The 57671-nt window shown below is 42.1% G+C and carries 61 protein-coding genes and 1 pseudogene (1 of these 62 running past the window's edge); 33 read left to right on the top strand and 29 right to left on the bottom strand.

Translation table 11 applies throughout. From position 1 onward, the window contains the following. Positions 1-223 precede the first annotated feature (223 nt). On the bottom strand, positions 224-406 hold the full coding sequence (locus NXS07_RS04915; protein WP_038197839.1) for a YlcI/YnfO family protein: 183 nt from the start codon (positions 404-406) through the stop codon (positions 224-226). Between the two features lie 482 nt (positions 407-888). Continuing rightward, positions 889-1752 (bottom strand): YicC/YloC family endoribonuclease, encoded by an 864-nt coding sequence (locus NXS07_RS04920; RefSeq protein ID WP_038197838.1) that lies wholly within the window; start codon positions 1750-1752, stop codon positions 889-891. Positions 1753-1877: 125 nt separating this feature from the next. Here NXS07_RS04920 and rph point away from each other — a divergent pair, with 125 nt between their 5' ends. Next, positions 1878-2606: a ribonuclease PH gene (gene rph / locus NXS07_RS04925; RefSeq protein WP_012990602.1), complete on the top strand. Its 729-nt coding sequence runs from the start codon at positions 1878-1880 to the stop codon at positions 2604-2606. An 89-nt stretch (positions 2607-2695) separates the two neighbouring features. Further along, complete coding sequence (gene pyrE / locus NXS07_RS04930) at positions 2696-3337, top strand: orotate phosphoribosyltransferase (protein ID WP_258086307.1); 642 nt, start codon at positions 2696-2698, stop codon at positions 3335-3337. Between the two features lie 223 nt (positions 3338-3560). On the opposite strand, the gene slmA is transcribed toward pyrE, so the two are convergent. The 3 genes from slmA to coaBC form a co-directional block, all read right to left on the bottom strand. Then, positions 3561-4160 carry a nucleoid occlusion factor SlmA gene (gene slmA / locus NXS07_RS04935; RefSeq protein ID WP_038258776.1) on the bottom strand — a complete coding sequence of 200 codons (600 nt, stop codon included), beginning with the start codon at positions 4158-4160 and terminating at the stop codon, positions 3561-3563. 112 nt (positions 4161-4272) lie between these two features. Then, positions 4273-4731, bottom strand: coding sequence for a dUTP diphosphatase (gene dut / locus NXS07_RS04940; protein WP_012990599.1), 459 nt, complete (start codon positions 4729-4731; stop codon positions 4273-4275). After that, positions 4709-5938 carry a bifunctional phosphopantothenoylcysteine decarboxylase/phosphopantothenate--cysteine ligase CoaBC gene (coaBC, locus tag NXS07_RS04945; RefSeq protein ID WP_258086281.1) on the bottom strand — a complete coding sequence of 410 codons (1230 nt, stop codon included), beginning with the start codon at positions 5936-5938 and terminating at the stop codon, positions 4709-4711. The genes dut and coaBC overlap by 23 nt, the downstream gene beginning before the upstream one ends. Before the next feature lie 205 nt (positions 5939-6143). Between coaBC and radC the strand changes: the two genes are divergently transcribed. The 7 genes from radC (at position 6144) to NXS07_RS04980 (ending at position 12267) form a co-directional block, all read left to right on the top strand. Beyond that, the gene (gene radC, locus NXS07_RS04950) at positions 6144-6836 is read left to right on the top strand and encodes a RadC family protein (RefSeq protein WP_038197833.1); all 693 of its coding nucleotides are present in this window, start codon (positions 6144-6146) and stop codon (positions 6834-6836) included. Positions 6837-7083: 247 nt separating this feature from the next. Beyond that, positions 7084-7320 carry a 50S ribosomal protein L28 gene (gene rpmB, locus NXS07_RS04955; RefSeq protein ID WP_012990595.1) on the top strand — a complete coding sequence of 79 codons (237 nt, stop codon included), beginning with the start codon at positions 7084-7086 and terminating at the stop codon, positions 7318-7320. 11 nt (positions 7321-7331) lie between these two features. Then, entirely contained in the window at positions 7332-7499 is a 168-nt protein-coding gene (rpmG, locus tag NXS07_RS04960) for a 50S ribosomal protein L33 (RefSeq protein ID WP_012990594.1), read from the top strand. A gap of 162 nt (positions 7500-7661) precedes the next feature. Next, a complete protein-coding gene (locus NXS07_RS04965) occupies positions 7662-8777 on the top strand; it encodes a glycosyltransferase family 4 protein (protein WP_038197832.1) in 1116 nt (371 codons plus the stop codon). Between the two features lie 204 nt (positions 8778-8981). After that, positions 8982-9971 carry a glycosyltransferase family 9 protein gene (locus NXS07_RS04970; RefSeq protein ID WP_038209778.1) on the top strand — a complete coding sequence of 330 codons (990 nt, stop codon included), beginning with the start codon at positions 8982-8984 and terminating at the stop codon, positions 9969-9971. A 14-nt stretch (positions 9972-9985) separates the two neighbouring features. After that, positions 9986-11089, top strand: coding sequence for a glycosyltransferase family 4 protein (locus tag NXS07_RS04975; RefSeq protein WP_258086282.1), 1104 nt, complete (start codon positions 9986-9988; stop codon positions 11087-11089). Continuing rightward, the gene (locus NXS07_RS04980) at positions 11089-12267 is read left to right on the top strand and encodes a glycosyltransferase family 4 protein (protein ID WP_258086283.1); all 1179 of its coding nucleotides are present in this window, start codon (positions 11089-11091) and stop codon (positions 12265-12267) included. Before NXS07_RS04975 ends, NXS07_RS04980 begins: the two co-directional genes overlap by 1 nt. Positions 12268-12348: 81 nt before the next feature. Here NXS07_RS04980 and rfaL read toward each other — a convergent pair whose 3' ends face one another. Beyond that, complete coding sequence (rfaL, locus tag NXS07_RS04985) at positions 12349-13584, bottom strand: O-antigen ligase RfaL (protein ID WP_258086284.1); 1236 nt, start codon at positions 13582-13584, stop codon at positions 12349-12351. Between the two features lie 115 nt (positions 13585-13699). On the opposite strand from rfaL, the gene mutM reads away from it, so the two are divergent. Further along, on the top strand, positions 13700-14509 hold the full coding sequence (gene mutM / locus NXS07_RS04990; protein ID WP_038215944.1) for a bifunctional DNA-formamidopyrimidine glycosylase/DNA-(apurinic or apyrimidinic site) lyase: 810 nt from the start codon (positions 13700-13702) through the stop codon (positions 14507-14509). A 46-nt stretch (positions 14510-14555) separates the two neighbouring features. On the opposite strand, the gene coaD is transcribed toward mutM, so the two are convergent. Genes coaD through waaA form a run of 3 tightly spaced genes read right to left on the bottom strand, consistent with a single transcriptional unit; the run spans position 14556 to position 17088 of the window. After that, a complete protein-coding gene (gene coaD / locus NXS07_RS04995; RefSeq protein ID WP_038197825.1) occupies positions 14556-15038 on the bottom strand; it encodes a pantetheine-phosphate adenylyltransferase in 483 nt (160 codons plus the stop codon). After that, positions 15035-15811, bottom strand: coding sequence for a glycosyltransferase family 2 protein (locus NXS07_RS05000; protein ID WP_038197824.1), 777 nt, complete (start codon positions 15809-15811; stop codon positions 15035-15037). Before NXS07_RS05000 ends, coaD begins: the two co-directional genes overlap by 4 nt. Next, on the bottom strand, positions 15811-17088 hold the full coding sequence (gene waaA, locus NXS07_RS05005) for a lipid IV(A) 3-deoxy-D-manno-octulosonic acid transferase (protein ID WP_038197822.1): 1278 nt from the start codon (positions 17086-17088) through the stop codon (positions 15811-15813). The genes NXS07_RS05000 and waaA overlap by 1 nt, the downstream gene beginning before the upstream one ends. 223 nt (positions 17089-17311) lie before the next feature. On the opposite strand from waaA, the gene rfaQ reads away from it, so the two are divergent. The 6 genes from rfaQ (at position 17312) to NXS07_RS05035 (ending at position 23895) form a co-directional block, all read left to right on the top strand. Continuing rightward, positions 17312-18373: a putative lipopolysaccharide heptosyltransferase III gene (rfaQ, locus tag NXS07_RS05010; RefSeq protein ID WP_038215940.1), complete on the top strand. Its 1062-nt coding sequence runs from the start codon at positions 17312-17314 to the stop codon at positions 18371-18373. Then, positions 18373-19503: a glycosyltransferase family 4 protein gene (locus tag NXS07_RS05015; RefSeq protein WP_038215974.1), complete on the top strand. Its 1131-nt coding sequence runs from the start codon at positions 18373-18375 to the stop codon at positions 19501-19503. The genes rfaQ and NXS07_RS05015 overlap by 1 nt, the downstream gene beginning before the upstream one ends. After that, a complete protein-coding gene (locus NXS07_RS05020) occupies positions 19500-20600 on the top strand; it encodes a glycosyltransferase (protein WP_038215939.1) in 1101 nt (366 codons plus the stop codon). Before NXS07_RS05015 ends, NXS07_RS05020 begins: the two co-directional genes overlap by 4 nt. 36 nt (positions 20601-20636) lie before the next feature. Continuing rightward, positions 20637-21737 (top strand): glycosyltransferase family 9 protein, encoded by a 1101-nt coding sequence (locus tag NXS07_RS05025; protein WP_038223678.1) that lies wholly within the window; start codon positions 20637-20639, stop codon positions 21735-21737. Positions 21738-21866: 129 nt separating this feature from the next. Next, complete coding sequence (locus NXS07_RS05030) at positions 21867-22820, top strand: polysaccharide deacetylase family protein (protein WP_258086285.1); 954 nt, start codon at positions 21867-21869, stop codon at positions 22818-22820. A gap of 190 nt (positions 22821-23010) precedes the next feature. Continuing rightward, positions 23011-23895 carry a GNAT family N-acetyltransferase gene (locus NXS07_RS05035; protein WP_258086286.1) on the top strand — a complete coding sequence of 295 codons (885 nt, stop codon included), beginning with the start codon at positions 23011-23013 and terminating at the stop codon, positions 23893-23895. Here the strand turns inward: NXS07_RS05035 and rfaC are convergent. The 3 genes from rfaC to rfaD are packed head-to-tail and all read right to left on the bottom strand — an operon-like array spanning position 23875 to position 26852. Next, positions 23875-24852, bottom strand: a complete 978-nt coding sequence (gene rfaC / locus NXS07_RS05040) for a lipopolysaccharide heptosyltransferase RfaC (protein WP_258086287.1) — start codon at positions 24850-24852, stop codon at positions 23875-23877. The genes NXS07_RS05035 and rfaC overlap by 21 nt on opposite strands. Then, positions 24852-25904 (bottom strand): ADP-heptose--LPS heptosyltransferase RfaF, encoded by a 1053-nt coding sequence (gene rfaF, locus NXS07_RS05045; protein WP_258086288.1) that lies wholly within the window; start codon positions 25902-25904, stop codon positions 24852-24854. Before rfaF ends, rfaC begins: the two co-directional genes overlap by 1 nt. A gap of 9 nt (positions 25905-25913) precedes the next feature. Next, the gene (gene rfaD, locus NXS07_RS05050) at positions 25914-26852 is read right to left on the bottom strand and encodes an ADP-glyceromanno-heptose 6-epimerase (protein ID WP_038204176.1); all 939 of its coding nucleotides are present in this window, start codon (positions 26850-26852) and stop codon (positions 25914-25916) included. A 237-nt stretch (positions 26853-27089) separates the two neighbouring features. Here rfaD and kbl point away from each other — a divergent pair, with 237 nt between their 5' ends. Together kbl and tdh are read left to right on the top strand one after the other, a co-directional pair. Next, positions 27090-28286 (top strand): glycine C-acetyltransferase, encoded by a 1197-nt coding sequence (kbl, locus tag NXS07_RS05055; protein ID WP_258086289.1) that lies wholly within the window; start codon positions 27090-27092, stop codon positions 28284-28286. 9 nt (positions 28287-28295) lie between these two features. Continuing rightward, the gene (tdh, locus tag NXS07_RS05060; protein WP_012990572.1) at positions 28296-29321 is read left to right on the top strand and encodes an L-threonine 3-dehydrogenase; all 1026 of its coding nucleotides are present in this window, start codon (positions 28296-28298) and stop codon (positions 29319-29321) included. Between the two features lie 20 nt (positions 29322-29341). Here tdh and NXS07_RS05065 read toward each other — a convergent pair whose 3' ends face one another. Together NXS07_RS05065 and envC are read right to left on the bottom strand one after the other, a co-directional pair. Beyond that, positions 29342-30385: a divergent polysaccharide deacetylase family protein gene (locus NXS07_RS05065; RefSeq protein WP_258086290.1), complete on the bottom strand. Its 1044-nt coding sequence runs from the start codon at positions 30383-30385 to the stop codon at positions 29342-29344. A gap of 14 nt (positions 30386-30399) precedes the next feature. Then, on the bottom strand, positions 30400-31701 hold the full coding sequence (envC, locus tag NXS07_RS05070; RefSeq protein WP_258086291.1) for a murein hydrolase activator EnvC: 1302 nt from the start codon (positions 31699-31701) through the stop codon (positions 30400-30402). Positions 31702-32035: 334 nt separating this feature from the next. On the opposite strand from envC, the gene NXS07_RS05075 reads away from it, so the two are divergent. The 4 genes from NXS07_RS05075 to cysE all read left to right on the top strand — a co-directional run bounded on the left by NXS07_RS05075 (position 32036) and on the right by cysE (position 34952). After that, positions 32036-32473 carry a rhodanese-like domain-containing protein gene (locus NXS07_RS05075; RefSeq protein ID WP_038197805.1) on the top strand — a complete coding sequence of 146 codons (438 nt, stop codon included), beginning with the start codon at positions 32036-32038 and terminating at the stop codon, positions 32471-32473. 73 nt (positions 32474-32546) lie between these two features. Beyond that, entirely contained in the window at positions 32547-33011 is a 465-nt protein-coding gene (secB, locus tag NXS07_RS05080) for a protein-export chaperone SecB (protein WP_038204190.1), read from the top strand. After that, complete coding sequence (gene gpsA / locus NXS07_RS05085) at positions 33011-34030, top strand: NAD(P)H-dependent glycerol-3-phosphate dehydrogenase (RefSeq protein ID WP_238125788.1); 1020 nt, start codon at positions 33011-33013, stop codon at positions 34028-34030. The genes secB and gpsA overlap by 1 nt, the downstream gene beginning before the upstream one ends. Positions 34031-34130: 100 nt before the next feature. Continuing rightward, a complete protein-coding gene (gene cysE / locus NXS07_RS05090) occupies positions 34131-34952 on the top strand; it encodes a serine O-acetyltransferase (protein ID WP_038223669.1) in 822 nt (273 codons plus the stop codon). A gap of 69 nt (positions 34953-35021) precedes the next feature. Here cysE and trmL read toward each other — a convergent pair whose 3' ends face one another. The 11 genes from trmL to cpxR form a co-directional block, all read right to left on the bottom strand. Beyond that, positions 35022-35525, bottom strand: a complete 504-nt coding sequence (gene trmL / locus NXS07_RS05095) for a tRNA (uridine(34)/cytosine(34)/5-carboxymethylaminomethyluridine(34)-2'-O)-methyltransferase TrmL (RefSeq protein WP_038197801.1) — start codon at positions 35523-35525, stop codon at positions 35022-35024. 29 nt (positions 35526-35554) lie between these two features. Then, on the bottom strand, positions 35555-36559 hold the full coding sequence (locus NXS07_RS05100) for an NAD-dependent epimerase (RefSeq protein WP_038223668.1): 1005 nt from the start codon (positions 36557-36559) through the stop codon (positions 35555-35557). A gap of 35 nt (positions 36560-36594) precedes the next feature. Next, positions 36595-37761: a nucleotide sugar dehydrogenase gene (locus tag NXS07_RS05105; RefSeq protein WP_258086292.1), complete on the bottom strand. Its 1167-nt coding sequence runs from the start codon at positions 37759-37761 to the stop codon at positions 36595-36597. 601 nt (positions 37762-38362) lie between these two features. After that, positions 38363-39145: a glycosyltransferase family 2 protein gene (locus NXS07_RS05110; RefSeq protein ID WP_258086293.1), complete on the bottom strand. Its 783-nt coding sequence runs from the start codon at positions 39143-39145 to the stop codon at positions 38363-38365. A 1-nt stretch (position 39146) separates the two neighbouring features. Further along, positions 39147-39920, bottom strand: coding sequence for a glycosyltransferase family A protein (locus NXS07_RS05115; protein ID WP_258086294.1), 774 nt, complete (start codon positions 39918-39920; stop codon positions 39147-39149). Continuing rightward, entirely contained in the window at positions 39917-41032 is a 1116-nt protein-coding gene (locus tag NXS07_RS05120) for a glycosyltransferase (protein ID WP_258086295.1), read from the bottom strand. Before NXS07_RS05120 ends, NXS07_RS05115 begins: the two co-directional genes overlap by 4 nt. Positions 41033-41049: 17 nt before the next feature. Further along, positions 41050-42150: an EpsG family protein gene (locus NXS07_RS21795; RefSeq protein WP_368859244.1), complete on the bottom strand. Its 1101-nt coding sequence runs from the start codon at positions 42148-42150 to the stop codon at positions 41050-41052. Between the two features lie 13 nt (positions 42151-42163). Continuing rightward, positions 42164-43375: an oligosaccharide flippase family protein gene (locus NXS07_RS05125; protein WP_258086296.1), complete on the bottom strand. Its 1212-nt coding sequence runs from the start codon at positions 43373-43375 to the stop codon at positions 42164-42166. After that, positions 43347-44276, bottom strand: coding sequence for an ATP-grasp fold amidoligase family protein (locus NXS07_RS05130; protein ID WP_258086308.1), 930 nt, complete (start codon positions 44274-44276; stop codon positions 43347-43349). The genes NXS07_RS05125 and NXS07_RS05130 overlap by 29 nt, the downstream gene beginning before the upstream one ends. 277 nt (positions 44277-44553) lie before the next feature. After that, positions 44554-45924, bottom strand: a complete 1371-nt coding sequence (gene cpxA, locus NXS07_RS05135; RefSeq protein ID WP_038185582.1) for an envelope stress sensor histidine kinase CpxA — start codon at positions 45922-45924, stop codon at positions 44554-44556. Continuing rightward, a complete protein-coding gene (cpxR, locus tag NXS07_RS05140) occupies positions 45921-46613 on the bottom strand; it encodes an envelope stress response regulator transcription factor CpxR (protein ID WP_038197778.1) in 693 nt (230 codons plus the stop codon). Before cpxR ends, cpxA begins: the two co-directional genes overlap by 4 nt. A 155-nt stretch (positions 46614-46768) precedes the next feature. Between cpxR and NXS07_RS05145 the strand changes: the two genes are divergently transcribed. Further along, positions 46769-47266 carry a Spy/CpxP family protein refolding chaperone gene (locus NXS07_RS05145; protein ID WP_038197777.1) on the top strand — a complete coding sequence of 166 codons (498 nt, stop codon included), beginning with the start codon at positions 46769-46771 and terminating at the stop codon, positions 47264-47266. Positions 47267-47486: 220 nt separating this feature from the next. Here the strand turns inward: NXS07_RS05145 and NXS07_RS05150 are convergent. After that, a pseudogene (locus NXS07_RS05150) lies at positions 47487-47711 on the bottom strand (tyrosine-type recombinase/integrase); the annotation flags it as partial. A 7-nt stretch (positions 47712-47718) separates the two neighbouring features. On the opposite strand from NXS07_RS05150, the gene NXS07_RS05155 reads away from it, so the two are divergent. From NXS07_RS05155 to NXS07_RS05190, 8 genes are all read left to right on the top strand, one after another. Beyond that, positions 47719-48006, top strand: a complete 288-nt coding sequence (locus tag NXS07_RS05155; protein ID WP_258086309.1) for a type II toxin-antitoxin system RelE/ParE family toxin — start codon at positions 47719-47721, stop codon at positions 48004-48006. Positions 48007-48014: 8 nt separating this feature from the next. Beyond that, positions 48015-48308, top strand: a complete 294-nt coding sequence (locus tag NXS07_RS05160) for a helix-turn-helix domain-containing protein (RefSeq protein ID WP_258086297.1) — start codon at positions 48015-48017, stop codon at positions 48306-48308. A 73-nt stretch (positions 48309-48381) separates the two neighbouring features. Continuing rightward, positions 48382-48669 carry a type II toxin-antitoxin system YafO family toxin gene (locus NXS07_RS05165; protein WP_038223656.1) on the top strand — a complete coding sequence of 96 codons (288 nt, stop codon included), beginning with the start codon at positions 48382-48384 and terminating at the stop codon, positions 48667-48669. 323 nt (positions 48670-48992) lie between these two features. Further along, entirely contained in the window at positions 48993-49634 is a 642-nt protein-coding gene (locus NXS07_RS05170) for a lysophospholipid acyltransferase family protein (protein WP_038185601.1), read from the top strand. Beyond that, positions 49631-50575 (top strand): phosphatidate cytidylyltransferase, encoded by a 945-nt coding sequence (locus NXS07_RS05175; protein ID WP_258086298.1) that lies wholly within the window; start codon positions 49631-49633, stop codon positions 50573-50575. The genes NXS07_RS05170 and NXS07_RS05175 overlap by 4 nt, the downstream gene beginning before the upstream one ends. A 27-nt stretch (positions 50576-50602) precedes the next feature. After that, positions 50603-51502 carry a CDF family cation-efflux transporter FieF gene (gene fieF, locus NXS07_RS05180; RefSeq protein WP_258086299.1) on the top strand — a complete coding sequence of 300 codons (900 nt, stop codon included), beginning with the start codon at positions 50603-50605 and terminating at the stop codon, positions 51500-51502. 205 nt (positions 51503-51707) lie between these two features. Further along, a complete protein-coding gene (gene pfkA / locus NXS07_RS05185) occupies positions 51708-52685 on the top strand; it encodes a 6-phosphofructokinase (RefSeq protein ID WP_038204724.1) in 978 nt (325 codons plus the stop codon). 172 nt (positions 52686-52857) lie between these two features. Next, positions 52858-53871, top strand: coding sequence for a sulfate ABC transporter substrate-binding protein (locus NXS07_RS05190; RefSeq protein WP_258086300.1), 1014 nt, complete (start codon positions 52858-52860; stop codon positions 53869-53871). 93 nt (positions 53872-53964) lie between these two features. Here NXS07_RS05190 and tpiA read toward each other — a convergent pair whose 3' ends face one another. Continuing rightward, complete coding sequence (tpiA, locus tag NXS07_RS05195; RefSeq protein ID WP_258086301.1) at positions 53965-54732, bottom strand: triose-phosphate isomerase; 768 nt, start codon at positions 54730-54732, stop codon at positions 53965-53967. Between the two features lie 139 nt (positions 54733-54871). Then, entirely contained in the window at positions 54872-55492 is a 621-nt protein-coding gene (locus NXS07_RS05200) for a DUF1454 family protein (protein ID WP_038213627.1), read from the bottom strand. A 58-nt stretch (positions 55493-55550) separates the two neighbouring features. On the opposite strand from NXS07_RS05200, the gene NXS07_RS05205 reads away from it, so the two are divergent. Further along, complete coding sequence (locus NXS07_RS05205; protein ID WP_258086303.1) at positions 55551-55997, top strand: DUF805 domain-containing protein; 447 nt, start codon at positions 55551-55553, stop codon at positions 55995-55997. A 23-nt stretch (positions 55998-56020) separates the two neighbouring features. On the opposite strand, the gene fpr is transcribed toward NXS07_RS05205, so the two are convergent. Next, positions 56021-56767 (bottom strand): ferredoxin--NADP(+) reductase, encoded by a 747-nt coding sequence (gene fpr / locus NXS07_RS05210; RefSeq protein ID WP_038185620.1) that lies wholly within the window; start codon positions 56765-56767, stop codon positions 56021-56023. Positions 56768-57144: 377 nt separating this feature from the next. Between fpr and emrD the strand changes: the two genes are divergently transcribed. Next, positions 57145-57671, top strand: partial view of a multidrug efflux MFS transporter EmrD gene (gene emrD, locus NXS07_RS05215; protein ID WP_258086304.1) — the 5' end (the start) only. Its footprint extends 661 nt past the window's final position; only the first 527 of its 1188 coding nucleotides appear in the window; its start codon is at positions 57145-57147; its stop codon lies beyond the right edge, outside the window.

Genomic DNA, 57671 nt, shown 5'->3' on the forward strand with positions numbered 1-57671 from the left:
ATCAATCAGTTACCCGTAATCCAAATCTGGTTTACGAAGAATTACAACAGCTTAAGAGGCTACCATCTTTAAGAGGGTTGGTTAGGCTCACCTCTTTAAGAGGTGTGGTTAGTTATTGTTCAATCAATTTACCATCTTTAAGAGGGTTAGTTAGGCTCCCCGATAACATCGGGTTGGTTAGTTATTGCTCAGATAACCATGTGAATAATGTTCACTCGGTTAGTTACTGTTCAGATGATGCTTTGGTTTTGCGTTGTCGGCGCTTGATCTCAGCTTTGACAGAAGTAACGATAAATTGTGCTTTGTTTTCGCCTTCTGCAATATATTTTTCCATTTCCTCGACAACTTCATGTGGGAATCTTGCGTTTAGTTGTTGCGACTTAGCATTCTTAGAACTTGTTGCCATTACTGAACTCCTTATACATAAGTGCGATTCAGTATACACAAAAAAAATTATAAAAAAAGTATTGAAGTGCGATTCAATTAGACGTAGAGTGAATCGCACCTTGAGTAGTTCAAGGCAGAAAAAAACAACGCCCCGAAGTGCTACCAACACTATCGAGGCGTCTAACCACAACGTAAAGGAGTCTTACGCTATGGATACACCACAGCATAACCAAACTCGCCTTAAATTTACATTCCTAATTGCATCCGGCACTCAGCGGCTGGTGGATATCCATGCTCGTATTTGTTTATCTGTGAGCTTTGGCATTGTGCAATTTCCAATATAAAAATGGGCGGGTACACCTAAATCACGCTAGCAATCACTAGGTGTACCCGATAATCATGCGCTGCTGTGATTCGTTCTGCAATGCTCTGATAGTAAAAAAGCCAGTTACAACAAAGTGTATACTGGCTTTGTGATTTGTTCTGATATGCTAAGAAATGCTATTCGATATTTTGAATCTGTTCGCGCATCTGCTCAATCAGCACCTTTAATTCAATCGCTGAATTTGTCACATCCGCATTAATCGACTTCGACGCCAGTGTATTCGACTCCCGGTTAAATTCCTGCATCATAAAATCCAGCCGGCGGCCAACGGCTTCTTTCTTTTTCAGAATATTACGTGTCTCTTTTACATGAGCATCCAGACGATCCAGTTCTTCTGCCACATCAATGCGTTGTGCCATTAGAAGCAGCTCTTGCTCAAGACGGTTATTCTCCAACTGAATCTGTGCTTCTTCCAGTTTGGTCTGTAAGCGCTCACGTTGCCATTGCAAGATTTCTGGCATTTGCTGGCGGACTTTGCTGGCTTCTTCTGTTACTGCATCCAAACGCTGCTCGATCAGCGTCTTAAGTGCCTGCCCTTCTGTTTCACGGCTCTGGATAAAGGCATCAAGAGCCAGATCAAGCTCTGCCAGCAATTGTATGCTGATGGCGTCTAAATCCTGTTCTTCGGCGGACATCACGCCCGGCCAGCGCAGGATATCTACTGGATTGATTTCACCTTGATTGCTTTGCTGTTTAACCCAGTTTGCCGCTTCAACCAGCTGTTTCGCCAGATTTTCATTCAGCATCAAGGTTCCCTGAGTACGGGTATCCAGATCAAAACGCAAGTTACACTCTACTTTGCCGCGAGTCAGGCGGGAACGAATACGTTCGCGAATGACTGGCTCAAGGCTTCTGAATTGCTCAGGCAGGCGAATGTAGGTTTCCAGGTAACGTTGGTTGACGGAGCGCAGTTCCCATGCTGCGTTTCCCCAATCGGCCTTGATATCTCGCCGCGCAAAAGCGGTCATGCTACGGATCATAATTCGTTTCCAATTTATAGAATGATGAGCGGATTATAACGCCCCGCGTAGATGCAGGATAGGCATTCGCCGCGTTAGGCCGTATAATGCGCCCCCAATAATGTTTTAACAGCGGAGAGAACACTATGAGTCCAGTAGGAAAGCGTCCAGCAGGAAGAACGGCAGGGCAGGTGCGTCCTATTAAAATGACCCGTCATTACACCAAACACGCGGAAGGCTCGGTTCTGGTGGAGTTCGGGGATACCAAAGTGTTATGTAATGCCTCCGTTGAAGAAGGAATTCCTCGTTTCCTGAAAGGCCAGGGGCAAGGCTGGATCACGGCTGAATATGGCATGTTGCCGCGGGCAACCAATAGCCGTAATGCCCGCGAAGCCGCCAGAGGCAAGCAGACTGGCCGTACAATGGAAATCCAGCGCCTGATTGCGCGTTCACTGCGTGCCGCAGTAGATTTGAAAAAATTGGGTGAATATACCATTACGCTGGATTGCGATGTGATTCAGGCCGATGGCGGTACGCGGACTGCTGCCATCTCTGGCGCGTGTGTGGCACTGGTGGATGCGCTGAACAAGCTGGTTGCTGATGGCAAACTGAAGAAAAGCCCAATGAAATCAATGGTGGCGGCAGTGTCTGTCGGGATTGTTGAGGGTGAAGGTCTTTGTGATCTGGAATATGTCGAAGATTCGGCGGCTGAAACTGATATGAATATCGTCATGATGGATGACGGCCGGATGATTGAAGTGCAAGGCACGGCAGAAGGTGAACCGTTCAGCCATGATGAATTGCTCTCATTGCTTTCCCTCGCCAAAGAGGGGTTGGAAACGATTTTTGCAGCGCAGCGAGATGCGTTGAAATAAATAAATTGATCAGGCGGCTGAATAGTCGCCTTTTTTATGCCTGCAAAATGGCGATAAGTATGACAAGAAATCAAAGAGGAGAAACTCCAATGAAAGCCTATCAGCGCGAATTTATTGAGCTGGCACTGAAGAAGCAGGTGCTGAAATTTGGTGAATTTACACTGAAGTCCGGCCGCCAGAGCCCCTATTTTTTCAATGCGGGACTATTTAATACTGGGCGTGATTTGGCATTGATTGGTCGTTTCTATGCAGCTGCACTGTTGGATAGTGGTATCTCGTGTGATCTGCTATTTGGGCCCGCTTATAAAGGTATTCCGATTGCAACCACAACGGCAGTCGCGTTGGCAGAACATCATGACATCGATATGCCTTATTGTTTTAACCGTAAGGAAGCTAAAGATCATGGTGAAGGCGGATCACTGGTCGGTAGCCCACTACAAGGTAATGTTGTCGTTGTTGATGATGTGATTACAGCAGGAACGGCTATCCGCGAGTCGATGGAAATCATCAAGCAACACGGTGCAACGTTGTCTGGTGTTATCTTGTGTTTGGATCGTCAAGAACGCGGGCGGGAGACACTTTCAGCTATTCAGGAAGTTGAGCGTGACTATCACTGCAAGGTTTTTTCTATCATTACTTTGAATGACTTGATTAGCTATCTACGTGAAAATCCAGATATGCAGCCTTATTTGGCGGCGGTGGAAGCCTATCGCAGAGAATACGCTGTCTGATTGTTAGCTAGGTAAAAACAGATGAGATAAAAAAAACCCTCGCCCAATGGCCGGGCGGGGTGAGTAGTAGAAATGACATCCCGCATGTAATACGGTAACGATGCCATTACTGAGTTACTTTATAGTGAACTCAACTAGAAGATGCATGTTAACACAATTCAACGAAAAAACCGCACGTTATCATTCTCAGCATGAAAGAGGGAATTTCACGGTACAGGCTCAGTTATTGCAGTTGAGTCAATATCAATGGCCAGCGTATTTCAAACTCTTGGGTCGGGCGATAGCGGAATTCAGAACGAACAAAACGGGAAAGCATCCCTTCACAAAACGCCAGTAACTGCGATGCCAGTACGGTCTCGTCATAATTGAATCCCTGTCCATCACGTATTTTTTTCTCTTTTAAAATTTGGCGGAGCTGCGCTTCAATACGTTCAAATAGTTGGTTAATGCGGTTTTGTAGTCTGTCTTGTTCGAACATCAGGGCATGACCGGTCATGATACGGGTCAATCCGGGGTTCTTTTCCGCAAAGCCCAAAAGCAGGGTGAGGATTAACCGAATGCGGGTAATGGTGTCTTTTTCATCTTGCAGGATCAGATTGATACGCGAAATCAAAGTGTCTTCAATAAACTCAATCAGGCTATCAAACATCCGGGTTTTGCTTGGAAAATGACGATAAAGTGCTGCTTCAGAAACCCCAACATTGGCGGCGAGTTTTGCTGTGGTAATGCGCTGACTGCCATCACTGGATTCAAGCATGTGTGCCAGTGCCTGCAAGATTTCCTCACGTCTATTTTTCTTTTTTGTACGTTCTTTTTCTGCCATGTCTGATAAAACCCCTGCTAAAACAGCAAAACAAATCCAGCTATTTTTTGCCCACCACGATCATGGGCAAAAAATATGAAAATCGGTTGACGGTATCAGGCTCTATGGAAAGTTATTGACGACCGGAATGACCAAAACCACCACTGCCGCGTTTGCTGGTTTCAAAATCTTCAACCAAGTTAAATTCGGCCTGTACAACGGGCACAAAAACCATTTGGGCAATGCGCTCACCGGGTTCAATGATGAACATCTTATCACCACGGTTCCAAACTGAAACCATCAGCTGTCCCTGATAATCGGAGTCGATAAGCCCCACCAGATTGCCCAGAACCACACCGTGTTTGTGACCCAGCCCGGAGCGGGGAAGAATAACCGCCGCCAATTGTTCATCTGCGATATGGATGGCGATCCCTGTTGGCAGGAGTTCAGTCTGGCCGGGAGCCAGTTCTACTGCATTATCCAGACAAGCACGTAAATCTAAACCCGCAGAGCCAGGTGTAGCATAAGTCGGTAGGGGAAATTCTTGCCCAATGCGGGGATCAAGGATTTTAACGTCGATTTTTTTCGTCATAGCGTTTGAGTATCTCGTCTAATAAACAGTGGCCGAGCTGTAATTTACTACTGTGAGGTAAATTAACGCTGCCATCATGCCAGAATAGATGTAATGCGTTGGTATCACTGTTGAAGCCATGTTCGGCCAGAGATACATTATTTGCGCAAATCAAGTCCAGATGCTTCTGCTTGAGTTTTCCGCGGGCGTATTCTTCCACATTCTGGGTTTCGGCTGCAAATCCAACGACAAATGGACGATTTGTTTCCATCGCGGCAACACTCGCTACAATGTCAGGATTTTTCACCAGTGTAAATGTGACTTCATCACCCTGTTTCTTGATTTTCTCAGTCGCTATTTGTTTGAAACGGTAGTCCGCTACGGCGGCACAGCCGATGAAAATATGCTGTGAAGCTGCGGTTACCTGAACGTGCTCATGCATTTCCAGCGCACTGGTTACGTCGATACGTTTGACACCCGGTGGTGTCGGTAAATTGACGGGGCCTGCAATCAATGTGACGTCAGCACCACGTTCCGCTGCTGCCTGTGCGATGGAAAATCCCATTTTGCCGGAACTGTGATTGGTAATAAAGCGGACAGGATCTAAAGCTTCATGAGTTGGCCCTGCGGTAATGGTGATGCAAAGACCGGCGAAATCTTGATTGGTGTTGAAATGTTGTGTTGCCAGTTCGACCATCGCCATGGGCTCAAGCATTCTTCCCAGGCCGACGTCACCACATGCCTGGCTTCCCTCATCAGGACCCCAAATCAGCACGCCACGCTCTTTGAGTACACTTAGGTTATGTTGGGTTGCCTGCGCACGGTACATCTGCTGATTCATCGCTGGAGCGACAGCAATGGGGGCTGCTGATGCCAAACAAATCGTGGTAACCAAATCATTTGCCATGCCTGCGGTTAAACGAGCGAGTAGATCGGCTGTGGCCGGAGCGAGAATAATTAAATCAGCCCACTTAGCCAGTTCAATGTGCCCCATTGCAGCTTCAGCGGCGGGGTCTAAAAGGTCATCGGAGACTGGATGACCCGATACGGCCTGCAAGGTCAGTGGCGTAATAAAAGCTTCTGCTGCTGGCGTCATGGCGACGCGTACTTCGGCACCGCGATCACGTAAACGGCGTATCAGCTCAGCTGTCTTATAAGCGGCGATTCCCCCGCTGATGCCGAGCACGATATGTTTACCAGAAAGCTGTTTGCTGGAAAATCCTGCCATTCTGATTATCCACATGTAAGTTACAATTACCTAAGATTCTACCATAAGAAAATATTGAGTTGAGAACCTGCCTTATTCAGGTGCCAAAAAATGACAAGTTTGCGAAGCGCTACGCAAGCCATGAAAATGGGGCTGGCGGTGCTTTTTTCATCATGGGATATTGGCGGCGTGAAGCCACTGGGTGAAAGGGAATGAGGGGGAGTATATGGATGTTACTGTGATGGAAATAAGCGATGAATTGCATTCAAATCTTGCTCCTCGGGAGAAATTGCTGGCTTATGGCGCCGTTTCCCTGACGGATGCCGAGTTGTTGGCTATATTTTTGCGTACGGGAACCCGAGGGGTTCCTGTCGTGCAAATGGCGGAACATCTACTGAAATCATTTGGTTCACTTTATCACCTGCTCTCTGCGGATTATGCCGATTTTTGTTCACATAAAGGGATGGGGCTATGCAAATATGTCCAGTTGCAGGCGGTATCTGAACTGGCAAAACGTTTTTTCTCCAGTCAATTTATCCATGAAGATGTGATGAGTAGCCCAGTCGCGACGCAAAATTATTTGCAGGATTTATTGTCCTGGCAGGATCGTGAAGTCTTTGTGGTGCTGTTTTTGACGAATCAGAATAAAGTCATCTGTCATGATGAAATGTTTAAGGGAACGATAAACAAAGTTGAAGTGCACCCGCGTGAAATCGTGAAACAGGCAGTTAAAGTTAATGCTGCATCGATTATTCTTGCTCATAACCACCCCTCTGGTAATCCAGAACCCAGTCTGGCAGACAAATTGGTGACCGAAAAAATTATTGATGCTTGTGAGTTGGTTGGCGTTAAAGTTTTGGATCATATCGTGATTGGTAAGCAACATTGTGTCTCATTTGTGGAAAGAGGTTGGATTTAGTCCGGTTTTTTTGCAATCAGATCAGATCTTAGTTGTTCGGGACTTGAGCATCAGCGAATGAGGGCGTATACTACGCCACCTTTGAGGATCTTGGGTTTGGCGAGAAGAGCCTATCTCAGTAAGTTTTTTTATTGGGATAATGTGAGTCTTTTCAGTGATGAAAATGTGCTGAGATGGGCTCCTAAGCCTGACGAGGCGGTCATACCCAATATAAAGCTCGAGCTGATTTGATTTTTGGAGAATAGACATGTCCCGAGTCTGCCAAGTTACTGGCAAGCGCCCGGTGAGTGGTAATAACCGCTCCCATGCATTAAATGCGACTAAGCGTCGTTTTCTGCCTAACCTGCATTCTCACCGTTTCTGGGTTGAGTCTGAGAAACGTTTTGTAACTCTGCGTGTAACTGCTAAAGGTATGCGTGTGATTGACAAAAAGGGTATCGATGTAGTTCTGGCCGAACTGCGTGCCCGTGGTGAGAAATACTAAGGAGCTGAAAAATGGCTAAAGGTATTCGCGATAAAATTAAGCTGGTTTCTTCTGCTGGTACTGGTCACTTCTATACCACTACGAAGAACAAGCGCACCATGCCTGAAAAACTGGAACTGAGAAAATTTGATCCAGTTATTCGCCAGTATGTGGTGTACAAAGAAGCTAAAATTAAATAATTTTAGTGGATTGAGAAAAAACCCAGCGTATGCTGGGTTTTTTTATACCTGCAAGAATGCTTGGATAGCCTGGTTGAAGACAGGTTATGCATGGACGTAACATCTCGTTCCGTTATACTAACGCCTTTTTAATGTTTGAACCGTCAGGCGTGATTCTGAAAAATGACTAAAAAAACCTTAAATATCTTACACACTGAATCATCGTGTGGTTGGGGAGGGCAAGAGATCCGCATCTTGACGGAATCTCAGGGCATGATACAACGCGGTCATCAGGTTGTTATTGTTTGCTGCCCAGCGTCAACGATTTATCATGAAGCCCATTCGTATGGTGTACCTGTTGTTGCGCTGCCGATTGAAAAAAAACGCCTTCCCTGCTTGCGGGCGATGCGCCGCTGGCTAAAAGCTGAAGGCCGTCAATTTGATGTCATCAATACTCACAGCTCTACTGATTCTTGGTTGGTGGCTGCGGCATGTGCCACATTGAAAGGTATGCCACCGATAGTCCGAACCCGCCATGTTTCCACTAACGTATCCACATCCGTGGCGACTCGCTGGCTGTATTTGAAATCCTGCCAGCATATTGTGACAACAGGGGAGAAGTTACGCCAATATCTGCATACGAATAATGGTTATCCATTACCTCACATGACCTCTGTACCGACGGGAATCGATCTGACGCGTTTTCATCCCGAAAATAAGCAACTTTGTCGTCAGCGTATTGGTATTGCAGATAAACCGACCCTGGGTATTGTCGCTACGATGAGAACCTGGAAAGGGCACCGTTACTTGCTTGATAGTTGGAAAATATTGCACCAGCGTTATCCTGACTGGCAATTGCTGTTTGTGGGGGATGGCCCCCAGCGAAAAAATCTGGAACCCTGGGTTAAACAGGAAGGGCTGACGGAGAGTGTCATTTTCCTCGGTAACCGACAAGATGTGCCTGACTGTCTGAATGCGATGGATGTCTTTGCACTACCTTCGTTTGGCAATGAAGGTGTTCCACAAGGCATTATGCAGGCAATGGCCTGTGGTTTGCCCGTGGTATCTACTTCGGTGGGCGCAATCACTGAGGCCGTTATTGATGGTGATACGGGTTATATTATTGAGCCAAGATGTGTTGAACAGTTAACTGAAAGATTAGATGTTTTAATGAAAAGTGCTGAGTTGCGTTTGCAGATGGGGAACGCCTCATTGGAACGGGCTGCTGATTTATTTAGCATGGATAATATGTTAGAAAAAATGGAGTTTATCTTTTACGGTAGTATGGAACGTAAATAGTTCCATTTTGACCATCTATTCGTAATGGTGTTTGTTTTCATCTGATTACAAAGTAGTTATTTTTTGCTTAATCATTTGAAATAGTGTTTCTTTTATTGTTTTTAGGAGTATGAAAACTATCCGTCAGTTAATAGAGTATTGAATAACTTTGATGTATAGTGCTCTAATCCCAATTATCGGTTTAATAATTTTATACTTGTCATTATGCAGCCTAAAAATATTCTGGTTATTATTATTGCCCGTTTTGGTGACACTCTGCTTATAACGCCAGTGATCCGGGCGTTGAAATTACGATGGCCTGAAGCGAATATTGATGTATTAGCACATAAAAAAACGAAAGAGATCCTTGAGAATATTAGTGAAATTAATTCAATAACCGCTTTTTCAAAGGGACAGGCAAAATGGAGGGGATGGTTTTCCCGTCGACGTTATGATCTTGCCCTGGTATATGGTCATGATAAACCCCTATTACAATATGCTAAACGTAAATCAGATTTAACTATTTATTTTTCAGAAACTTCTTGCCATAAATCAAATGAGCTAGCAGTGGTAAAGCCGCGGGCGTTCACTCAAGCACAGCAAGAAAGGGCGCTGTTGATTAATGCACTTGATATTGGTGTCAGTGACTGGCGCTTGCAGTATTGCGTGAGCCAGAATGAAGAGAAGTATGCCTGCGATTTTCTTCGGCAGCAGGGGTTAGAACAACGATTACGAATTGGCTTTCAACTCCAGAGTTTTCCAGCAAAATCTTATCGTGATTGGCCTCAGGAACATTTTTACGAGCTGGCGCAACGTATTTATTGTCACTATCCGCATGCCCATATTTTGCTGTTGGGCAGTAAAGATGGTGAAGCGAGTGCGCAGATACTCTCTGAAAGGCTGGGAACACAAAGATGTACATCATTGGCGGGCAAGACGACGATGAGGCAGAATGCGGCAATAATGAGTCAACTTAATTTGTACGTCGGTGTTGATACTGGCACAACTCATCTGGCAGGTGCGTTGGGTATTCCGATGGTGGCAATGTACCATAGTTTTCATCCTGGCCGTTTTCTTGCTCCTCAGCAACATCCAAAATTGGCGGTGATTGAACATCCGATAGATTATCAACAGGCGACTCGCCAAGATGCAATGTCAGCAATATCGGTTGAACAAGTCTGGAGCTCCGTTCAGAACTTGTTGAAAAACACATGAAGGATAATGAATAAATGAAAATAGGATTTATCGATGTCACCGTTACTATGTCTTATGGCGGTATTCAAACAGCGGTTTGGGAATTGGCGAAGGCTTTGACAGATGCGGGGCACGAGATCCATATTTTCGGCGGAACAGGTGACGTTAGGCCAGTATTGGGAGAGCGAAATATTCATATTCACACATTTCCATTTACTCCCAGAGAACGAGTCATCAATATTGGACGGCGTTTTCAACGCATTGTTGAGCGTTATTCTTTTGCCCGTCATGCCCGTGAAAGGGTTATCGCTGAAAATTTTGACTGGGTGATTTTGACGAAACCTTTTGATTTTTTCTGGCCCAGAATGATGCCGAAAACTTCCTGCACAAAGTTTTGCTATATGAGTGGCGGAACCAGTTTTTTCAAAGGTGATCGGGCATTAGGTAACAAAATATCTGCGTGGGTTGCATGCAGCCACTTTAATGCTTGGCAGATCCAGCACCATTTTAAACAATTTCCAAACGTGATTTATAATGGTGTCGATATTGATAAGTTTAAACCTGTTAATTCTGATCTCCGGCATCGGCTAGATATCAATGAAAATACGTTTTTGCTGACTTTCGCTGGCAGGCTGGTGGGTTGGAAAGGCATGAAAGTCGCCATTGATGCGATGGCTTTATTGAGTGACAAGGATGTAAGGTTATTGATTATTGGCGCAGGTGATGATCTGAAGTTGTTGAAAAAAAAGGTTTCGGAACTGAATTTAGAAAAAACAGTCATTTTTCATCCTCCTATTGGTCATGATCAATTACCTGAATTTTATGCTGCGGGAGATGCGGGTATCTTTCCCAGTATTGGTGATGAAGCATTTGGTATTACTATCGCTGAAGCAATGGCATGCGGACGTCCCGTGATAGCCAGTTATATTGGTGGCATTCCTGAGGTGGTCGGCAATGAGAATCATGCGGGTATTCTGGTCGCACCTGGCAATGCAGCGGCTATCGCTGATGCAGTCAATCATCTTTTGTCCTTACCGGACAGGGGGAAAGCAATGGGAAAACAGGCTCGTCAGCGGATTGAAACGATGTATACTTGGGAACATTCTGCAAGTCGTTTATTGGGCGCGATAAAAAAATAATGAAGATTGCGTATATTGACCCTTATCCCGTACCTGATTATCGAGTTGCTTCGCTGCAGATTTTGCAGAATGTCGATGCTTTTGCCCGGCAGGGGCACAGCGTCTACCTGATTACGCCAGAAGGTCAAAAGCGTGTTGAGGAGATTATAGGCAGAGCATTGCCGCCTTCCGCTGAGCTGATAGCTCTGCGCAATATGCGTAGAAAGTGGTATTTCCCCCTCAATACACAGAAATTGTTTTATTTTCAGGTTTCTCGCTGGCTGAAAGATCATCAAATTGACGCTATTTTTACTCGCAATATTAAAATGGCGAATTACCTCCTGCGTAAACATCCTGATATCCCGCATTTTTTTGAAAGCCACGAAGTTTTTGCACAATCGTTTAAAGAATCCCATAACTTAGATAAACGTAAAAATCGTCGTAAATATCATAAGCTCAGAAACACGGAACAACAGGTTTATCATCATTCCAAGGTCGTGTTTGTGCTGACTTCACTATTGAGTGAGGATATTTATAAAGAATATAGTGTTAAGACGCCGATTATAGTGGCACCTGATGGTGTTGATATGCTGGCGGTTGAATCTACAAAAATAGCGTCTTCTGGCAGAAGGGAAAAATTGGGAGAAACAACTCAGGTGCTGTATTTGGGCAGTTTGCATCGCTGGAAAGGTGTTCCTACTGTTATGAAAGCGATGTGCTACCTTGACAATGCTGTACTGAACATTGCCGGTGGCGATAGCGTGCAGATTGAACGATTGAAGTGTACAGCCCAACAGATTGGCGTGAGTGATAAGGTAAATTTCCTTGGGTTTATCCAGCCGAAAAAGCGTTTTCAGGTTATTGCAGAGAGTGATATTTGTGTTCTACCATTGACGAAAACCAGCATTGGCAGCCGTTATACATCCCCACTCAAACTTTTTGAATACATGGCGATGGGCAAACCCGTTGTTATTTCTGATTTTCCTTCTATTCGCGATGCTGTGGATGAGAAGGCGGTCAATTTTGCTGACAGCGAAAATGCGGAGAGCTTTGCAGAACAGATTCAATCATTGATTGATAACCCCGCTGAAATGATGGCTAAAGTGGGTTACTCACAACGATTGGTAGCAGAACGTTTTAACTGGGATCAGCGTGCAAAGCTGATCATGCAAGTGATAGCGGAAAACCTGTCTAAATAAGCGATTGCTGAAATAGCTTGAAGGCCAGCCCGTCCAATTTGTGTCGTATAGGCTGGCATTTAACAACAATGAGTTCAGTTTCTAATCATCTTTTTGCTTGTATAGAGTAATCATTAAACCCAATAAGAGACCTATTTCATTGATATAGGCATTTTCAAAAGCTCCCCTGACGATAAACAGGCCAACAAAGGCCGTCAGAAGTATCAGGCCAGCTTGTCGGATGATCCCGCTATGCTGGCGAATGATCTGGCTTCCTGTAAATAATGCGGAAAGCGTCATCAAAAGGGTGGCGATCAAACCGAAGAGACCGCCAGCAAACCAAAGCGATAAAAATACGTTATGTGGGCCAATCGAAGTTCTGAATGCCCAATCAGGATAATCAGCAACACGGCTATTGTAGACCTGATGGTAGACTTTATTACCAAAACCGTAACCTTTTACGGGATTCTCCATGATTAATGACCATGCTGAACCTTGGGTTCCGTTGCTATAGCGATGACTGCTGTCTGTTTGGGTGAGTTTGTGAAGCAGTAATTTCGTGGCGGGGTTAGATACTGCTGACCAGTGAATGGCTCCGGCCAGTAGCCCCAGACATATTGTCGCAGCCAGAGTGAGTTTCCACTCTTTATTAATCACAATAATAAATACTGTGGCTACAACAATGGCAACCCAAGCACCACGAGAAAGAGTACCGAGTAATAAGAACAGGCCGATAGCTGAGGCAATAATCAGTAGTAGCCAACTCAGCAGAGAATGTTTTTTCCATAATGCCCAGGTACATAGCAACACAGGGAAATAGAAAAGAAATCCGTAAGAAAATTCCCGATGATTGTAATTCATAAACGGCATTTCGCCAGTTGCGTAATAATTGATGATGTATTTCGCAATATCTGTCAGCGAGATAAGGCTCATGCCAATAATAAACGCAATCAGAATCATCTTCGCGATGTGCTGTTTCTTTTCCTGATAGAGCACAATTGGGAAAGTCATGCTGAACAGCAGTAATCCATTGAGTATGGGTTTGTTCATTTCCTTGAAACTCAGAGCAGGATCAATCGAAATGCCGATAGAATAGAATATTGCCAATACGAATAACAAAATGGATAAAAATAGCGAACTACGTAGTGAATTGACTACCTGACGAAAATCTTTTACGAGATAGCAGAGTGCGGTTGCACAGATAAGGATCATGACAAGATTTTTATATCTTGTAATATCTGGCAGATAAACAAGAATGATAAACAGACCAATAATGGATAAATTCCATAAGGATTTCTTGTTGTTGCCTATGTTAAATCTGTTTTTTATATCAAGCATAGTAATTTCTATTCTCTCAACTATCCCAACCAAATTTGGCTGCAAATGATACATGAAAACGGTATCGTAATCTGCTGAGATATGATGTTGTAGATGGTTAATTTAAGGAGTCAGTATGCCGGAGCTACCAGAGGTTGAAACCAGTCGCCGGGGAATTGAACCCCACTTGACGGGTAATGTGATCCAATATTCCGAGGTCAGAAATTCGCGCTTGCGCTGGCCAGTTTCCGAACAAATCATGAAGCTTGCTGACCAACCGGTACTCAGTGTCCGGCGTCGGGCAAAGTACTTATTGCTTGAACTGCCTGAAGGCTGGATTATTATTCACCTTGGTATGTCTGGTAGTTTACGTATCTTGCTGAATGAATCTCCTCCTGAAAAACATGATCACGTTGATTTGATTATGGCAGATGGCAAAATCCTCCGGTATACCGATCCCCGACGTTTTGGGGCGTGGCTATGGAGTGACAATCTTGATGAGTGTTCTGTATTGGCTCATTTAGGCCCTGAGCCTCTTTCTGACACGTTTGATGGTGAATATCTTTATACCCTTTCCCGCAACAAAAAAACGGTGATCAAACCTTGGTTGATGGATAACAAGGTGGTTGTTGGAGTTGGGAATATCTATGCCAATGAAGCTCTCTATGTTGCGCATATTCTGCCTGAGCGCCCCGTGAATTCATTGACACAGGAAGAAGCTTATTTACTGGCCGATACGATAAAACAGATCTTACATCGTTCTATTGAGCAGGGAGGCACTACACTGAAAGATTTTCTGCAATCCGATGGTAAGCCGGGATATTTTGCGCAGGAATTATTTGTTTATGGCAAAAAAGGTGAACTTTGTCCGAAGTGTGGTGAAAAAATTGAGAGTATAAAACTGGGGCAACGCAGTACGTTTTTCTGTCGTCAGTGTCAGCATTGAGCCTATCTAGGGGGTTGACGATGATCACCCCCCTTTTCACGCTATCTTATTTGCCGAATTTCTTTAGCATTGCCTGTGCAACGGATTCTGGCAGGAATGATGAAACATCACCATCATGGCGTGCGACATCCTTGATCAAGGATGATGATACGAAGGACAGGTTTTGCGAGGGCAATAAAAAGACACTTTCCAGTTCTGGCATAAAATGTCGGTTCATGTTGGCAAGCTGCCACTCATATTCAAAATCAGAAACGGAACGTACTCCACGGATTAAAATGGTGGCTTGTTGTTTTTTGGCAAAATTGGCCATTAGTTCACTAAATCCGACCACTTCTACGTTATCCAGATGGGTGGTGACTTCTTTTGCCAGTGCGATTCGCTCTTCCAGATTGAACATGGGGTTTTTTCTGTCACTATTGGCAATGGCAAGTAAAACATGGTCGAACATGTTTGCTGCACGGGTCACAATATCAAGGTGGCCGTGGGTGATAGGGTCAAAAGTACCAGGATAAATTGCTTTTTTTTTCATCGTTTTTTACTCTCTGTTTGGGTGAGTTCCCAGAGGGCAGCATATTTATTAAATGTGTACTGGGCATTAACCATTGCTAATACCAACCCTTGTTTGCCATCGAGGAAGCCGGCTCTTAACAGCCATGTCTTAAAAAATGCGCCTAACGTATGGCTGAAGATAGAAAAATAACGGGCTGTTTTACCTTGTTCGTGGCGATATTTTGCCCAATCTCTGGCGTAATTCAATTGTTTTTGCTGGAATTCCATCAGATTACGGCAGGTGAGGTGACGTAAATCGCCCTTTAATGTCACGATGCGGGCGCCTTGAGTGTTAAGTGATTCATGAACCTGATTGTCGTTATATTGATAACGTTCGCGGCAATAGAGACGAATGACTTTATCAGGATACCAGCCACTGTGCTTCATAAAACGACCCATAAACAGGTTGAGACGTGCGCAGTCATAGACTTTATCATCGTCGGGATCTGCCAAAACCTGCTCAATTGATGTTCTTAATTCAGGGGTTACACGCTCATCAGTATCAATCATGAAAATGTAATCACCGCTGGCATAGGATTGTGCGAGTTGCCGCTGACGACCGAAGCCGGGCCATTGCGTATTGATGTAGACTTTCGCGCCCATTTCGCTGGCTATTTGACAAGTTGCATCGGTACTGCCGGCGTCTAGAACGATAATTTCATCAGCCCAATCTACGGATAGCAGACAATCTGCAATCAAATCGGCGGAATTTTTAGCAATCATCACAACGGACAGGCGTTTTCTCTTGCTCATCAATGACCCCGTGGCGGGAGATAAGGTTCCAGTAGTTTTAGCAATCGCTGAAGTGCTCCCTGGTTTTCGTGCAGGACTTCGGCGGCATGGCGACCGTAATAAAGACGATAGTCCTCATCTGTCAGCAGGCTATTAATAGCGGCACTCAACGAGTGACTATCCGTGACGGCGATAAGGCCATTGGCTTTATCCAGCTTGGCACAAATATCTTTAAAGTTGAAAGTATGTGGTCCCATAATGACAGGGATGGCATGAGCTGCGGCTTCCAGCGGATTATGGCCTCCACGCTCGACCAGACTCCCTCCGACAAAAGCCAGATCAGCGATACCATACAAGAGCATCAATTCGCCCATAGTATCTCCGATAACCACCTGCACATTGGCATCAGGTATTGTGTCAGAGCTCCTTAATATCGAATTTAATCCCGCTTTTTGGGTTAACTCTGCGGCCTTGGTAAAGCGTTCAGGATGGCGTGGTACTAGAATTAACAGTAGATCAGGAAATTGTTGAATTAATTTGCAGTGCGCATCCAATATGATGGTTTCTTCTCCATCATGGGTGCTGGTGGCAATCCAGACCGGACGATGTGGTGCCCATTGGCGGCGCAGTGTGACTGCTTTTGCTGCCAATTCTGGCGTGACAGAAATGTCGAATTTCAGGCTGCCAGTGACGGCGAGTTGGGAACGTTTTAAGCCGAGTTCGATGAAGCGCTCACCATCTTCCTGATTTTGTGCGGCAATCAGTGTTATTTTATTTAAAATAGTTTTAATAAAGTTGCTGATTTTTTGATATCCCGCGGCTGAACGGGTTGATAACCTTGCATTGGCAATGACCAGAGGGATTTCGCGTTGGTTCAGTTGGGTAATCAAATTGGGCCATAATTCTGTTTCCATAATAATCACCAGCTTGGGGTTGACGTTATCAAGGAAACGGCTCATGGAGCCAGGCAAATCATAGGGGAGGTAAACGTGGTTGACATCAGTACCTAAAGCAGAAAGCACCCTTTCAGAGCCAGTCGGTGTCATTGTTGTCACGGTAATCGGCAGGAAAGGATAATGGTGCCGTAGTATTCTTACTAATGGAATGGCGGCCAATGTTTCTCCAACAGAAACGGAATGGAGTAATATTCCACCTTTTGCGACTTTTTTGGCACAAAAACCATAGCGTTCACCCCAGCGTTTGCGGTACGCAGGGGATTTACGGCTGCGCAGCAGCAGGCGTAACCAGATAAGCGGTTGGATAAGGTAGAGAAGTACCTGATATAAGCGAAGCAACATTCTATCAAATTCACTGACATAGACTGCGGCTATAGTACCACATTGGCCTGAAGAAAGTGTGTAAAATGCGGATATGTTGCTCGCCTCTCTCCCAAAAGGACAAGGGGGTAAACTTTTTGTTAAGGTTAACTAGCTCGATATGTAAAGAGAGAAGCGAGATCTTGTTGTCCTTAGAATATAATTTAATGAACATTTCCACCTCATCGTGAATATTGGAAATATAATGGGCAAAATAACCACTCGATTTGAAAAGATTTTGATCATAAAACTAAGACATCATGGTGATATGTTGCTCATCACTCCAGTTGTGAATACGTTGAAAGAAAATTTTCCCGATGCTGAAATTGATGTTTTACTGTACAAAGAAACAAAACCTATGCTGATGAATTTTGCATCAATAGCCCATATTTTCCCCATAGACAGGCAGTGGAAAAAAGAAGGTGCAAAAGCCTATGTTGCTCATCATTGGCGTTTGCTGAAACAATTGAGAAACCGAAACTATGATCTCGTCATTAACCTCGCTGATCAATGGTATAGTGCCTTGGTTTCTCAGCTTATCAGTGCTCCAGCTCGCATAGGTTTTGATTTTCCCAAGCGGCAAAACCTCATATGGAAAGCCTGTTTTACAGATTTGGTATCTACTGAGGGTGAAGAAAACCTGCATGTTGTTGAACAGAATCTATCAGCCCTGAAACCACTTAATCTTTCCGATATTAATATTGATGTAACAATGAGTTATAGTGAAGAAGACAGACAGAAAGTGTCTGATCTTTTGCATAGTTCCGGGATTAATGAAAAGTATATTGTTATTCATCCGGCATCACGCTGGTTTTTCAAATGCTGGGATGAAGAGAAAATCAGCGAAACCATTAATGCTTTGCAGGCCGACGGGCATGCTATTGTTTTGACATCAGGAACGGAGGCGCGGGAAAAAGAGATGGTCGCGAAAATTTTATCTGCCTGCTCTCAAGAGAATATCGTCTCTTTGGCGGGACAGATAACATTACCACAACTTGGGGCGTTGATTGATCATGCGAAGTTATTTATTGGTGTTGATTCTGTTCCCATGCACATGGCTGCTGCGTTGAAAACTCCCTGCATCGCGTTATTCGGGCCATCTAAATTGGTTTTTTGGCGGCCATGGAATGCCAATGGTGAAGTGATCTGGGCAGGAAATTACGGTAAATTGCCGGATCCTGATGGCATTGATACAAAAACAGATATCCGCTACCTGGACTTGATTCCGGTGGATGTTGTGATTGAAGCTGCCCGGAGATATTTATGATGAAATCTGTGCGTCTTGCCATTGTCCGGCAAAAATATCGGCCTGATGGTGGCGCTGAGCGCTTTATTTCCAGAGCTCTGGAAGCATTGGATAATGAAAATCTGGAATTAAACGTCATTACGCGTTCTTGGCAAGGGAGTATGAACCCTAACTGGCATGTGCATTTGGCCAATCCTTTTAAATGGGGACGCATCAGTCGTGAAAAGGGATTTGCCAACGCTGCCAGAGAAATTTGGCAAAAGGAAGGGTTCGATATCGTCCAGAGCCACGAGCGTATTGCGGGATGTGATGTTTATCGGGCTGGAGATGGTGTGCATCAACGCTGGTTGCAGCAGAGAGCGAGGATCTTGCCATCTTGGAAAAGTAAGTTGCTTTTTGCCAGTCGTTATCACCGTTATGTCATGGACGCCGAAAAAAAAATGTATTCTGCTCCTGAATTGAAAAAGGTGATTTGTAATTCTCAGATGGTAAAACAGGAAGTGATGGAAGATTTTGACCTGTCTGAAGAGAAAATTGCTGTTATCTATAATGCCATTGATCCATCACAATTTTTTCCTGCTGGGGAAGAAGAAAGAATTGAATTACGACAGAAATATAGCATTCCTGCACAGGCAAAGTGTTTTGTGTATGTTGGTTCAGGTTTTGAAAGAAAAGGGCTAAAAGCGGCAATTGAAGCAATCAGCATGACAGAAGCTTATCTGATTGTGATTGGTCAAGATAAGGAAGAGTCTAAATATAAGCAGTTGGCTAGTGCTCTCGGCTGCCATGAGCGAATTCGGTTTTTGGGAGTACAAAAAAAGACATTGCCATTTTATCAAATGGCTGATGGATTACTGCTGCCAACGTTATACGATCCTTTTCCAAACGTCATTTTAGAAGCGATGGCATGTGGTTTACCTGTCATAACCAGTAAGACTTGTGGGGGAGCTGAATTCATAGTTTCAGGAGAAAATGGGTTTGTGTGTGATGCCTTAGATATTCAGGCATTGGCGGAATCTATATCCTTAATACCCGCAAACCATTTAACTAGCAGGATCTCCATGCTATCAAAAGAAAAGATAGCCAACCATACACCCGCTTATTTGTCCCAGCAGCTTACTGAGCTGTATAGCAAGGTGCTTTCCTTATGAAAGGGCATATCCTGTTTATCATTGACGGATTACCGGGTGGTGGTGCAGAGAATGTCACTGTCCGTTTATGTGGTGGCCTGCAAAAAAAAGGGTTTGATATTACATTGTTGTCGCTGTCTGACAAATGTGAATACCCGATCCCTGACCATGTTGAGTTGATCGTTGATACTGATGAATATGCAGGCCCTTTTAGAAGACAGACTGAGATTTATCGCAGAGCTAAATCCATGGATACGGTATTGGAGAAAGTCTTTCTGCAAAAAGGTACCCCTGTGCTGGTGATATCTAACTTACACAAGACGGATCGTATTGTAGCGAAGTCTAAGATATTAGCAGATTTGAACGTATGGTTTTGTATTCATGGTGTATTCTCTAAATCATACCTTGAAAATAAAACGGGATTGGCGCGTTGGATTAAGAAATGGAAAATTCAACGCGTTTATCGGGATCGTAATTTGATTTGTGTTTCTGATGCGGTTGGCTTGGATTTGAAGGAGAATGTATCGCTGGCTCCTAAAAGGATAGTTACGATTTACAATCCATTTAACCTTGCTGAAATCAAAGCTAACTCATTAGAAAATAATCCTTATTCTGGTGAAGACTATTTTCTTCACCTTGGGCGTTTTCATGGTGTAAAACGTCATGATCGCTTGTTGGAAGCTTTTGCCAGAGCGAATTTGCCTTGCAAATTGTTAATTGCGGGTCAGGGCGATGAAAAAACAACCAATGAAATCAAACAAAAAATTGTGTCACTTGGCCTGCAATCGAAAGTGACACTAATCGGTTTTTTAGTGAATCCATTACCCGTGATACGGGGCGCTAAAGCTGTTGTGCTGAGTTCAGACAGTGAAGGGTTGGGTAACGTCTTGATTGAGGCTTTGATTTGCCATACACCGATTGCCAGTACGAACTGCCCTGGTGGAGTCAGTGAGATTATGGTGGGTGAATTGGAGCAATACACATCTGAACTGACATCAGAGTCATTAGCGGAAAAAATACGTTTGGTTTATCAAAGGCCACCTGTGATTACGGCAGATTTGTATAAAAAATTTGATTTGGAAGTTGTGCTTGATAAGTATTTATCTTTGATAGAATAATAATTATTTTTAGTGCTATTTTTTCGAGATGTTCCTATGACTGAAAAAAAATTCAAAAAGTTACGTGAAATAAATAGAAATAAAAACTATTTTTTTAAAAAGCTTCGCTTTAATTTAGCTAAAATATTTATTGATAAATGGAGTAAGAAACAATTTCATCTTGGTGACATAAACAAAATTCTTTTTTTACGAGATGATAACAAAATTGGTGACATGATTGTATCTACTCCTGTATTGAGAGAATTATCTCTGAACGGGTTCAAGCTGCATGTACTATCAGGGCCTTCGAATTATTGTGTGATTGAAAATAATCCATATATCGACAAGGTCTATTTTTATCCTGGAAAAAACATAGATATACTTAACTTAGGATTTAAATTAAAACAAGAGAAGTATGATCTTGTTATCGACATGGGCGATCAAACCCCTGTCATCTATCTCTTATTTATACGGCTCATTAATGCTAAAAATACTATTGGCTTTAATAAAGATGACATTAATATTTACAATAAAAGTATAAAATACCTGAATTATCATTCGCATATTACTGAGCGATATAAATCTCTTATGAATAATATAGGAATTGATAATTATAATATGCAGTATGACATACATATTCCTCAGGTTATTAAGGATAAAGTATGTGATTTTTATACGGGTTTATCTGGTAACATCACCGTAGTTATTAATCCTTTTGCTGCTGATGAGAAAAGAGATCTTTCTAAGGAGCAATTGATTGGAATAATGTCTCACCTTAATTGTTTAGATCAATCAATTAATATTATATTAGTTGGTCAACTTGAAAAATTAAATGCGCTTTCATATTTGAGTGGATGTGTTGTTAATCCATTTGGTGATTTTCTCAGTGCTGTAGAAATTATAAAACACGCTGACTTAGTTATTTCACCAGATACTTCAATTGTACATGTTGCAGCAGCATATGAAAAAAACACAGTTGCACTATATGGCAATGACAAACATGGGTGTTTTATAAACAATGATGTGTGGGGACCAGGCAATAAAAATGCGGTCCAGTTAGTTCAAAATAAAAATAACAGTAAAATCAGTGAAATGCCGTTAGAAATTATTGTAGAACAGATAGATGCTTTTTTCAGCACATTGGCAAAAAAGATCTAGATTAAGGGGATCGATGTATCTTTGAATAACAGCTGTCAGGAAGTGGCCGATGGTAAGTAGGTAAATTGCGCTGCCTGTTTACACTGAGTAATATAAACTCATATTTTCTCTATTTTAGGTAGATTTTTCATGACTAAACCAGCATTCATCATCACAATTGATACTGAAGGCGATAACCTTTGGCAAAACAGTGATAAGATTTCTACCGAAAATACTCGGTACCTTCCTAGGTTTCAGAATCTGTGTGAGCGTTTTGGATTTAAACCCGTCTGGTTAACCAACTATGAGATGGCAATGGATGATAGCTATATCGAATTTGCCAAGGATGTGATTGCCAGAAACACGGGGGAAATCGGTATGCATTTACATGCTTGGAACAGCCCACCTATAATTCCTCTCACTGTTGATGATATGGGTTATAAGCCTTATTTAATTGAATATCCTAAGGATCAAATCAAAGCGAAAGTTGATTTCATGACTCATTTGCTGGAAGAGAAGCTCCAGACTAAGATGTTGAGTCATCGTGCTGGCCGCTGGGCATTCAATGAATATTACGCCCAACTATTAGTTGAATATGGTTATCAAGTTGATTGTTCTGTGACACCGAAAGTCAATTGGCATTTTACCAAAGGCGATCCTAACGGAGATGGCGGGACAGACTATAGTCGTTTTCCGGCTCATGCTTATTTTATGGATTTGCAGGATATCGCCAAAGAAGGTGATTCTTCGTTATTGCAAGTTCCTATGAGCATTCAGTATAAGCATTCTCCGGTTATGAATTTTATTAAGCAAAAGTATGATCATTTACGGGGTAAGCACCGTTCTTCATCCGTTAACTGGTTACGTCCAAAAGGCGGAAACTTGGAGCAGATGAAAAAAGTTGTTCAGCAAACTTTGGCTGATGGTAGTGATTATGTTGAGTTTATGTTGCATTCGTCGGAATTTATGCCGAGTGGAAGCCCTACCTTTAAGGATGAAGAACAGATTGAACAACTTTACCAAGATTTGGAAGAGTTATTTAACTTCTTGAATTCATTAGTTCAGGGAATGACATTATCAGAATATTATAATTATAAAAAATGATACTTATTAATTAACGATATGAGTAGAATATATTAATTGAATTAGTATATTCTATTCTTTTCTTTTCCTGTGGTTATCATAGGTGAAAATCTTTTTATTCTATGGAAGGTTTTTTTGTGTAAGATAAGACCCCAAAGTAACTTTCTAATGATCTTAATATCAAAACCACAGTAATTTGATGGAATTGACTATGGCAAAAATAAAGCCATTTCTTCTAGGATGGAAGAGATGTAATTTTGAACGATACAAAGACGCTTATACACTATTAGGTGGGAGTGTATCAACACATCCTAACATTGTATCATTCTTAAATGAAAAGCTAGATAATGAATTATTCTTCTATATTAAGGAACACAGCTCTTCGATTGTGGGAGCATATTTTACTTGTGTTAATAATAAGTTAGCAGCTAGTTTACAAAAAAAATACCCATTTCTTTATGATGAAATCATTTTTCCAATTTCAAAAGATGTCAAAATCATTTTTCCTGAAAAATCGAAACGTTTGTCATTGCTTCATAAAGGAAATATCGTCAATGCCAGCTACACTCTTTTCAACAAACGAAAAATCTGCCTGATCAAAGACAGCTTTTCTTACAAAACCCGCCGTAACCGCAGCAACGAGATCAACAAATTCAAGCGAGCGGGGGGAGAAATTCGTCCTTCGAGTGAATTCAGTGCAGAAGAATTGGTGAATATCTATGTTGATCTGTACCAAAAGCGCTGGGATTACAATCACTCGGCTGAGCAACGCAAGCATTTGCTTGAGATGTACACAGAGCTTCGTGAGCATATCTTTGGCTATGTGCTACTGATCAATGGCAACCCTTGCGCATACGATTTTGTCTTGCGTGCCGATAGCCCTAAATGGATTTCATTTGATGCGATCAATGGCGGGTATGATCCCGAATATGCTGATCTTAGCGTTGGCAGCATCTTGATGTGGGTTAATACCCAAGAAGCAAAAGCACAGTGTCAGGAAGCAGACAAAACTATGCGTTACTCATTGGGTAATCCTACTTTTGAGTATAAAAATCGCTGGTGCGTTACACTTCCGCTAGGCAAGGTTATATTTTAATACGTTCTGCAATAGCTGCATCACTTTCAGTGGTGCAATGCTTTGCATCGTATTATCTACCGATTTCAGGGGAAACTGTTCTTTTCCATAGCCGCCAATTAAACCCGGATCGGTGGGGCCAAACAGAGTGATATTCGGGCGATCAAGGGCGGCAGTGAGGTGACTCAGCCCGGTATCAACCGAAACCACGGCTTTTGCGCCTGCCAATACCTGAGCCACTTCAGCCAGTGTTAATTTTGGCAACACATCAACATGGGCGAAGCCTTCTGCTAACCGCAATGCCCGTTGGTGCTCATGTTCTGCCCCCCAAGGTAGCCTGATACGCATACCTGTTGGCTGGATCTCTGCAATCAGTTGCCGCCAGTGGTTTTCTGGCCAATGTTTTTCATCACGGGTGGTCGCATGCAGGAAAACCAGATAGTCACTTTGGCCTTTAATCTGTGAGTTCAGAAAGTGGCGGGCGATGGCATAATCACCTTGTTCTGTGGGTTTTTGATAACCCAGACTATCAGCAAACAATGCACGGATACGTTCTACCGCATGTTGCTGTTTACTGATTGTATGACGGTGATCGTAGAAAAAGCTGGCCAGTGGTTCGCGAATACTTTTGCTGTCATAACCGTGTTTTGAGCCATGTGCCAAACGTGTCACCAGAAAGGCACTTTTTAACAGCCCTTGGGCATCAATAATGGCATCATATTGGCTTTGCCGTAATGTTTCCCTAAACCGCGCCCGCTCTTCACGAATATCTTTTCTAAACCAATTTTTTCGCCAGCGGCGAATAGCAACGGGAATTACATTTTCAACGGTGCTGTGCCATGTTGGGATCTGGGCGAACCCTTCCTCCACTACCCAATCAAACTGGATATCGGGAAAGTGCTGTTTTGCATCCGTCAGTGCAGGCAGGGTATGTAGCACATCACCCATTGAAGACGTTTTTACCAGTAAAACCCGCATTAATTCTGCTTCTCCGCCTGTAGCAGTTTCTCCAATGAGGCCAAGACCTGCTCTGGTTGAATATCAATGAGGCTTTGATGATAGCCACCCGCACTGTCACCTTTTCTGACTTTATGGTAACCCGTGATCAGGCGGATCACTTCTGCTTTGTTTGATAACGGAGGCGTAAAATCCGGGCTACTTGGGCCATATAATGCGACTAGGGGACGATTTAAGGCCGCTGCAACGTGCATCAAACCTGAGTCGTTAGTGATGATGGCATCACAGGCTGCGATGATATTAACGGCTTGTTCAAGAGAAGTTTGCCCCGCAAGGTTGAGGCAATCTTCACGGGCATCTTCGCTCAACAGTGCTCGAATATCTTCACCGGCCTCGTGATCTTTGGCAGAGCCAAACAGCAAGATCTGATAGCCTTTTTGAGTGATCAATTGTTCGGCAAGGGCGGCGTAATGATAATGTGGCCAGCGTTTTGCCGGGCCGAATTCTGCGCCCGGGCAAAAACCAATAATGGGACGATGATCAGCGATATTAAACGCCGCGGTTGATTCTGCAATATCTTCATCACTGACATCTAACTGAGGCCATAACAGCGGCTGGGGAAGATCCTCAGCACCACTCATCATTTTCCCATCATACGCAAGAGCCACATAGCGCTGAACCATGAGAGGAAAGGCGCTCTTATTCAAAACACGGATATCATTCAGCAGGCCATAGCGCATTTCACCCCGCCAGCCTGTGCGCAGGGGGATATTGGCGAAAAAAGGCACTAAGGCAGATTTGAACGAGTTGGGAAGCACATAAGCGCAGTCGTATGTACTTTCGCGCAGTGCGATCCCAAGACGACGGCGTTCACCCAGACCGAGAGTACCATGCCCTAACGGCATTGCCAGAGCCTGGTTAACCTCTGGCATTTTTGCCAGCAATGGGCGGCACCATGCAGGTGCCATGACATCAATTTCTGCATTGGGGTACAAAGCCTTTAAGGTTCGGTAGAGGCTTTGTGACATCATCATGTCACCCACCCATGATGGGCCTATCACCAATATCTTCATAGAGGTCGATTAATTATCCTGATTGAGCCATTGCATATATTCAGTGACGCCTTCGGCAACGGTTTTGAATGGTTTGTCATAACCTGCAGCACGAAGTTTCGTCAGGTCAGCTTGAGTAAAACTCTGATAGCGTCCCTTTAATTTTTCTGGGAATTCAATATATTCCACGACAGGGGATTTTTCTGTATGGAACTCGGTAACGGCATCGGCAACGGCTTGGAAAGATTCGGCGCGGCCCGTACCACAATTAAAAATGCCAGAAACGCTGTTTTTCCAGAACCACAGGTTCACTGCGGCAACATCACCGACAGAGATGAAATCGCGGCGGAAATGTTCACTACCGGCGAATAACTTCGGATTTTGGCCTTGGTGAATCTGATTGTTTAAATGATAGGCGACACTGGCCATGCTGCCTTTATGCCCTTCGCGTGGTCCATAAACATTGAAATAACGGAAGCCACAAATTTGAGAATCCGCCTGTGGCAAAATGTCGCGGACATACTGGTCAAACAGGAACTTGGAGTAGCCATAAATATTGAGAGGTTTTTCATACTGACGCTCTTCAATGAAATTCTCGCTACGGCCGCCGTAGGTTGCAGCCGAAGAGGCATACAGAAAAGGGATCTGGCGCTCAAGACAGTAATGCAATATATCTTTGGAGTACTGATAATTATTGTCCATCATATACTTGCCATCCCATTCCGTTGTGGATGAGCACGCACCTTCATGGAAAATGGCATCAATATCGCCAAAATCATCACCCGCAACGATACTGGCAATGAAATCTTCCTTATCCATATAATCGGTGATATCCAAATCAACCAGATTGACGAATTTTGTGCCGTCTTTCAGATTATCAACAACTAAAATATCCTTATAGCCTTCGTCATTCAGTGCCTTGACGATATTGCTGCCGATAAACCCTGCGCCGCCAGTGACAATAATCATTTGGCCTACCTCTAAATAGTCAGTTCACTTTATCTTTGAAGCGTATAATAGCACTTAACATTACTGACGACAGCAGCTTAAACAGGGGAAAATCCTGCGATCTTGCAGTACATCAGCCTCCAAGCCGTGATCGGCTTTACAAAGTTGATATTATCTTTCTCACTGTGTCGTCACTGGCAGGATCTATAAGTAAAATACACCACGCCTTTCACTTATTCAGGTACTCAGGAGAGAAAAATGTCAGCGTCTTTTTATCAAAGAATTAATGAGCAGTTGGAGCAAACCCGTGCGGAAGGGCTATTCAAACATGAACGCATCATCACTTCTGCGCAAAATGCCGATATTTCCGTTGCCGATGGTAGCCAAGTTATTAATTTTTGTGCCAATAATTATTTAGGATTAGCTAATCATCCTGACCTGATTGCTGCCGCAAAAGCGGGACTGGATAGCCACGGTTTTGGTATGGCGTCTGTTCGGTTTATCTGTGGTACGCAAGACTCCCATAAAGAACTGGAAAATAAAATAGCCGAATTTTTGGGTATGGAAGATGCCATTCTGTACTCTTCATGTTTTGATGCGAACGGCGGCCTGTTCGAAACATTGTTTGGGCCGGAAGATGCCATTATTTCAGATTCTCTGAACCATGCTTCGATCATTGATGGCATTCGTTTGTGCAAAGCGAAGCGTTATCGCTATGCCAATAATGATATGCAGGAATTAAGAGCACAGTTGGAAAAAGTAAAAGCAGACGGTGCGGAGAATATTCTGGTGGCAACCGATGGGGTGTTTTCAATGGACGGTGTGATTGCTGACTTGAAATCGGTCTGTGATCTGGCCGATGAATTTGATGCGCTGGTCATGGTTGATGATTCCCACGCCGTTGGGTTTGTTGGCAAAGGTGGACGTGGTACACATGAATACTGTGATGTCATGGGCCGCGTTGACATTATCACTGGCACACTCGGTAAAGCGCTGGGTGGTGCATCTGGCGGTTATACTGCGGCACGCAAAGAAGTTGTTGAATGGCTGCGTCAGCGTTCACGCCCTTATCTGTTCTCCAATTCACTGGCGCCTTCCATTGTCGCAGCCTCCATCAAAGTGTTGGATATGCTGAAACATGGCGACGAATTACGTGACCGTCTGTGGAGAAATGCCAGCCTGTTCCGTGCAAAAATGACCGCTGCAGGCTTTACACTGGCGGGCGCAGATCACGCGATCATCCCGGTGATGTTAGGCGATGCGAAACTGGCGCAGGAATTCGCGGCTGAGCTGCTGAAAGAAGGCATCTATGTGATTGGATTCTTCTATCCCGTTGTTCCGAAAGATCAGGCACGTATCCGCACCCAAATCTCTGCTGCCCATACCGAAGAGCAAATCGAACATGCGGTGGCTGCGTTTATCCGTATCGGTAAACAGTTGAATGTTATTGCATAAGGTATCACTATGAAATCATTGTCAAAATTAAAGCCAGAAGAAGGTATTTGGATGGCGGATGTGCCCACACCGGAACTGGGGCACAATGATGTGATGATTAAAATTCGCAAGACCGCCATCTGTGGTACGGATGTGCACATCTATAACTGGGATGACTGGTCTCAGAAAACGATTCCTGTGCCGATGGTGGTAGGGCACGAATATGTCGGTGAAGTGGTCGCGATTGGTCAGGAAGTCAAAGGGTTCAACATCGGCGACCGTGTGTCAGGTGAAGGCCACATCACCTGTGGTCATTGCCGTAACTGCCGGGGTGGGCGTACCCACTTGTGCCGTAATACGACCGGCGTTGGCGTGAACCGTGCGGGTGCATTTGCGGAATATCTGGTTATCCCGGCATTTAATGCCTTCAAAATTCCGGACAATATTCCAGATGAACTCGCCGCTATTTTTGACCCGTTTGGCAATGCTGTTCACACTGCACTGTCTTTTGATCTGGTCGGGGAAGATGTACTGGTATCTGGTGCTGGCCCGATTGGTATTATGGCGGCTGCGGTGTGTAAGCATGTCGGTGCACGTCATGTTGTGATTACAGATGTTAATGAATATCGACTTGATTTGGCGCGTAAAATGGGTGTCACCCGTGCCGTGAATGTCAGTAAGGAAAATCTGACCGATGTTATGAAAGAGTTAGGCATGACAGAAGGTTTTGATATAGGGCTGGAAATGTCAGGTGCGCCACAGGCATTCCGCACTTTATTGAGTACCATGAACCACGGTGGGCGCATTGCCCTGTTGGGGATCCCACCTTCAGATATGGCGATAGATTGGAATCAGGTCATCTTTAAGGGGCTGTTTATCAAAGGGATCTATGGCCGTGAAATGTTCGAAACATGGTACAAAATGGCGGCATTGATCCAGTCTGGTTTAGATCTGACCCCGATTATCACTCACCAATTCTCGATTGATGATTTCCAGAAAGGCTTTGATATCATGCGTTCAGGGCAATCCGGCAAAGTTATCCTGAATTGGGATTAACTGACTATCTGGAATAGCCGTTAAAAATCAGCACAGGCGTCTGTCGTTGTACGGGCGCCTGTGTTGCCTTGTGCTGTTTTATCTTTTTTCGGCGACTCTGTTTTTCCTGCATGGTGTGGCACTTCCTGCTTTGCTGTTTTTCCCAAAAGTTTATTAATGTGCTGACTCAATGTCTCAACAATAGCATTGTGCGTTAATGCGTTGCCTACTCTCTTGAAATAATCCAGTTTGGTTGCAGGTACGGCTTCCGGCTCATGAGGTTTTGCACATTTACGTGCAGTCTGGTGATCGTTTTGGCTCGCTGAAGTGGGGTTTAACAGCCTGCTGGGCGTTACCAGTTCAATATCGTCAGGTAACGTTGTGAGGGCTTGCTGTAAGGCCCGAACCGTGGTTGGGTAAGGATGCCCAATAGCAATGGCAGAACCTTGCTTACGGGCAAGCGCAATGGCTCGATTGAGTTGATGCCGAGTTTCTGCTTCTGTCTGCACATTATCCAGAAAAACATGACGGCGGAGCACCTGAACGGGCGTTCCCATCGCTGCTTTGGTGACTTGTGTCTTGCCAATGGTCACGCTATCCAGAAAGTAGAGATGGCGGTAAGAAGATAACACTTGCATCACTTTCTCCATGCCATTAAGACTGGATGTCATTGCACTGCCCATATGATTATTCATGCCCGTGGCATGAGGAACTTTTTGTATGGCATCGTGAATAATACGGCCAATTTCTTCTCGGCTCATGGAAGGATGCAGCGTATTTTTCTCCAATGGTTGTTTACTGAGTGGAGCCATTGGCAGGTGGATCAAAATCTCCCGGCCTTGTTTATGGGCTTTTTGCGCCATTTCCCGGCCGTGTGGGGAATCTGGCAATATTGCGATAGAAACCGCCGTCGGCATTTGTAATATCTTGTTTTCATGCTGAACACGATAGCCAAAGTCATCAATGACAATGGCCAGACGTGCGGCATGAGCATTCAGGGTAAACAGTAATGATAGGCAAAACAGGAGTATCCAAGATAACAGTGTGAACGGGATAACTCGCCTTATTAACCGAGACTTCACCATTATTTTCTTATCCCCTATTTTCCTAACCACGGTAATGGGTTAACTGCCCGACCTTGGCGGCGGATCTCAAAATACAGTGAAGGCTGCTGCTGCCCGCCGCTGCTGCCAACCAACGCTATAGGTTGCCCGGCTCGTACCTGTTGCCCAACACTGACCAGCGTCGTTTTGTTATAACCATAAATGCTCATATCTCCTTTGCCGTGTTGCACTACGACAACCAAACCATAGCCTTGGAGCCAGTCTGCCAACAGTACCCGTCCATCGGAAATCGCTTTCACTTCCGTATTGTCTGTTGCGGCAATGACGATCCCTTTCCAGCGCAACTCACCTTGTATTGCCTCACCAAAACTATGAATGACTCGACCGCGTACTGGCCAGATTGCCTGCCCGGCCGGGCGACCAAGCCCATCCGTTCGAGCCATCAGCGATCGTTCTTCTTCCGTCGGTTTGTAGCGGGAGCCTTTCTGCTGAGCCTGTTTCTGCTTGGCTGCGACTTGTGCGCGGACGCGTGCGGCTTCACGAGCCTCACGTTCAGCACGGGCTTTGGCTTCTCGCTCTGCTTTGACAATCTTATTCCTTAGCTGGGTTTCATTCTGCCGAAGCTCGGTCAGACTTTGTTGATCTTTTTGCAGTGAGGATTCTAGCTCCGTCAGCGTTTTTTGCCGCGCAATATGGACAACTTCCATTTTCTGTTTTTGTTGCTTCTGGCTGCTCAGTATTGTTTTCTGCTCATTTTGTTTTTCCAGTTGCAGCTTTTTTTGCTGGTTAAGCTGCTCGGTTGTTTTTTGCAGTTTATTGATCGTTTCCTGACGCGCCTGATTCAGATAGCTGTAATAAGCGAGTATGCGCTCTTTGCGTTGAGTTTCCTGACCATTGAACAGCAGCTCTAACCCTTGGTGATTTCCTTGTCGGAAGGCTGAATCCAATTGTTTGGCAAGCAGACGTCGCTGTTCTTTTTGTTGCGTTTGCAGGCGTTTGATATTCGCATTCAGTGATGTAATCTCATTGCCCAGTTTATTCAGGTGGGTTTGGGTGCCATGTAGAGAAAGCCCCACTTCTGAGATTGTGCTCTCTTGTTCCTTTAATTGACTCAGTAGATTAGTGCGTTTTTTTTGCTGCTGTTTTACACTTTTCTCTTTCTCGGCAATATCCTGCTGAATATCCTTGAGCTGGCCTTTATTCTCTGAAATCTGATTGGCAAAGGTATCTGTGCTGAAAAAGGCAAACAGCAATATACAGAGCACTAAGCCTCTGGATTGCCACTGATCCTGCTTCTGCCGATGATTACGGCTTTTTAGATCCTTACTATCAGCCATCTTATTGAGTACCTTGCCTACCATATCGTGTCCGATTATTTCATGAGGGGTTGCCTCTGACCAGAGAACTGACTGTTTTTTATCTTTTTAAATAATATAAATTTTAGTTAATTTAGCCCATTTATTGGTGAAAATCCTGTATCGACTCAGTGTGACATAAAATATTTTGGCGAAGCATGGCAATTAAATGGATATCGGAGGATTTTTACTTTTTCTCGAAACTCTCCGCAAAATCTGCACTGGGTTGGCGCTAATTGGCTGTAATTGACGCAGCACACAGGTATACTCTGCTACCTTAGATATTTGTTATTAACTAACGGGAGTTGTTTCCCCCATGCTGCAAGAAATCATGCAATTTATTAGCCGGAACACGATCCTGAGCCTTGCCTGGATTGCATTGCTGGTGGCTGTCATTGTCATGACGGCAAAAAGCGTGTTCTCCAAGAGTAAAGAGATCACTCGTGCACAGGCTATCCATTTCATCAATAAGGAAGATGCTATCGTCGTGGATTTACGCTCCCGTGACGATTTCCGCAGAGGGCATATTATTGGTTCCGTTAACCTGACGCCATCTGAGATTAAAGAAAATAATCTGGGTGAGTTTGAGAAGCATAAAAAACAGCTTGTCATTGTGGTTTCAGCGAATGGGCTGGAATCCAGAACGCCGGCTGAGCATCTGATCCGTGCAGGCTTTGAACAGGTTTATTCCCTGAAAGAGGGAATTACGGGATGGTCAGGTGAAAATCTGCCATTGGCCCGCGGCAAAAAATAACGAACACAGGTGTAAGCGGTATGCTTACATCATCAAGGTTTAATCAGGACGTCTTAACAAGGTAAAAATCATTATGTCAGAACAAAACAACACCGAAATGGCTTTCCAGATCCAGCGTATCTACACGAAAGATGTTTCTTTCGAAGCACCGAAGGCACCTCAGATTTTCCAGCTGGAGTGGCAACCGGAAGTCAAATTAGATTTGGATACCGCCTCCAATGAATTAGTTCAGGGAGTCTATGAAGTTGTTCTGCGTGTTACTGTCACAGCGGCATTAGGGGAAGAAACGGCGTTCCTGTGCGAAGTTCAGCAGGCGGGTATTTTCTCTATCGACGGTATTGATGGAACCCAACTGGCACATTGTTTAGGCGCCTATTGCCCGAACATTCTATTCCCATATGCCCGTGAGTGCATCACCAGCCTGGTCGGCCGTGGTACTTTCCCACAACTGAACCTGGCGCCAGTCAACTTTGATGCACTGTTCATGAGCTACCTGCAACAGCAGGCTGAACCTAGTGAGGCTACACAGGAAGCCTGATGAATACCGCTTCTATGACAGTCATCGGTGCCGGTTCATACGGCACCGCTTTAGCCATCACATTGGCTCGCAACGGGCATGAAGTCGTGCTCTGGGGGCATAACCCTCAGCATGTCCATGCCTTGCAGCAGGCGCGTTGCAATCAGGCATTTTTGCCGGATATTTCTTTCCCTGATAACTTATTGCTCGAAGCAGACCTGAAGAATGCGGTTTCAACCAGCAGTAATATTCTGATCGTAGTTCCTAGCCATGTTTTCGGGGATGTGTTACAGCAGATAAAACCGCATTTGCAACCGGGCTCCCGAATTGTCTGGGCAACTAAAGGCCTTGAAGCCGAAACCGGGCGTTTATTGCAGGATGTGGCACGTGAGATATTAGGTAACGAAATCCCATTGGCAGTGGTATCTGGCCCGACATTCGCCAAAGAATTGGCGGCAGGTTTACCGACCGCGATTGCTGTATCTGCGACGACACCTGAGTTTGGCGAAGAACTCCAGCAGCTTTTTCACTGCGGCAAAAGTTTTCGTGTGTACAAAAACCCGGATTTCATTGGCGTACAGCTTGGCGGCGCAATAAAAAATGTTATTGCAATTGGTGCCGGGATATCTGATGGTATGGGTTTTGGGGCAAATGCTCGCACAGCATTAATCACCCGAGGCTTGGCCGAGATGAGTCGCCTTGGTATCGCATTAGGCGCTGATCCTTCGACATTTATGGGTATGGCCGGATTGGGTGATTTAGTTTTGACCTGTACTGATAACCAATCTCGTAACCGTCGTTTTGGCATGATGCTGGGACAAGGTATCAGCGTTGACGATGCACAACATGAGATTGGGCAAGTTGTTGAAGGCTACCGTAACACCAAAGAAGCTCGGGCATTGGCAGAACGAGCCGGTGTTGAAATGCCGATTACAGAGCAGATCTATCAGATACTATATTGTAATAAGAACGTTATCGAAGCAGCCCAGACATTATTGGGCAGAGCGACAAGAGATGAGGGAGAAAGCCTTAACTCTTGAGTCAGCTATAATAACCGTAAATCCTCGTTCGATGTATCAAGGTGTATAGTGGAAAGTGAGTCCAATTAGGGCGGGAAACAGTCAAATGAGAATGATTGCTATGTCTCGAGAAGAACTGAACGAAGTCTGGAAGAATATAAAAAATGAAGCGAGAGTGCTGGCTGATTGTGAACCCATGTTAGCCAGTTTTTTCCACGCGACATTACTCAAGCATGAAAACCTTGGTAGTGCCCTGAGCTATATGCTGGCAAATAAACTGGCAACACCGATTATGCCTGCGATTGCGGTCAGAGAAGTTGTTGAAGACGCTTATCGCAGCGATCCAGAGATGATTGGCTCGGCAGCTCGTGATATCAAAGCTGTTCGCCTGCGCGACCCTGCCGTGGACAAATACTCAACACCGCTACTCTACCTTAAAGGTTTCCATGCATTACAGGCATACCGCATAGCGCATTGGCTCTGGAAGCAAGAGCGCCAGGCGTTGGCGATTTACATGCAAAATCAGATATCCGTCTCTTTTGGTGTCGATATTCACCCGGCCGCGAAAATTGGCTGCGGTATCATGCTTGACCACGCAACCGGTATTGTGATTGGTGAAACCGCAGTTGTTGAGAATGATGTCTCCATTCTGCAATCCGTCACACTTGGCGGTACAGGCAAGGCGGGCGGGGATCGTCATCCGAAAGTGCGTGAAGGGGTGATGATTGGTGCAGGCTCTAAGATCCTCGGCAATATTGAAATTGGCCGTGGCGCGAAAATTGGGGCGGGTTCTGTTGTCTTACGTCCTGTTCCGCCTCATACCACCGTGGCGGGCGTACCGGCGCGGATTGTTGGTAAACCAGAAAGTGACAAACCATCACTGGATATGAACCAGCATTTCAATGGCATCAGTAATGGGTTTGAGTATGGGGATGGGATTTGAGATCCGATCGCTGTTTGTAATAAAGAATTAAGGCCATTCAGCGCGATATAAGCGCTGAATGGCCTAATATTAATCCCGTAATAACGCCCCTGAATACCCCAATTGCCGCCATGCTTCAAAAACCACCACAGCCACAGAATTGGAAAGATTCATACTGCGACTATCTGACAGCATAGGGATCCTGATTTTCTGCTCTGTTGGCATATTATCTAACACATAAGCGGGTAGACCACGGGTTTCTGGGCCAAACATCAGGTAATCACCATCCCGATAGCTGACATTACTGTGCGCAGGCGTGCCTTTTGTGGTTAAGGCAAACAACCGCACCCCAGAAGGGGATTGTGAATTCACCGGACTTAAACCTTCACTTTCCAGGAATGCATGGAAATCATGGTGTTGTTTAATGTTGGCGAATTCGTGGTAATCCAACCCTGCGCGACGCAGGCGTTTGTCATCCCACGTGAAACCCAAGGGTTGGATTAAATGAAGCTGGCAGCCCGTGTTGGCACAAAGGCGGATGATGTTTCCCGTGTTAGGCGGGATTTCAGGTTCGAATAGGACGATGTTTAGCATGGTGTCGAATTGAAAGAGGAATTTGAAAATTAAAGGTAGTATTGTTTATACCATTGGATAAATTGTTCTACACCATCTGATACTTTAGTGGAAGGTTTGTATCCGGTTACTTTAAAGAGATCGTCTGTATCAGCCCATGTTGAGTAAACATCCCCTGGTTGCATTGGAAGCATATTTTTAATGGCTTTAATGCCTAGGCTGCTTTCTAAAGCACTAATGTAATCCATTAAATTTACAGGAGAACCATTACCAATATTATATATTTTATAAGGTGCAGAACTGTTTGCTGGACTACCTATTTTAGGTGTCCATGAATTATCAGAAGTAGGAGCAATGTTAGCAATTCTAGTGATACCTTCAACAATATCATCCACGTATGTAAAATCACGGCTCAATTGGCCATTGTTATAAACATCTATTGGCTTATTGTTAAGAATCGCATTTGTAAATTTGAAAAGAGCCATGTCAGGTCTTCCCCAAGGACCATAAACAGTAAAAAATCTTAGTCCAGTCGTCGGAATACCGTATAGGTGAGAATAACTGTGAGCCATTAACTCGTTAGCTTTTTTTGTTGCGGCGTAGAGTGAAACTGGATGGTCTACTGAATCAGAAGTAGAGAAAGGAAGATTATCATTTAGACCATAAACTGAACTTGATGACGCATATATTAGATGATTAATATTATTATGGCGGCAACCTTCAAGAATAGTTAAAAAACCGGATAAATTACTATCAGAATAGGAATATGGGTTAGTTAAAGAATAGCGTACCCCAGCTTGAGCTGCTAAGTGAATAACACGATCAAATTTATGTTCTTTAAATAAGTTTTCAATTGCATCTCGATCAGAAATGTTCATGAAGATAAATTTAAAATCTCTAAAATTAGATAATATATCTAATCTGGATTTTTTTAAAGAGGTATCGTAATAGTCATTGATGTTATCAATTCCAACAACCTTTTCTCCATTTTCTATTAATTTTTTTATTAAATGAAAACCAATGAATCCTGCAGCGCCGGTGACTAAATATTTCATAATAATTTCAATTATATTATTTGATTTTTATAGAATTAATCATTACCAAACAGATCGCGAGAATATACTTTTGATTCAATATCTTTTAGATCTGAAGTCATACGGTTTGAAATAATAACATCAGATATGGATTTGAATTCATTTAAATCACGAATCAATTTAGAGTTGAAGAATGTTTCTTCTTGCATTTCTGGTTCAAAAATGACGACTTCAATACCTTTGGCTTTAATCCGTTTCATTATGCCCTGAATTGAAGAAGCTCTGAAGTTATCTGAACCTGATTTCATAATAAGTCGGTAAACACCAACTATTTTGGGATTTTTACTGATAATAGAGTCAGCAATAAAATCCTTACGGGTACGATTAGCTTCTACGATTGCACCAATAATATTATTTGGTACTTCCTGATAGTTTGCCAGTAATTGCTTTGTATCTTTTGGTAAGCAGTAGCCGCCATAGCCAAAGGATGGGTTATTATATTGATTACCAATACGTGGATCTAAACATACACCTTCAATGATCTGACGTGAGTCTAACCCTTTAGCTTCAGCATAGCTATCTAGTTCATTAAAATAGGCGACACGCATAGCAAGGTAGGTATTAGCAAAGAGTTTGATAGCTTCGGCTTCAGTAGAATCTGTGAAAAGAACAGGAATCTCTTTCTTGATTGCGCCTTCGATAAGAAGATCCGCAAATACTTTTGCTCTTTCTGAGCGCTCTCCAACGACAATTCTAGATGGATACAAGTTATCGTAAAGCGCACGTCCTTCACGCAAGAATTCAGGTGAGAAAATGATATTTTCAGTCTGATATTTTTCTCTCATCTGTTTGGTAAATCCAACCGGAATGGTTGATTTTATTATCATTGTTGCCGAGGGGTTGTATTTTATGACATCTGAAATAACTGATTCTACAGATTTTGTGTTAAAGTAATTGGTTTTTGGATCATAATCTGTTGGGGTGGCAATAATAACAAAATCTGCATCTTGATATGCAAATTCTTTATCTAAGGTTGCTGTGAAATCTAACTCCTTTTCATTTAAATACTTTTCAATTTCAGTATCAGAAATTGGTGATTTTTTGTTGTTGAGCAAACTGATTTTTCCCTCATTAATATCTAAGGCAACAACCTTATTATTTTGGGAAAGAAGAATTCCATTAGATAGACCGACATAGCCGGTTCCAGAAATAGTGATTTTCATCTATAAAAACTCTATATTTAAATGTTAAATTAGACAGGGAATAATATCTACAAAGAACAGATTAATCGTAATTGAATATATTTTTTAAAGTAAAGATGAATATTTTTATCAGCTAACTTTGAAAACTTTATTTTTCAATCTGTTTTTAATGTATATTAAAATTTATTATCTTCATATAAAGATATTTTTTCATTTCAAATAATAAAATAATATCAGCATCGCTCTGCGTCTTATTAATACAAGGATAACCGAAAAATTATTGTTTCACTTTATTTTTATTTTTATTTTTATGTTGGTTGAATGAAAATAATTAAATTATTAATGTGTTATAGCATTTTATGCTATAAGGGGAAGAATTTCTATAATTATAGATAAATACATGCATTTGCAAAAGATAAAAAATATCGATTAAGAAATAACTCTAACTATATTATATCAATTAGTTTTTTTCTGTGAACAGCAATTTTGACGAGAATCTATACGTATTGCATTGTGATTATCGAACGATAAAGATGAAATTGTAAAAACATAGTGATATTAAGTGGAGTCGTTTTTTATATGAGGACTAATGATCTTTAGGCTGATGAGAATAATATAATTTTTATTTATGATGATTCCTATAAGTATAATAGTATTTTATTATTCCACGATAGCTATAAGTTAGGATGTAATATATTCTTTTTATAAAACTCAATTTGGCTATATTTTTCAATACATAGTATTGCTTTTTTATTTCAGATAATTTATTAGAAGATAAGCTACCGGTCGATAGTCTATATCCAGCTAATAACCCAGGATATTTGTAAGCTGATATATTATTATATTTTAATATTGTAATCCAAGCCGCGTAATCTTCTTTTGGAGAGTTTGGTATTTTTATATCAGATAATGATAAGCGGTCTAACATGACAGTTAGGCATCCAATATTACATGTTTTACATATATCATTAATGTTAGTGCTTTTAGGTGCTATGAATTTCCCATTAATATTTTTAGCATTATCAATGAAAGTAAAATAGTCACCATATGAGAAAGCAATACTATTTTCTATCATATAATTTAATTGTTTTTCAAGTTTATCATGAATCCATATATCATCTGAATCTAAGAAGGCTATGAACCTACCTGAAGCTAAATTAATAGCCTGATTTCTAGCAGCAGCAGTTCCACTGTTTGTTCCAAACTTAAATAATCTTATTCTTGCATCAGATTCTATATATTTTTCAACAATATAACATGACTTGTCGGATGAGCAATCATCGACAATTATCATCTCCCAATCTTGTAAAGATTGGGAGATAACAGAATCAATAGTGGTTGATATGTATTTTTCTGCATTGTACATTGGGGTGATAATTGATACTTTAGGAGATATATATTTCATGTCATTTATTATTTAATATAGCGTTTTTAATAAAAAACCAAATTTTTTTATTTCTATATAATAAGTTTATCTTTTTTATAAAAAATAATGTTGTAAATAATATTCCAAATTTGTTAAAAACTTGATCAAACATTTTTCTTTTTGCTAAAGTTTTATTTTTTGTACTAAAAAAATCTAATCCTGATGATATTGGTGGATGTATAGATGCAATTATATCTGTCTGATGTACAGAGTAACCATTTTTTATTGCGTTAGATATAAATATAAACTCTTCTCCTGATGGATAATCCGTACCTAAACCAAAATTCTCATCAAATCTTAATTTTTCTGTAACTTCTTTTTTCATGCAAATATCAATAGAACATATTTTAGCTGATGATATTATATTGTGATTATATTCTTTCATTTTCTTTTCAATGATATTTATTTCATTGCTATACTGATGATTTAATATTAAAATATCATGATTTTCTTTCATTTTTTTATTAATGACTGAAGTCAAACCATTAAGTATTTTTACGTCATCATCCATTATCCATAATATATCACCACTTGCATTGTCTAAGGCTATGTTGCGGCTTTTACTCAATCCAATTAAATTGCTTTGAATATATTTTATTTTTTTGCTTTTTATTCTATTCTCAAAATATGCTCTATATTCATCGGCTTTGTAATTATTTGTTATTTGATGAACTATTAGATAATCGTACTCATTATTTGCAGCTATTTTAAATAGTCCATCATCAATAGTTGATATTAAAATCTCAATGTTCATTGGTTTTCCAATAATTCATCAATGGTTTTTTTATATTGGCTCATTATATTATGTTGATTATTTTGAGAGTTAATTATATTCTTTGTCTCTATATATTCATCTTTTGATAATGTTTTAACTATATTTTCATATAATTTTTTACTATCTCCAACATTAAATAGTAAACCATATTTTCCATTTAAAAGTACCTCTGCTGAAGCTCCTGGGCTATCAGAACAAATTACAGGAATATTGAGGGCCATTGCTTGTAGTAGACTATTTGGCATTCCTTCATAATGAGATGCTAAGATAAAGCAATCTGCTTGTATAAGGAAAGGAAATGGATTTTCTTTGAATCCAAGAAAAGTGATATGTTCTTTTAATCCCAACTCATTTGATAATGATATTAATTCGTTTTTAGATGGACCATCTCCTATAGCGTAAAAGTGGAATTTCTGCTTGGTATCCTTTAACATAAATAATGCATTAAATATAGTATCATAACCTTTTGAGTTGTATAGCCTAGCAAGTGAAACTATATTTTTTACTGACTTGTCATATTCTATAAAATTACTATTTTTCTCCTTAGAAAGTTGTTCTATCCTTTTTATATTCACTGGGTTATAAATGATCTTGATATTTTTATTCTTTAAATTTAAGAAATTATTTAAATCACGCTCCATGTGTTTAGATAAAGCAATTATACAATTTGAATGAGGGTATAACCATTTTACAAGGTGTTTTTTTATAATTTGGATGAAACTTTTTTCTACTTTAAACTCTGCACTTAGTGTATTTGCTTCTCTGATAATTATTTTTGCTTTTGATAAGGTTATTTTTTTTGCAAGAATTGAAATTATATTATTTTCTTTTAAAGTAGATAAAATAATATCTGGTTTTTCTCGATAGATGTATTTTGATAATGATGGCAGAGAATACAATGTTTTAGTGCAATTAAGATTTTTTATAATTACTTTCTTATCCAGTTCGTTTTTCAGTGGTCCTTTATTATCGGTAACTATGAAATGAACAATAAAATCGAAATTTGAAAGATGATTGGCAATGCTGACCATTACACTTTCAGCTCCGCCTTGTAAAAAATTAGGCATGAATAAAGCTATTTTCTTTTTCACTTTTACCTCTTATTTATTTAGTTAAAAATATAGCTTTTGTATAAAAATTCACCTTTAGCTAAAAGTGTCACTTTAATAATATATGGGAGTATTATGTATAATAATATTAGTATAGTGTTGATGTTTTTTCTTCTGTAAATTGATTCTATTATTACATAATAAATTGGGAATATATAAAAAAATATAAAGTATGATGATATGCGGGATAATATTGATATAGATAAAGATGGTAAGAATGCCCAGTAAGTAATGGAAAAAATAAATATACAGAAGGAAAAATATTTTTTGTTTGTACCGTATCCAATATTGATATTGTTTTTATTATTTATTCTATATTTATAGAAGAAATATAAGATAAGTGGGATGTAATATATTTTTGTATATATAGTTGTTAAACTATATCCTTGGAAATACTGTGAATTAATGTAATATGAATATTTTCCACCTAATAATATTAGCATTTCTGGAATGTAATATGTACTCCAATAGTAAATTGGGGCTGTTATTAGAAATAAAAGAAAAATTCTATTGCTTAATTTAAGATAGAGTTTTTTTAGTGGGAATATTAATAAAAATATTATAGAACTAGAATGAAAAGTAATCGCTATAATAATAAAAATTACTGATTTTACAGTTTGATTTTTAAAACAAAAGTAACTAATTAATGGTAATAATGTTAATGATGCATATTGACGTAATCCATTCAATTGGTTGTTATATATATTTGTAACAGTAAAAAATATCAGGAAAAATAACCAGATTTTAAAATCTAATTTTTTTAATGAATAAAAATATGAAAATATAAATATAGATTGTAAGAAAGAAAATAGTACAAATATAAATTGCGATGGTGCATCAAAGTAAGCAAGAGTTTTATATATATAATAGAAGAAAAATTCTCCTGAATAGAAATATTTTTCTAATAAATAATTTTGATTCATATATATATTTATATATGAAGGATAATCTGATCCTACGTTAAATTGTAGCCCTGATACCAAAAAATAGAGAAAAAAGGGAAAGCTCCATAATAGTATTGCTGATAATGTACCCTTTAGTTGTATTTTCCCTATAATAAAAAAAAATAATGTGCAATATGTTAGAACTAAAATGAACATATATCACCATATATTATAAAGTATGACCTAGTTTTTTATAAACTAGATGGTAATCAATAACGAACAATAGCCTTGCTATAGTTATAGCTATCGCTCCTCCTAATATCTGGTAATTGTATATTAATATAATAGATATTACCGATGATAATATGGACACTCTTATTGAAATGGTTCTATAGATAATATCTAGCCCTTTTGGTAAAAAAAATCCTTGTCCATAGGCATTTGCAATGCCTACAAATACCATTCCTATAGATATGATTTTTAAGTATGTATTGTCACTAAAGTTATGGCCTAAGAACATTTCCAGAATGTAATCACCTAAAAAATAAATAACCATGAAAATAGGTAATGACACTAATATATTTATGAGAATTATTTTATTTAAGTGGTTTCTGTTATTCATGGATAATGCTGGGTAAATAGATTTAGCTATTACATCTTGAAATGTTGTAATTATCTCACATATTTTTGTTGCAACGGAAAATTTGGCAAATTCATGAGGTGCAGCTATGCTGCCCATAATGATAATTGGTATTGCATTATATAAATTAGGAGCCAATATCCCTATGAATGTATTCAATCCATTTTCGAAATATTTTTTGATCTTCGAAAAACCTAAAAGGGATACGTTATAATTCTTTTTTAACCTCCAAAATAAAATTAACCCACAGATTAATACAGGCCATGTGGCTGATATTACTAATATTGTTATGCTTTCAGGTGTTGCTGCAATAGATATAATTACTATTAAATTGACTATTCTGGCTACAAAAGATGAGTACATTAAAAACTTAGTTTTTCCTATTGCCTGAAAAAACCAAGAGCTGGTTAATATATACCCTAAAAAATAGGGGATACCTGCTATAAAGATCCAATAAGTAATATCATTATTCATGAATAATGATGAATATAGTGTAATTATCAATATGTATGATAATCCCAATATCCATCTAACAGTTTGATATCCAGCATAATATTCCTTTATTAATATACTGTTTTTTCTGTTTTGAGCTACATCTCTAACGCCTGTATATTGAACTCCATAATCAATTATGGTATGGCCAAATATTAATATAGTCATAAATAACAAATATTGACCATAAAGATCGCTACCTAATGCTCTGGCTAAAATAGGCATTGTTATTATGGGTATTAACATACCCATAATATTTATTGAGCTTAAGCTTATAATGTTACTTAGTATTTCTTTTTTGATATTCATGGGATATTTTATTTAGATCTAATAAATCTCCAATTATTTCATCAGCATTTATTGTTTTTGGATTATTTAGTTCTATGTCAAGGCCTGCTGCTGGTGTAAACGTTAGTTCACCAAAAATAATTTTTCCATCATTTAAATAAAAGTCCACCCTTACAAATGGAAATGGAGTGGATAATTTTTTTGCATAATGAAAAAGTTTTTCATATCCATCAGGTTTTTTTAATGAAGATTTATCTTTTAATTCTAGATAATCTAAGCCATATGGAAGTATATTCCATTCTTTATCCATGAAATAATATTTAGGTTTGTCTGTTTCTCTTTCAGTGCATAACATCACAAAAAGTGGTTTTCCGTTAAAACAGAATACTTTATAATCGTAAGGAAGAGAACCAGTTGAGGTTTCTATAAATTTTTCACAAATAATTTGTTTAGTTATATTTTTATAGCATAATTCTACTGAATTTCTCCAGTAGTCGTGTTTCATCCATTTTTCCAATTTATATTTTGCATTACTGATATTTAGTTCATTTTTATCTTTGCAAATTATATTATAGCCTGCTCCATGATTGCATTTTAAAACAAATTTATTTGGTAACGAATCCCAATTTATCTTATCAGTATTGTTCCACACATAATAAATTTCATTTAATATATCACTACATCCTGATTTTATAATGTATTCTCTGGCCGCATATTTATCAGCGCATAATGTTACAAGTGAATTATCTTTGTATTCTTTTAGTTTTAACCATTGTAGTTTTTCATTAAAGGTAATCGGATTGCCTAAATTTAATTTTTTTCCAAAACGGCGATAAAATAATAATTTTGTTACGAATTCTGGATAGTATTCGCACAAATGGTATAATATTTTTCTTCTGATTTTTTTTATAGAAAACTGCATTGATTGCATAATATTCTCTTATCTTATTACTTATTTTTAATAAGGTATAACAAAGCTACCGCACTAGGTTGCGGCTCCCAGAATGCCTATTGTACTTTAAAATTTACTTATCTAATTGATATAACTATGGTTTTTACCTTAACAAAAGTTAGTACACAAACCATTTGCGTTAAGCAGCGAGGAGGTTAGACCTTCGCTGCCGAGAGGTCAAGTACAATAGTTTTTTTTCTTTAACTATTACAAACTGTAACTAACTAAATTTTAAGACGAAAGCAGTCTATCTCCCATGCAACGGCAACCAAATTATCAGCCGTAACCCACCTAAAGGGCTATCTTCTGCTTTCACCCATCCTCGGTGCTGGCTCACTGCCGTTTCAACAATCGCCAGTCCCAATCCTGTTCCACCCGATTCTCTATCTCTTGCTTCATCTGTCCGATAAAACGGGCGGAAGATTTGTTCACGGTCTTCAGGGCTGACACCTGGGCCATCATCGTCAACCGTAATTGTCACTCCATGGTTATCCGCCTTAAACGCAACGGCGATATGACTGCTAGAATAACGCAGGGCATTACGGACGATGTTTTCCAATGCACTGCCAAGTACTGCCGGATTACAGTAGATAACCCAAGAACCGGGAGGGGAGACGATATCCAGCGTTTTGTTCATCTGCTCGACTTCGAATTTAGCATTCTCCAGGATATCGTGCCATATATCGTTGGCTTTGATATTTTCACGCAGCAGTTCATTTTTATGCTGATTGCGGGAAAGTACCAGAAGATCATTGATCATCTCATCTAATCGTTGAGTTTCTGTTTCAATACGTTGCAGCTCTTTGCTCTCACCATGACGTCGACGCAGCAGGGCGCTTGCCAATTGCAGGCGAGTCAGTGGTGTGCGCAGTTCATGAGAAATATCGGAAATCAGCCGTTGTTGGGCTGTCACCATTCTGTCCAGCGCGTTGATCATCTGGTTGAAGCTGCTGCCAGCGGCTAAAAATTCTTGTGGGCCTGATTCCAGTTCAGGATGTGGCCGTAAATTGCCTTTCGCAACCTGATCTGCCGCATTTTTTAATTTACGAGCAGGTTTGGCTAAACTCCATGCCAGCCATAATAGTAATGGCGCACTAATTAACATGGTTGCAGCAGGTAATAAAAGGGGTCGGTCAAACATTAAGTTAATAAAGTCAGACTGGGGGCTACCTGCGGGCCTAATAAGGTAAAGCTGGTAGTGATCTTCACCATCGCGGATAGAAAAAGGCCCGAGTATTTCAGAGCGACCATATTTTTTCTTCTTGGGATGATCTGCATTATTGGATTGACCAATGAAGTTACGGACAACCTGCTTTTCACTGGTCTGGATATCAACGATCCGCCCTTCACTGGTAACGAGCAGTAAAAGTTGCCCCGGCGGCGTCCATTTTGCAATTGCGCGATCCAGTCGTAGCCACCAAAACAGTTCATTGGCAGGGTAGCGGGTTAACTCTTTTTCTATCTGTTTCGCGAGTATGGTGCCCTGTTGATATTCACTGTCCAGCAGCGGTGTCAATTGTCGTGAATCCAGTTTTGGTGCCATCAAGGCCACCATCAGGACGAGCGCCAGTGTAAGCCAGAAAATCGCAAAAATACGGGCTGTCAAACTATTGATCATTTTGCAGAAACCATTAAGTATCCACGACCACGCAATGTTTTAAACCAGGGCAATTCGTCAGTCCGGTTCGGCAATTTACGGCGCAGGTTGGAAATATGCATATCAATGGCTCTGTCAAAGGGGGTCAACCGTTTTCCCAAGACTTCCTGGCTCAAATGTTCGCGGGAAACGACTTGTCCCAAATGTTGCGCTAATAAATAAAGCAGGGTGAATTCTGTTCCGGTAAGATCTAAAATCGCACCGTCAAAGCTGGCTTCCTGCCGCCCAGGGTTGAGCTGTAGTTTATCGACCTCGAGTACAGGTGTCCCACTATCAGCCTGTTGTTCGCTCCAGTTGGAACGGCGCAGGATCGCGCGTATACGAGCCACCAGTTCACGATCATTGAACGGCTTCGGGAGATAATCATCAGCACCCAGTTCTAACCCTAGAACACGGTCTAAATCGCTTCCACGGGCCGTTAACATAATAACGGGGGTCTGATGGTCTTGTCGTAGCTCTTTTAGCGTCTCAATGCCGTTTTTACGTGGCATCATGATATCCAGTAGTAGCAGATCGATTGAAGAATCGATATATTGTAATGCCTGTTCGCCATCATGAGCGAGCACAACAGTGAATCCTTCCATCTCGAGCAGTTCTTTTAATAGCGATGTCAGTTCACGGTCATCATCAACTAATAAGATTTTATGCATGTTTTCTTCCTCCGAGAGCAAAATACGATAACAAACTTTGCTATTCCATAACTTTACGTTCTTTTACATGCTCTGACGCTAGTTTGCAGCAGCAGGGTTATAGTGATCCGCACTGACATCGAATAGTACTGTTCGAGGAAGCGAGGAATTATTTGATGCGTAACATAGCAATCTTGGCTTTAGCGTCAATGTTTGTTCTTAGGGCAACCGATGCTTTAGCTGAAACTGCTGGTACTGATAATGTTACTGCGGATGACTTCTCACAATATTGTATGCCATATGGTAATAAGAATAACGTTAGTTATTGCCTGAATGATGAACGTAACTATAACTATAGTTGTATCTTCGCTGGAGTCACCTTAACAGAGCAGCAACGCCAGCAGATATGGGATTTAGTGAAAAAGCAACGTCTGCATGAGAAACCCGTGGCAGATATTAGAGCTGAACGTCGGAAGATGTATAGCCTTTTGAATTCAACGAATTTTGATGAGGCTGCGGTTAGGTCGCAGCTTGAAAAAATAGCGAAAGAAAATGTTGATTTGAGTATAGAGATCGCACGTATTCGCAATCAGATTTATCAATTGTTGACAGCAGAGCAGAAAGTACAACTCCAGAAACGTTATGAAGTGCGTGTTGATCGAGAAATGAACTGATTTCTATTAATACCCTTGACGTAAAGTTGCATCAACAACAGTTTTCCTTGCCATAGACACCATCCCTGTCTTTCAGCCCCCTTGTGGGGCTTTTTTTTTCAAGCACTTACAGTGCACATCCCTGTAAAAACAACAACATAAAAAAATACGAAAGGGTTAGAAGGTATCTGAAAGTTTTTGAGTGTGGACGATCGGTGGACGATCGCCACACTCTTCTTTATTACGCTACTTTAATTCCACCCTTAAGAGGATTTAATGTAATTGCATATTGTAGATAGTCTGGGGCAAGGTGGGCATAGGCCATTGTTTGGGTTATGCTGGCGTGACCAAGTATCTGTTGTAATACAATTATATTCCCTCCGTTCATCATGAAATGACTAGCGAAAGTATGCCTTAGGACATGGGTTGCCTATCCTTTAGGTAAGTCGGGTTTTACTGTATGCAGGAAGGAACTGCCCGACTCGCTGGAACTGCGCATGGTCGCGTTAATTAAGCTATTAAGAGAAAACCCGACCAGCCTGAGAGAGCCGCATTCAAAACCGATAGAGGGATACAAAGGACTGTTTGAGCTGAGAACAAAAGCCAAAGATGGAATAGCCAGAAGTTTTTTTTGTTATGCCGCAGGGAAGAAAATCTATCTGTTACGATGCTTTGTGAAAAAAACCAATACCACTCCCCTTAATGAACTCAGGATAGCGATTGCGCGAAGAAATGAACTGATAGAACCATCAAGAGATTAAGAGGAAATATGATGCGTGATGATTTAGATCTCTACATTGAAGAAAGAACAAAAGAAAACCCCCGATTTAAGGCCACGTTAGCGGAAGAAGAAAAAGAGCTTGAGTTAGCGATTGAAATGCAGAATATACTGGCTGAATGGCGGAAAAATGCCGGGCTGACCAGCGCTCAGGTCGCTGAAAAAATGGGGATCAAACCACCGACTGTATCAAAAATAGAAAGAAATATCGTTAAGGCATCCATCTATACACTCAGTCGTTATGCGCGCGCCTGTGGTGTTAACGATATCAATATATCCTTATAACTGCCTTTCCTTTCTTTCCTAAAAGGCGGGTTAGACCCTAATACCGCTCGTGCTTAAGCGAGCGGTATTAGGGTTGAGGCCGATTATTTTTGGTGACGAGGGGCGCTGGGAAGATCATGCATCTCTATGCGCCTCTTTTGTTTTCAAAATACATATCAAATTACCTGATGAGGAACCGTGGCCAGCTAAGATGCCCGTTGTTGCACGTAAGAGTAATAGCTATCTCGTGTATACCCGTCATTGGTGTGAGCCGGAAAAATATCAACTCATTAGTATCATGACCCCGAATGCCCATGAACTTGCCAGAACCTCATTTTTATCTGTATTGGTTGATCGCGCAGAAGATTTCCAAAATAACTGAACCCCTATTAATGCCGCCTATTGAGCTGTCTTTCAGCCCCAAAATGTCAGGAGAACTACTCATGGCCGCATTTTTGGTAGGCTAGGTTCTTATTTTTTATTTTACTGCACTAAATTATAAGGGTAATTCTCTATTAATGAGGAGATTGCTTATTAGCCCGTATCAATATAGGCTTGGATGAATTTAGCTCTCCTCTGCTTAGGAATAACGTGCCCTCAGCCCGTTGTTATCTTGACCAATCTTGATTATCTTACCTTCTCTTAAGCCGCTAATTAGAAAATCTTATCACTGTTATTACACAGTAAGGGATAAGGATACCCAATATGGCTAACTCTCATAAAATAAGCCTATTAGCAAGATGCATGGGCGCGACGTTATTGGGCCTGTGCCGTGTCTTGACCGGTGTACAAGTACGATGGATTGGCTGTCAGCCATCGACCTCAAGCCGCATTTATTATGCAAATCATACCAGCCATCTTGATGGATTGGTGATCTGGTCTGGGCTTCCGCCCAAATTGCGTTATCAGATTCACCCTGTAGCTGCACGGGATTATTGGGATAAAACCAGGCTGCGTCGCTATCTTATGTATAAGGTATTTCGTGCAGTCTTGATCGAGCGTAAAGGCGAACATACCTCAAAATCGGGGGTTCTTGCACCTTTGGAAGCTATTCTGGCGAAAAAAGAGTCGTTGATTTTCTTTCCAGAAGGTACACGGGGAGATGGTGAACAACTCAATCCGTTTAAGGGAGGTTTGTATCATCTGGCCCGTCAGTACCCTGATGCTGAAATGATCCCTGTCTATCTGGAAAATTCAAATCGTGTCCTGCCGAAAGGAAAAAGATTATTGGTGCCGATTATTTGTTCGGCAACATTTGGTAAGCCTCTGGATAAATTGGGTGAAAATGAAAGTAAAGTCGCCTTCTTGCAACGTGCCCAGTCTGCACTGGAGGAGTTGATGCGATGACCAAGATTGATAATGACCTGATGCTTTTGCTGGGCGGGATATTTGGGGTATTGATTATCGCCAGTGCGATTGGCGGCATATTGTCTCTTTGGTATTCGGGGGCAAAGCGCAGTGCGACTATCGATAACCTGAATGCTAGGATCCGTGGCTGGTGGATGATGTGTATCATCTGTGTGCTGGCTGTTATCGTTGGGTCTGTGGGGTCGGTGATCCTGTTTACAGTGATGTCATTTTTTGCCCTGCGTGAATTCATCACATTGACACCGACTCGCCGCGGTGATCATGAGGCTCTTTTCTGGTGTTTCTTTGTCTTTATGCCGATCCAGTATGTCTTGGTTGGGATGCAATGGTACGGCTTATTCTCGGTTTTTATTCCGGTTTACGTTTTTCTGTTTTTGCCTGTTCGTATTGCATTGGTTGGGGATACCACCCGCTTTCTGGAACGAACCGCTAAAATCCAATCGGCAATGCTGATCACGGTGTTTGCCCTGAGTCATGCTCCAGCCTTGTTGATGTTGCATATGCCCGATTATGAAGATCAGAATATCAAGCTATTGCTGTTCCTGATGATTGTCGTGCAGATGTCCGATATTTTGCAGTATGTATTCGGCAAGTTATTCGGTAAGCGTCCAATTGTACCGAAATTAAGCCCCAATAAAACGGTTGAAGGGTTTATTGGCGGGATTTTGGCTTCTTCGTTGCTAGGGATGTCACTGTACTGGGTGACGCCGTTTTCACCGTGGGAAGCGGGGCTGATGTCATTGGCTATCACGTTGATGGGCTTTATTGGTGGGTTGTGTATGTCAGCAATCAAGCGTGACAGTGGAGTGAAAGACTTTGGCGGAATTATTGAGGGACATGGCGGTATGTTGGATAGAATTGATTCGCTTTGTTTTGCTGCCCCTATATTTTTCCATCTAACACGCTATTTTTATACCTGAGACTGAATAACCGAAGGGCGGTAGTCAATGAGTATAAATTATGGGCGATGGGTCAGTGCTGCTGCGCTGTCAGCAACGATACTGGCCAGTGTGTTGCTGGTGGTGAAAATTGTTGCGTGGTGGTTGACGGGGTCGGTAAGCTTATTGGCGGCGCTAGTGGATTCTTTAGTCGATCTGGCCGCTTCTTTGACTAATTTTTTCGCTGTGCGCTATTCGCTCCAGCCTGCCGATAAAGAGCATACCTTCGGGCATGGTAAGGCGGAATCGCTGGCGGCGCTTGCCCAAAGTATGTTTATTTCCGGATCGGCCATTTTCCTATTTTTAACGGGTTTTCAGCATTTGGTCTCCCCCAGTCCATTGGAGCATGCGACGATAGGTATCTGGGTGATCGTCATCGCCCTGATTTCAACGATTTGCTTGGTGACGTTCCAGAAATGGGTGATCAATAAAACTCAAAGTCAGGCTATTCGCGCGGATATGTTGCATTACAAGTCCGATCTGTTGATGAATGGGGCGATTCTTCTGGCATTGGTCTTTAGTATGTATGGTTTCCGGCGTGCGGATGCCCTGTTTGCTTTGGGAATCGGGGCTTATATCCTCTACAGTGCGTTACGGATGGGGTACGATGCCGTACAATCTTTACTTGATCGTGCTTTGCCCGATGAAGAGCGGCAAGAGATTATTGAGATGATCAAGCGTTATCCCGGAATAGCGGGTGGGCATGATTTGCGAACACGTCAATCAGGTCCAACGCGTTTTATTCAGTTCCATCTGGAGATAGATGATCATCTGCCGCTGGTGGAAGCGCATGCTTTGGCCGAGGGGATTGAAAATAAATTGCGGGATAGATTTCCGGGTGCCGATATTATTATTCACCAAGATCCTTGCTCCGTTGTGCCAGAGGAGCATAAAAACCGTTGGGATTAACGGGGAATTTATTCATAATCAAAAGAGCGTCAGAAAATAAACATAATCTTAATGCAGACTGGGTGTTTTTCCGTATCATAGATGAAGTTGAATCAATTCAGCTAATGAAGTGACGATCAGAGTTTCGTAAAACCGCCGTAAATTTTCCCGTTAGGGGATCAGTCAGCAGATTGGTAAATATTACATCTACAAGTCAGAGGTCATCATGATCAACAAGATTAAAAGAATCGGAGTCTTAACGAGTGGCGGTGATGCGCCTGGCATGAACGCCGCTATTCGTGGTGTTGTTCGTGTCGCTTTAACCGAAGGGTTGGAGGTTTACGGCATTTATGATGGCTATCTGGGGTTGTATGAAAACCGCATGAAGAAGCTCGACCGTTTCAGTGTTTCTGACATGATTAACCGTGGTGGGACGTTTCTGGGATCGGCGCGTTTTCCTGAATTCAGGGATGATAAAGTCCGTGAAATTGCCATTGAAAATATGCGTAAAAATGACATTGATGCGCTGGTGGTGATTGGGGGAGACGGTTCTTATTTAGGGGCGAAAAAGCTGACTGAAGCGGGTTTTCCTTGTATTGGTCTGCCCGGCACGATTGACAATGATGTGGCAGGAACGGATTACACTATCGGTTATTTTACGGCACTGGAAACAGTTGTAGAGGCGATTGACCGTCTGCGCGATACCTCGACATCCCACAAGCGTATTTCGATTGTAGAAGTGATGGGGCGCTATTGCGGTGATTTGACGTTGTCTGCGGCAATTGCGGGTGGATGCGAATTCATTGTTTTGCCTGAGAATGAAATCCCGTTCGATCGTGAAGAATTGCTGGCGGAAATCAAGGCGGGTATCCAAAAAGGTAAGCGCCACGCCATCGTTGCCATTACTGAGCATGTCTGCAATGTGGATGAACTGGCGAAATACATTGAAGCAGAAACACGTCATGAAACCCGTGCAACAGTACTGGGGCATATTCAACGTGGCGGTGCGCCAGTGGCGTATGACCGTATTCTGGCTTCTCGCATGGGGGCTTATTCTGTCCAGTTGCTGCTGGAAGGTTTTGGTGGCCGTTGTGTGGGTATCCAGAACGAGAAACTTGTTCATCACGACATTATTGATGCGGTGCAAAATATGCAGCGTGTTTTCAAGAAAGACTGGCTGGAAACGGCGAAGCAGCTTTACTAAACCTTTCTCGCCTGCAACATACTTTTTCAAGGGCAGCTATATTTTATGGCTGCCCTTTTCTGCACTATATTCCACTTATGCATAAGCAGAAATTTTAAATTATTTCTGCGTCATACTGCTTTCTGTCAGCTTTTATGGCGATACCATAAATAGCTTAGGGGAGCATTTCACCATGGTCACGAGATGGGCAGCAAGAAGGTATGCCGTGTTGACGGCATTATTGATGGTCTTGGCAGGAGGTAGTGCATGGGCAAAAGAGGTGCAACTCTTGAATGTTTCCTACGATCCTACCCGCGAATTGTATCAGCAGTATGATCAGGCATTCAGTCAGTATTGGCAGCAAAAAACCGGAGATCACGTAACAGTCCGCCAGTCACACGGGGGTTCGGGTAAGCAAGCAACGTCTGTCATCAATGGCCTTCAGGCGGATGTGGTGACATTGGCGCTGGCATATGATGTGAATGCGATTGCAGAGCGTGGTCGCATTGCCAAGAATTGGATTGATCGCCTACCGGAGAATTCCGCGCCTTATACTTCAACCATTGTTTTTCTGGTACGCAAGGGCAACCCTAAACATATCAAGGATTGGTCAGATTTGGTTCGTCCCGGTGTTTCTATCGTGACACCGAATCCAAAAACGTCCGGTGGCGCGCGTTGGAATTATCTGGCGGCTTGGGGATATGGGCTGGCACAGAATAATCAGGATCAAGGCAAGACTAAAGCCTTTGTTAAGGCGCTTTATAAGAATGTCGAAGTGTTGGATTCTGGCGCGCGTGGTGCAACCAATACCTTTGTGGAACGCGGAATTGGGGATGTGTTGATCGCATGGGAAAACGAAGCGTTATTGGCTACCCATGCACTGGCTCAGGATAAGTTTGAGATTGTTACACCGAGCCTTTCCATTCTGGCAGAGCCAACGGTTGCCGTTGTCGATAAGGTGGTTGATAAACGGGGAACCCGTGAACTGGCAACGGAATACTTGAAATACCTGTATTCGCCTGTCGGACAGGAAATTGCGGCAAAGAATTATTACCGTCCCAGCGATAAAGCTGTTGCAGAAAAATATCACGCGGTTTTTCCCGCTCTGAAATTGTTCACGATTGATGAAGTATTTGGTGGCTGGGATAAGGCCCAGGAGGCGCATTTTGCCACGGGTGGCATTTTCGATGAAATTATCCGGCGTTAATGTTTAGAAATAACCGCCACTGGATGATATTACGTGGCGGTTTTTGTAGGCATTTGCTTTATTGTTAATTGTTTTATCGACAATTAAATCGTCTTATGCCTTTTTCGCTTCGGCAGCGGCTTTCACGATAACGGCGAAAGCATCGGCTTTCAGGGATGCACCACCAACCAGAGCACCATCAATATCTGGCTGGGTGAACAGTTCTGCCGCGTTGCTGGCATTGACGGAGCCGCCGTATTGAATGATGACCTGTTCAGCGATAGCAGCATCTTGCTTCGCGATATGATCACGGATAAATTTATGAACAGCCTGTGCTTGTGCCGGAGTCGCTGATTTACCCGTACCAATTGCCCAGACGGGCTCGTATGCGATAACGGTATCCTTGAAGGCTTCAACACCTAATGTGTTCAGAACGGCATCGATTTGGCGTGCGCATACGGCTTCGGTTTGGCCTGCTTCATTTTCCTGTTCGGTTTCACCAATGCATAGAACGGGAATCAGTCCTTGTTCTTTCAGGATGGTGAATTTTTTCGCAATCAGCTCATCGCTTTCTTTATGGTAAGTCCGGCGCTCGGAGTGACCGATAATGATATATTTCGCGCCCGCATCTTTTAGCATTTCAGCAGATGTTTCACCGGTGAACGCACCAGAAAGGTTAACGTCAACATCTTGTGCACCCAGAGCGATACGGCTGCCAGCCAGTGCATTTTTTGCCAGAGAAACATAAACTGTTGGTGGTGCGATAGCGACGCCACAGCCGTCAACATTGCTCAGTTCTTTACGCAGGCCTGCAATCAGGTCGTTAACCATGTGGGTACTGCCATTTAATTTCCAGTTCCCCATAACTAATGGATGTCGCATGTTTTTCCCTCCAACCAGAAAATAATCAAATTGCGATCTGAATTAACACGCTTTGAGGGAATAGCGTTTGTGCCATTCCCCGTAAGCGGAATCCCGACAGTATAAAGATCATCGGTGCGAATAGCTCTGCGCTGCGTCACTAATTTTTGCTCGCGGGTGCGTCAGATAACGATAGCTTAATCGGTTCAATTGCGAAGGTCATTATATTTTCGCTGCTGTTTACGATGACATAACGTATCGCACCGATTTTTTGGCTGAAGAATCGGTGGCTTTGCGCAGCCTGTAAAAGTTTTTCTAATTGTTGGTTGGCTTGATCTGGGGAAAGCGTGGGCTCGAATTGACTGATCAGGGCGGTAATATACTGTTTTATCAGTGCGAGATTGTGTTCTTTCTCCGGTTCACTTTGTGGTGGCAGCAGGGTAATTTGCAAACTTTTAATTTTTTCGCTGCCCCGTTCCAGTACTGCCGAAGAATAAATTTTTTCGTTAATTTTGCTGGCAGCACGAATGAAAGGCAGGGAGATATCTTTACTGACAATGACTTTATATTCATGCAGGGGGATTTCAGGGTATTTTTTGTTGTATTTTTCCCGAAATACCGGAATGGTTTCCTCAAAAGTAGGGGAATCAGGAAGTAAATACATCAGTTGTGAGCGTGTGTCCGGTGTGATAGAAGGTTCACCTGCAAAGGTCGATAATGGCAAACTGATACCAAAAGCGATTAATATTGTCACCAGAAGTTTATTCATGCCTGTTTTCATGTTGTACTCGCTGAGTGTAAATACCGGAAAAACAGCATCCACAATTGGAAAAGAATACATGACATTACAACAATGGGGATTTTCATTCAAAGGCCGAATTGGGCGACGGGAATTCTGGATCGGCATTGGCATCTGCTTCGCCCTGATATTTATGCTTTTGACCTTGCATGGCATGAATGCCTTCCCCATGCATTATGCCGCAGTGGGTATCGCCTTGATCCTGTACCCAACCGCAGCGATTATAGCGAAACGTCTGCATGACCGGAATAAACATGGTGGCTGGGTGCTACTGCTGGCTTTAGCTTGGGTATTGCTTTCCCTCGATTGGAGCGCAATGGCAGCTATCTGGCAATGGGGGATTGGTCGTTTCATTCCAACGTTGATTTTCGTTATGATTGTGCTGGATTGCGGTGTATTTCGTGGTATGGAAGGGCCAAACCGTTTTGGTGAGATGGCAGAAACGGTTGAGTATATTTCTGCCAGTGAACCTGCCCCAAAACGCTGATTAGTGGGTTAGCGATGTTGTGATTACCAATATTGTTCGCTGGTGATATGCCCTGGTTTACGGCGCAGGTGTTTTGCCATATTGCGTTGTTCTTTCAGAAGCTGTTGGGTGTCCTTGGCCATTTGGGGATTCCCACACAGCATAATGTGACTATTTTCTGCCTGCATCGGTAAACCAACGGCAGCTTCCAGCTCGCCATTTTCAATTAATGCCGGAATTCTCCCCATGAGTGAATTTGGGCATTTTTCACGGCTGACAATGGTCTGGATTCTTAATTTGCCTTGAAACTTTTTTTCTAGTTGTTGCATCATCGGCAAATAACTCAAATCTTGTTCCAGTCTCACGGCGTGAACCAAAACAATATTTTCAAACCGTTCCAGATTATCCCCTTGCTGGAGAATGGAAAGGTAAGGGCCAATGGCTGTACCGGTTGAGAGCATCCACAGGGTTTGGCAATCGGGGATTTCATCAAGGACAAAAAAACCTGCCGCCTGTTCTGTGACGAGGAGTTCCTCCCCATTTTTTAATGCTGCAAGCCGAGGGCTGAGTTTCCCTTCAGGAACGGTGACTAAATAAAATTCCAGACTATTGTCGTCGGGGGAATTGACGTAAGAATAAGCGCGTTGGATACGCTCACCTTCAATTTCGAGAGCCAATTTTGCGAATTGGCCAGCGGTAAATCTTTCAATCGGTGCATGAACTTTGATGCTGAATAGTGAATCTGTCCAATTGGTTATGTCGGTAACTTTTCCTGTAACCCAGTTTGCCATTACAATTAGCCTCTCTACAAAAAACACTGTATGAATTGATGATTTTTATGACAATTCTACGTGATTGTCGGGAATAGACTTATCGATTACGTGTTACAGTTTGATTGTCTTTATTTATGCCAATACTTTGGTTTTATATGTACACTTTTATTGACATACATGGATAATATCACTGTTATTTTTTCTTCATGTAAAATTGTATCCTGTCTGGAAAAAATATAAATTTGTTAAGTCAATCACATCTAACGAAGTCGGTACGTCAGGTACTTAATTGAAAACCTGAGGGCTTTGTTGTTGCGCGTTATCCATTGATTAAACTGAATTTAAATAAATTTTAGTTTAATAAACTGTACTTAAATAAATTGTATGTAAATGCGATGAAAAAAATAGAACACTTTAATTTATTAGTGATGTTGATTGCTCTGGCTGCGGTGGGTCAGATGACACAAACAATTTATGTGCCTGTTATTGCAGATATGGCGAGTGATTTTGGTCAGCCTGCTGGCGAAGTGCAAAGAGTCATGGCGGCATACTTGTTTTCTTACGGGCTTTCACAGATTTTTTATGGGCCGTTATCCGATAAGATTGGTCGCCGCCCAGTGATTTTGGCCGGAATGACCCTTTTTCTGGTGGCAACAACCTGCGCATTGTTTGCCTCCAGTTTGCTGGTGCTGGTGATTGCCAGTGTATTTCAGGGGCTGGGAACGGGGGTGGCGGGAGTCATGGTGCGCACCATGCCGAGGGATTTATATACCGGGACGTCGTTGCGTTATGCCAATAGCCTGCTAAATATGGCCGTGTTGGTTAGCCCTTTGCTAGCACCGATGATAGGTGGCATGGTTGGTCATTATTTTGGTTGGCGTGCCTGCTATTGGTTTTTGCTGTCATTGGGGGCAACAGTAGC

The organism is Xenorhabdus bovienii, assembly GCF_024721015.1.
In the GTDB taxonomy this organism is placed as follows: Bacteria; Pseudomonadota; Gammaproteobacteria; order Enterobacterales; family Enterobacteriaceae; genus Xenorhabdus; species Xenorhabdus bovienii.

Coding starts and splice junctions, on each gene's coding strand:
- NXS07_RS04915 (WP_038197839.1), bottom strand. CDS start 406: ATGGCAACAAGTTCTAAGAATGCTAAGTCGCAACAACTAAACGCAAGA.
- NXS07_RS04920 (WP_038197838.1), bottom strand. CDS start 1,752: ATGATCCGTAGCATGACCGCTTTTGCGCGGCGAGATATCAAGGCCGAT.
- rph (WP_012990602.1), top strand. CDS start 1,878: ATGAGTCCAGTAGGAAAGCGTCCAGCAGGAAGAACGGCAGGGCAGGTG.
- pyrE (WP_258086307.1), top strand. CDS start 2,696: ATGAAAGCCTATCAGCGCGAATTTATTGAGCTGGCACTGAAGAAGCAG.
- slmA (WP_038258776.1), bottom strand. CDS start 4,160: ATGGCAGAAAAAGAACGTACAAAAAAGAAAAATAGACGTGAGGAAATC.
- dut (WP_012990599.1), bottom strand. CDS start 4,731: ATGACGAAAAAAATCGACGTTAAAATCCTTGATCCCCGCATTGGGCAA.
- coaBC (WP_258086281.1), bottom strand. CDS start 5,938: ATGGCAGGATTTTCCAGCAAACAGCTTTCTGGTAAACATATCGTGCTC.
- radC (WP_038197833.1), top strand. CDS start 6,144: ATGGATGTTACTGTGATGGAAATAAGCGATGAATTGCATTCAAATCTT.
- rpmB (WP_012990595.1), top strand. CDS start 7,084: ATGTCCCGAGTCTGCCAAGTTACTGGCAAGCGCCCGGTGAGTGGTAAT.
- rpmG (WP_012990594.1), top strand. CDS start 7,332: ATGGCTAAAGGTATTCGCGATAAAATTAAGCTGGTTTCTTCTGCTGGT.
- NXS07_RS04965 (WP_038197832.1), top strand. CDS start 7,662: ATGACTAAAAAAACCTTAAATATCTTACACACTGAATCATCGTGTGGT.
- NXS07_RS04970 (WP_038209778.1), top strand. CDS start 8,982: ATGCAGCCTAAAAATATTCTGGTTATTATTATTGCCCGTTTTGGTGAC.
- NXS07_RS04975 (WP_258086282.1), top strand. CDS start 9,986: ATGAAAATAGGATTTATCGATGTCACCGTTACTATGTCTTATGGCGGT.
- NXS07_RS04980 (WP_258086283.1), top strand. CDS start 11,089: ATGAAGATTGCGTATATTGACCCTTATCCCGTACCTGATTATCGAGTT.
- rfaL (WP_258086284.1), bottom strand. CDS start 13,584: ATGCTTGATATAAAAAACAGATTTAACATAGGCAACAACAAGAAATCC.
- mutM (WP_038215944.1), top strand. CDS start 13,700: ATGCCGGAGCTACCAGAGGTTGAAACCAGTCGCCGGGGAATTGAACCC.
- coaD (WP_038197825.1), bottom strand. CDS start 15,038: ATGAAAAAAAAAGCAATTTATCCTGGTACTTTTGACCCTATCACCCAC.
- NXS07_RS05000 (WP_038197824.1), bottom strand. CDS start 15,811: ATGAGCAAGAGAAAACGCCTGTCCGTTGTGATGATTGCTAAAAATTCC.
- waaA (WP_038197822.1), bottom strand. CDS start 17,088: ATGTTGCTTCGCTTATATCAGGTACTTCTCTACCTTATCCAACCGCTT.
- rfaQ (WP_038215940.1), top strand. CDS start 17,312: ATGGGCAAAATAACCACTCGATTTGAAAAGATTTTGATCATAAAACTA.
- NXS07_RS05015 (WP_038215974.1), top strand. CDS start 18,373: ATGAAATCTGTGCGTCTTGCCATTGTCCGGCAAAAATATCGGCCTGAT.
- NXS07_RS05020 (WP_038215939.1), top strand. CDS start 19,500: ATGAAAGGGCATATCCTGTTTATCATTGACGGATTACCGGGTGGTGGT.
- NXS07_RS05025 (WP_038223678.1), top strand. CDS start 20,637: ATGACTGAAAAAAAATTCAAAAAGTTACGTGAAATAAATAGAAATAAA.
- NXS07_RS05030 (WP_258086285.1), top strand. CDS start 21,867: ATGACTAAACCAGCATTCATCATCACAATTGATACTGAAGGCGATAAC.
- NXS07_RS05035 (WP_258086286.1), top strand. CDS start 23,011: ATGGCAAAAATAAAGCCATTTCTTCTAGGATGGAAGAGATGTAATTTT.
- rfaC (WP_258086287.1), bottom strand. CDS start 24,852: ATGCGGGTTTTACTGGTAAAAACGTCTTCAATGGGTGATGTGCTACAT.
- rfaF (WP_258086288.1), bottom strand. CDS start 25,904: ATGAAGATATTGGTGATAGGCCCATCATGGGTGGGTGACATGATGATG.
- rfaD (WP_038204176.1), bottom strand. CDS start 26,852: ATGATTATTGTCACTGGCGGCGCAGGGTTTATCGGCAGCAATATCGTC.
- kbl (WP_258086289.1), top strand. CDS start 27,090: ATGTCAGCGTCTTTTTATCAAAGAATTAATGAGCAGTTGGAGCAAACC.
- tdh (WP_012990572.1), top strand. CDS start 28,296: ATGAAATCATTGTCAAAATTAAAGCCAGAAGAAGGTATTTGGATGGCG.
- NXS07_RS05065 (WP_258086290.1), bottom strand. CDS start 30,385: ATGGTGAAGTCTCGGTTAATAAGGCGAGTTATCCCGTTCACACTGTTA.
- envC (WP_258086291.1), bottom strand. CDS start 31,701: ATGGCTGATAGTAAGGATCTAAAAAGCCGTAATCATCGGCAGAAGCAG.
- NXS07_RS05075 (WP_038197805.1), top strand. CDS start 32,036: ATGCTGCAAGAAATCATGCAATTTATTAGCCGGAACACGATCCTGAGC.
- secB (WP_038204190.1), top strand. CDS start 32,547: ATGTCAGAACAAAACAACACCGAAATGGCTTTCCAGATCCAGCGTATC.
- gpsA (WP_238125788.1), top strand. CDS start 33,011: ATGAATACCGCTTCTATGACAGTCATCGGTGCCGGTTCATACGGCACC.
- cysE (WP_038223669.1), top strand. CDS start 34,131: ATGTCTCGAGAAGAACTGAACGAAGTCTGGAAGAATATAAAAAATGAA.
- trmL (WP_038197801.1), bottom strand. CDS start 35,525: ATGCTAAACATCGTCCTATTCGAACCTGAAATCCCGCCTAACACGGGA.
- NXS07_RS05100 (WP_038223668.1), bottom strand. CDS start 36,559: ATGAAATATTTAGTCACCGGCGCTGCAGGATTCATTGGTTTTCATTTA.
- NXS07_RS05105 (WP_258086292.1), bottom strand. CDS start 37,761: ATGAAAATCACTATTTCTGGAACCGGCTATGTCGGTCTATCTAATGGA.
- NXS07_RS05110 (WP_258086293.1), bottom strand. CDS start 39,145: ATGAAATATATATCTCCTAAAGTATCAATTATCACCCCAATGTACAAT.
- NXS07_RS05115 (WP_258086294.1), bottom strand. CDS start 39,920: ATGAACATTGAGATTTTAATATCAACTATTGATGATGGACTATTTAAA.
- NXS07_RS21795 (WP_368859244.1), bottom strand. CDS start 42,150: ATGTTCATTTTAGTTCTAACATATTGCACATTATTTTTTTTTATTATA.
- NXS07_RS05125 (WP_258086296.1), bottom strand. CDS start 43,375: ATGAATATCAAAAAAGAAATACTAAGTAACATTATAAGCTTAAGCTCA.
- NXS07_RS05130 (WP_258086308.1), bottom strand. CDS start 44,276: ATGCAGTTTTCTATAAAAAAAATCAGAAGAAAAATATTATACCATTTG.
- cpxA (WP_038185582.1), bottom strand. CDS start 45,924: ATGATCAATAGTTTGACAGCCCGTATTTTTGCGATTTTCTGGCTTACA.
- cpxR (WP_038197778.1), bottom strand. CDS start 46,613: ATGCATAAAATCTTATTAGTTGATGATGACCGTGAACTGACATCGCTA.
- NXS07_RS05145 (WP_038197777.1), top strand. CDS start 46,769: ATGCGTAACATAGCAATCTTGGCTTTAGCGTCAATGTTTGTTCTTAGG.
- NXS07_RS05160 (WP_258086297.1), top strand. CDS start 48,015: ATGATGCGTGATGATTTAGATCTCTACATTGAAGAAAGAACAAAAGAA.
- NXS07_RS05170 (WP_038185601.1), top strand. CDS start 48,993: ATGGCTAACTCTCATAAAATAAGCCTATTAGCAAGATGCATGGGCGCG.
- NXS07_RS05175 (WP_258086298.1), top strand. CDS start 49,631: ATGACCAAGATTGATAATGACCTGATGCTTTTGCTGGGCGGGATATTT.
- fieF (WP_258086299.1), top strand. CDS start 50,603: ATGAGTATAAATTATGGGCGATGGGTCAGTGCTGCTGCGCTGTCAGCA.
- pfkA (WP_038204724.1), top strand. CDS start 51,708: ATGATCAACAAGATTAAAAGAATCGGAGTCTTAACGAGTGGCGGTGAT.
- NXS07_RS05190 (WP_258086300.1), top strand. CDS start 52,858: ATGGTCACGAGATGGGCAGCAAGAAGGTATGCCGTGTTGACGGCATTA.
- tpiA (WP_258086301.1), bottom strand. CDS start 54,732: ATGCGACATCCATTAGTTATGGGGAACTGGAAATTAAATGGCAGTACC.
- NXS07_RS05200 (WP_038213627.1), bottom strand. CDS start 55,492: ATGAAAACAGGCATGAATAAACTTCTGGTGACAATATTAATCGCTTTT.
- NXS07_RS05205 (WP_258086303.1), top strand. CDS start 55,551: ATGACATTACAACAATGGGGATTTTCATTCAAAGGCCGAATTGGGCGA.
- fpr (WP_038185620.1), bottom strand. CDS start 56,767: ATGGCAAACTGGGTTACAGGAAAAGTTACCGACATAACCAATTGGACA.